The sequence below is a fragment of the Porphyromonas sp. COT-108 OH1349 genome (genome assembly GCF_000768755.1).
GTDB classification, from domain to species: Bacteria; Bacteroidota; Bacteroidia; order Bacteroidales; family Porphyromonadaceae; genus Porphyromonas_A; species Porphyromonas_A canoris.
In genome coordinates this window covers 1-57,671 of the sequence record NZ_JRAH01000031.1, presented here as the reverse complement: position 1 = coordinate 57,671, position 57,671 = coordinate 1, and the positions used below count along the sequence as shown (strand labels likewise).

The 57,671-nt window shown below is 44.3% G+C and carries 40 protein-coding genes, 5 tRNA genes and 3 pseudogenes (1 of these 48 running past the window's edge); 31 read left to right on the top strand and 17 right to left on the bottom strand.

The window, feature by feature from the left end:
• The 5 genes from JT26_RS06870 to JT26_RS06850 form a co-directional block, all read left to right on the top strand.
• On the top strand, positions 1 to 260 hold the 3' end of the coding sequence (locus JT26_RS06870) for a hypothetical protein (RefSeq protein ID WP_036848063.1). 727 nt of this gene lie to the left of the window's left edge; 260 of the gene's 987 nt are visible here — the last part of the coding sequence; its start codon lies beyond the left edge, outside the window; its stop codon occupies positions 258 to 260.
• Positions 261 to 265: 5 nt separating this feature from the next.
• Entirely contained in the window at positions 266 to 1,279 is a 1,014-nt protein-coding gene (locus tag JT26_RS06865; protein WP_036848060.1) for a glycosyltransferase 87 family protein, read from the top strand.
• A gap of 14 nt (positions 1,280 to 1,293) precedes the next feature.
• Entirely contained in the window at positions 1,294 to 2,712 is a 1,419-nt protein-coding gene (locus tag JT26_RS06860; RefSeq protein WP_052110414.1) for a metallophosphoesterase, read from the top strand.
• 67 nt (positions 2,713 to 2,779) lie between these two features.
• The gene (gene polA, locus JT26_RS06855) at positions 2,780 to 5,569 is read left to right on the top strand and encodes a DNA polymerase I (RefSeq protein ID WP_036848054.1); all 2,790 of its coding nucleotides are present in this window, start codon (positions 2,780 to 2,782) and stop codon (positions 5,567 to 5,569) included.
• A 13-nt stretch (positions 5,570 to 5,582) separates the two neighbouring features.
• Positions 5,583 to 7,457, top strand: coding sequence for a helix-hairpin-helix domain-containing protein (locus JT26_RS06850; RefSeq protein WP_036848051.1), 1,875 nt, complete (start codon positions 5,583 to 5,585; stop codon positions 7,455 to 7,457).
• 322 nt (positions 7,458 to 7,779) lie between these two features.
• Here the strand turns inward: JT26_RS06850 and JT26_RS06845 are convergent, their stop codons facing one another.
• The 10 genes from JT26_RS06845 to JT26_RS06800 form a co-directional block, all read right to left on the bottom strand.
• A complete protein-coding gene (locus tag JT26_RS06845; protein ID WP_036848049.1) occupies positions 7,780 to 9,768 on the bottom strand; it encodes a S41 family peptidase in 1,989 nt (662 codons plus the stop codon).
• A gap of 38 nt (positions 9,769 to 9,806) precedes the next feature.
• Positions 9,807 to 10,880: a tyrosine-protein phosphatase gene (locus JT26_RS06840; RefSeq protein WP_036848046.1), complete on the bottom strand. Its 1,074-nt coding sequence runs from the start codon at positions 10,878 to 10,880 to the stop codon at positions 9,807 to 9,809.
• Positions 10,881 to 11,076: 196 nt separating this feature from the next.
• Positions 11,077 to 12,639 (bottom strand): YifB family Mg chelatase-like AAA ATPase, encoded by a 1,563-nt coding sequence (locus tag JT26_RS06835; RefSeq protein WP_036848043.1) that lies wholly within the window; start codon positions 12,637 to 12,639, stop codon positions 11,077 to 11,079.
• A gap of 8 nt (positions 12,640 to 12,647) precedes the next feature.
• Complete coding sequence (locus JT26_RS06830) at positions 12,648 to 13,709, bottom strand: hypothetical protein (protein WP_036848039.1); 1,062 nt, start codon at positions 13,707 to 13,709, stop codon at positions 12,648 to 12,650.
• A 9-nt stretch (positions 13,710 to 13,718) separates the two neighbouring features.
• Positions 13,719 to 15,890 carry a tetratricopeptide repeat protein gene (locus JT26_RS06825; RefSeq protein ID WP_036848036.1) on the bottom strand — a complete coding sequence of 724 codons (2,172 nt, stop codon included), beginning with the start codon at positions 15,888 to 15,890 and terminating at the stop codon, positions 13,719 to 13,721.
• A gap of 52 nt (positions 15,891 to 15,942) precedes the next feature.
• On the bottom strand, positions 15,943 to 16,176 hold the full coding sequence (locus JT26_RS06820) for an Imm17 family immunity protein (protein ID WP_052103119.1): 234 nt from the start codon (positions 16,174 to 16,176) through the stop codon (positions 15,943 to 15,945).
• Between the two features lie 6 nt (positions 16,177 to 16,182).
• A complete protein-coding gene (tsaE, locus tag JT26_RS06815) occupies positions 16,183 to 16,614 on the bottom strand; it encodes a tRNA (adenosine(37)-N6)-threonylcarbamoyltransferase complex ATPase subunit type 1 TsaE (RefSeq protein WP_036791290.1) in 432 nt (143 codons plus the stop codon).
• Positions 16,615 to 16,692: 78 nt separating this feature from the next.
• Positions 16,693 to 20,049 (bottom strand): exodeoxyribonuclease V subunit beta, encoded by a 3,357-nt coding sequence (locus JT26_RS06810; protein WP_036848033.1) that lies wholly within the window; start codon positions 20,047 to 20,049, stop codon positions 16,693 to 16,695.
• On the bottom strand, positions 20,033 to 20,380 hold the full coding sequence (locus JT26_RS06805) for a translation initiation factor (protein WP_036791295.1): 348 nt from the start codon (positions 20,378 to 20,380) through the stop codon (positions 20,033 to 20,035). The genes JT26_RS06810 and JT26_RS06805 overlap by 17 nt, the downstream gene beginning before the upstream one ends.
• A gap of 13 nt (positions 20,381 to 20,393) precedes the next feature.
• Positions 20,394 to 22,073: a S41 family peptidase gene (locus tag JT26_RS06800; RefSeq protein ID WP_081966402.1), complete on the bottom strand. Its 1,680-nt coding sequence runs from the start codon at positions 22,071 to 22,073 to the stop codon at positions 20,394 to 20,396.
• 294 nt (positions 22,074 to 22,367) lie between these two features.
• Here JT26_RS06800 and JT26_RS06795 point away from each other — a divergent pair, with 294 nt between their 5' ends.
• From JT26_RS06795 to rpoC, 17 genes are all read left to right on the top strand, one after another.
• Positions 22,368 to 22,904: an SPOR domain-containing protein gene (locus JT26_RS06795; protein WP_036848029.1), complete on the top strand. Its 537-nt coding sequence runs from the start codon at positions 22,368 to 22,370 to the stop codon at positions 22,902 to 22,904.
• A gap of 14 nt (positions 22,905 to 22,918) precedes the next feature.
• Positions 22,919 to 23,509, top strand: a complete 591-nt coding sequence (gene folE / locus JT26_RS06790; RefSeq protein WP_036848027.1) for a GTP cyclohydrolase I FolE — start codon at positions 22,919 to 22,921, stop codon at positions 23,507 to 23,509.
• A gap of 937 nt (positions 23,510 to 24,446) precedes the next feature.
• Positions 24,447 to 26,312, top strand: coding sequence for a DNA topoisomerase IV subunit B (locus JT26_RS06785; RefSeq protein WP_036848025.1), 1,866 nt, complete (start codon positions 24,447 to 24,449; stop codon positions 26,310 to 26,312).
• 123 nt (positions 26,313 to 26,435) lie between these two features.
• A tRNA-Thr gene (locus JT26_RS06780) sits at positions 26,436 to 26,509 on the top strand.
• 23 nt (positions 26,510 to 26,532) lie between these two features.
• Positions 26,533 to 26,615: transfer RNA gene (locus tag JT26_RS06775), tRNA-Tyr, on the top strand.
• 37 nt (positions 26,616 to 26,652) lie between these two features.
• A tRNA-Gly gene (locus JT26_RS06770) sits at positions 26,653 to 26,725 on the top strand.
• 13 nt (positions 26,726 to 26,738) lie between these two features.
• Positions 26,739 to 26,810, top strand: a tRNA-Thr gene (locus JT26_RS06765).
• A 46-nt stretch (positions 26,811 to 26,856) separates the two neighbouring features.
• The gene (gene tuf, locus JT26_RS06760; protein WP_036791311.1) at positions 26,857 to 28,044 is read left to right on the top strand and encodes an elongation factor Tu; all 1,188 of its coding nucleotides are present in this window, start codon (positions 26,857 to 26,859) and stop codon (positions 28,042 to 28,044) included.
• Between the two features lie 121 nt (positions 28,045 to 28,165).
• Positions 28,166 to 28,238, top strand: a tRNA-Trp gene (locus tag JT26_RS06755).
• 20 nt (positions 28,239 to 28,258) lie between these two features.
• The gene (gene secE / locus JT26_RS06750) at positions 28,259 to 28,498 is read left to right on the top strand and encodes a preprotein translocase subunit SecE (protein ID WP_052079448.1); all 240 of its coding nucleotides are present in this window, start codon (positions 28,259 to 28,261) and stop codon (positions 28,496 to 28,498) included.
• A gap of 14 nt (positions 28,499 to 28,512) precedes the next feature.
• Positions 28,513 to 29,058, top strand: coding sequence for a transcription termination/antitermination protein NusG (gene nusG / locus JT26_RS06745; RefSeq protein WP_036791314.1), 546 nt, complete (start codon positions 28,513 to 28,515; stop codon positions 29,056 to 29,058).
• 81 nt (positions 29,059 to 29,139) lie between these two features.
• Complete coding sequence (gene rplK / locus JT26_RS06740; protein WP_036791317.1) at positions 29,140 to 29,583, top strand: 50S ribosomal protein L11; 444 nt, start codon at positions 29,140 to 29,142, stop codon at positions 29,581 to 29,583.
• A gap of 13 nt (positions 29,584 to 29,596) precedes the next feature.
• The gene (gene rplA / locus JT26_RS06735) at positions 29,597 to 30,295 is read left to right on the top strand and encodes a 50S ribosomal protein L1 (protein WP_036791320.1); all 699 of its coding nucleotides are present in this window, start codon (positions 29,597 to 29,599) and stop codon (positions 30,293 to 30,295) included.
• Positions 30,296 to 30,306: 11 nt separating this feature from the next.
• Positions 30,307 to 30,834 carry a 50S ribosomal protein L10 gene (gene rplJ / locus JT26_RS06730; protein WP_036791322.1) on the top strand — a complete coding sequence of 176 codons (528 nt, stop codon included), beginning with the start codon at positions 30,307 to 30,309 and terminating at the stop codon, positions 30,832 to 30,834.
• Positions 30,835 to 30,870: 36 nt separating this feature from the next.
• Positions 30,871 to 31,248 (top strand): 50S ribosomal protein L7/L12, encoded by a 378-nt coding sequence (gene rplL, locus JT26_RS06725; RefSeq protein ID WP_036791325.1) that lies wholly within the window; start codon positions 30,871 to 30,873, stop codon positions 31,246 to 31,248.
• A gap of 108 nt (positions 31,249 to 31,356) precedes the next feature.
• On the top strand, positions 31,357 to 35,169 hold the full coding sequence (rpoB, locus tag JT26_RS06720; RefSeq protein ID WP_036791327.1) for a DNA-directed RNA polymerase subunit beta: 3,813 nt from the start codon (positions 31,357 to 31,359) through the stop codon (positions 35,167 to 35,169).
• Between the two features lie 31 nt (positions 35,170 to 35,200).
• On the top strand, positions 35,201 to 39,484 hold the full coding sequence (rpoC, locus tag JT26_RS06715) for a DNA-directed RNA polymerase subunit beta' (RefSeq protein WP_036848019.1): 4,284 nt from the start codon (positions 35,201 to 35,203) through the stop codon (positions 39,482 to 39,484).
• Between the two features lie 806 nt (positions 39,485 to 40,290).
• Here the strand turns inward: rpoC and JT26_RS06710 are convergent.
• The 4 genes from JT26_RS06710 to JT26_RS06695 all read right to left on the bottom strand — a co-directional run bounded on the left by JT26_RS06710 (position 40,291) and on the right by JT26_RS06695 (position 46,722).
• The gene (locus JT26_RS06710; RefSeq protein ID WP_052079447.1) at positions 40,291 to 40,554 is read right to left on the bottom strand and encodes a hypothetical protein; all 264 of its coding nucleotides are present in this window, start codon (positions 40,552 to 40,554) and stop codon (positions 40,291 to 40,293) included.
• A gap of 97 nt (positions 40,555 to 40,651) precedes the next feature.
• On the bottom strand, positions 40,652 to 45,055 hold the full coding sequence (locus JT26_RS06705; RefSeq protein ID WP_036848481.1) for a DUF4332 domain-containing protein: 4,404 nt from the start codon (positions 45,053 to 45,055) through the stop codon (positions 40,652 to 40,654).
• A gap of 519 nt (positions 45,056 to 45,574) precedes the next feature.
• On the bottom strand, positions 45,575 to 45,766 hold the full coding sequence (locus JT26_RS06700) for a hypothetical protein (protein WP_036791333.1): 192 nt from the start codon (positions 45,764 to 45,766) through the stop codon (positions 45,575 to 45,577).
• Positions 45,767 to 46,212: 446 nt separating this feature from the next.
• Positions 46,213 to 46,722 carry a subtilase family N-terminal domain-containing protein gene (locus tag JT26_RS06695; RefSeq protein WP_036848013.1) on the bottom strand — a complete coding sequence of 170 codons (510 nt, stop codon included), beginning with the start codon at positions 46,720 to 46,722 and terminating at the stop codon, positions 46,213 to 46,215.
• A gap of 811 nt (positions 46,723 to 47,533) precedes the next feature.
• Between JT26_RS06695 and JT26_RS06690 the strand changes: the two genes are divergently transcribed.
• Genes JT26_RS06690 through JT26_RS06675 form a run of 4 tightly spaced genes read left to right on the top strand, consistent with a single transcriptional unit; the run spans position 47,534 to position 48,837 of the window.
• Positions 47,534 to 47,743 (top strand): hypothetical protein, encoded by a 210-nt coding sequence (locus JT26_RS06690; RefSeq protein WP_036848010.1) that lies wholly within the window; start codon positions 47,534 to 47,536, stop codon positions 47,741 to 47,743.
• A gap of 12 nt (positions 47,744 to 47,755) precedes the next feature.
• Entirely contained in the window at positions 47,756 to 47,941 is a 186-nt protein-coding gene (locus tag JT26_RS06685; protein WP_036848007.1) for a hypothetical protein, read from the top strand.
• Between the two features lie 11 nt (positions 47,942 to 47,952).
• A complete protein-coding gene (locus JT26_RS06680; protein ID WP_004584360.1) occupies positions 47,953 to 48,234 on the top strand; it encodes a hypothetical protein in 282 nt (93 codons plus the stop codon).
• Between the two features lie 12 nt (positions 48,235 to 48,246).
• Complete coding sequence (locus tag JT26_RS06675) at positions 48,247 to 48,837, top strand: hypothetical protein (RefSeq protein WP_036848003.1); 591 nt, start codon at positions 48,247 to 48,249, stop codon at positions 48,835 to 48,837.
• 168 nt (positions 48,838 to 49,005) lie between these two features.
• Here the strand turns inward: JT26_RS06675 and JT26_RS06670 are convergent, their stop codons facing one another.
• The 3 genes from JT26_RS06670 to JT26_RS06660 are packed head-to-tail and all read right to left on the bottom strand — an operon-like array spanning position 49,006 to position 53,162.
• Entirely contained in the window at positions 49,006 to 51,381 is a 2,376-nt protein-coding gene (locus JT26_RS06670; protein ID WP_036848000.1) for an outer membrane beta-barrel family protein, read from the bottom strand.
• Positions 51,378 to 52,541, bottom strand: a complete 1,164-nt coding sequence (locus JT26_RS06665; RefSeq protein ID WP_036847997.1) for a beta-ketoacyl-ACP synthase III — start codon at positions 52,539 to 52,541, stop codon at positions 51,378 to 51,380. Before JT26_RS06665 ends, JT26_RS06670 begins: the two co-directional genes overlap by 4 nt.
• Positions 52,542 to 52,553: 12 nt before the next feature.
• Complete coding sequence (locus tag JT26_RS06660) at positions 52,554 to 53,162, bottom strand: TetR/AcrR family transcriptional regulator (protein ID WP_036848478.1); 609 nt, start codon at positions 53,160 to 53,162, stop codon at positions 52,554 to 52,556.
• Positions 53,163 to 53,383: 221 nt separating this feature from the next.
• Between JT26_RS06660 and JT26_RS06655 the strand changes: the two are divergent.
• From JT26_RS06655 to JT26_RS06640, 5 genes and pseudogenes are all read left to right on the top strand, one after another.
• A pseudogene (locus JT26_RS06655) lies at positions 53,384 to 54,761 on the top strand (DUF3945 domain-containing protein).
• A gap of 34 nt (positions 54,762 to 54,795) precedes the next feature.
• A pseudogene (locus JT26_RS06650) lies at positions 54,796 to 56,124 on the top strand (DNA topoisomerase); the annotation flags it as partial.
• A gap of 133 nt (positions 56,125 to 56,257) precedes the next feature.
• A pseudogene (locus tag JT26_RS10220) lies at positions 56,258 to 56,967 on the top strand (DNA topoisomerase); the annotation flags it as partial.
• 41 nt (positions 56,968 to 57,008) lie between these two features.
• Entirely contained in the window at positions 57,009 to 57,473 is a 465-nt protein-coding gene (locus JT26_RS06645) for a DUF1896 family protein (RefSeq protein ID WP_052110465.1), read from the top strand.
• Positions 57,460 to 57,671 (top strand): hypothetical protein (locus tag JT26_RS06640; RefSeq protein ID WP_036847995.1); only part of this gene is annotated, 212 nt, incomplete at its 3' end. The genes JT26_RS06645 and JT26_RS06640, both read left to right, overlap by 14 nt.

Sequence of the window (57,671 nt, the reverse complement as noted above, 5' to 3'; positions counted from 1 at the left end):
CCCTGCTTATGTTGGAGATGTTCAAGGCAACGTTGGAAGGGCAGAAACCTTTCACGATTCCTGCTTCACGACTTAGCGAACACCCTCTGTTCCCGAATGTTTTTATGGCATTGCCGTCTTGCATAGACACTAAAGGGGTACACCAAAACCGCGAGTACGCACCGGAAGGACGAGATTTAGAGAAACTCACGATAAGCTATAACTGGTTGAAGGATCAGCGAGAGGAGCTTATAAGAGCCGGGTATCTCAATTCTTTATAGTACTGATGTTATTCTTCTCTGCAATGGGCTTTGATCAAACACCATATTATGCACCTCTCTACCATCAGCTCCATGCTCTGTTTGGGGAGTGGTTGCCTTTGCTTTCTGCCGTTTTACTGCTGATAGCCATCGTGATGCTTCCGTTTGAACCGAAACGGAGGCTGCTTATCTTTGGTACTGCTGCTATCTTTCTGCCTGCGGCATACTTGAGAAGCGATATCAATATCCTGACGGTGGCTTCTCTTCTTTTGGTTTACACCGGTGTGAAAAGAGGGAAAGATGGCATTGCACCTCTATTCATCTGGTTGAGTGGTGGAGTCAATCTGATCGGGTTATCCGGTCTGGTCTATTTCTTTTTCTCTTCCCGGAAAAAGAGTTTTCTGCTGTACACGCTCCTGTGGGGCGCTCTTTTCCTTATTTCCCAGCTGATCATCTGCGGAGGTATTCAGGGTATGACAGAGACCTATACAGAATGGTATGCCCTTTGGGAGCAGAAAAACAAGATCAATCTTCAGGATGATACCTTGAACCTTTCGTGGTTGGGGCTGCAACGTGAACTCGTACAACCGTTTTTTGGAGAGAGCTATCGGGATCGCTTTTTCTTTATCACTGCAATGCACATGCTCTTGTTGCCGATTCTCAAGACTCGCCACATGAGGGCGTATTCCCGTATGCCGGAGCTTTTTCTCGGCTCCATCCTGATGTTTTTGTCGCTTTTCAATACGGGAAATACGGTATCGTCTCTCATTATGCCTGCTGTCGGAGTTATGGTCTGGACGCTTTTCTCCGCACATAGGAGCGGTATCAAGGTCTTTCTCTTTATACTGTTCATGCTCTCCTACATCCTGAGATTTGCTTTGCCGTATCTGCTTTTGTACGACAGATTGCTACTGATACCTCTCTGCATCATCTTCGTATTGAGTACCATCGAAATATGGAAGCTCTGCTACGATAAAAGCCTGTGGCGAGATGAAACAAAGGGGGGAAACATATTGAAAAAACTGGTGGATCATCTTTGATAAACGATATAAATATGAAAAGAAACAGAGTGAAAAGGAGTAAACAACGCTCTCCTCGTGCAAGAAAGGTACGTTACATCATTCTTCTTGTCATTATTTTAGGACTTGGTATTTGGGTTAAGTCTCGTTGGCGTGCGTGGTTTGTCTCTCCTCCCGAAGAGCCTTTCACACTCTCCGAAAAGATTCAACGTGTTACGCTGACACCGGGAGAAGATGGTGTGGAAGATCGTACCATCTCTTGGATAACGGCTGTAAATGGAGAGGGGAGCCCGAAAGAGTTTGAGGTTTTACTCTATCGTATCCCCTCTGATACTCTTCCGTTCCGGACGGAAAAGCCGGTCTCTCGTGTGGTGGATACCCGTGGAGGCTCTACCGCAATGTATAGCGTGGCATGGAAAGACCTTGATGCAGGAAGGTATCTCTACGAGATAGCCGGCAGCGGAGATGTTTTCAGAGATAGCTTTGAGATACGCTCGATAGATGCTTTAGAGGATACACTCATCTACATCGGTGATATTCAGGAAAAACATGAAGGCTGGGCAAAAGAGATTTTCGACTCTATTTCCAAGAAAGTACCAACTGTTTCGCTCTGGTGCTTTGGTGGGGATGCCATAGAGCGCGGACATCAAAAATATTGGGATATTTGGTACAACTCTGTCTCGGATTTTGCTTCCAATAAACCGATGGTCGCCGTTCCCGGAAATCATGAATACAACAAAGGGATCTTCAAAGCGATAGATGCTCGTTGGCCCTATGCGTTCAATTTCCCTCAAAACGGACCGGATAGAAGTATCGGACGCAGCTACTATATAGACTATCCCAACTTCAGATTTATAGGTATAGACAGTCAGGGGATAGAGTTGAACAGTCAGTTTTTCTCTTCTCGCCGTTGGCTCAAAGAGGTTTTGGTGTCTCGTGGAGATCGTTTTGCCATTGTGATGTTTCACCATGCCATATACAGCGTGAGAGAGGGACGTCTCAATCCGTTCATGCGTTATGGTTTCCGCTCCATATTGGAAGATAAAACCGACGGAGCGGATCTCATTTTGCAAGCTCATGACCACGCTTACTCTCGAATCATCAACAAGAAGAAAGGAGGAGATCTTACAACTCCGGTCTATGTCATAAGTGTCTGTTCTCAAAAAGTTTATCGTAACGGCTTTGATGAGATACACGATAAGATAGCTTCCGGAATACCTCTGTATCAAACCATCAGAGTGGGCAAAGATTCGCTTTTCTATGCTTCGTATACCACTTCACACGAGTTGTACGACTCGGTGATCATATCCAAGGAAGGAAAGGTGGCGGATCTCGGACAAGATATTCCGGAACAGTTCAACTTCCAATTCCCCGACACACCGAAAGGAGAGAAGAAAAAAGCAAAATATGTGGCAAAAGTGGAGAAGAGAAAGGCGATGAAGCAGCAAAAATAGAATAAATGGCTTCATGAAAAATCTCTCTCTTTACTCTTGATTTTTAGTATTCCGTTATCCGATGAATATGTCAAAACAAAATCTATATCTCTTGGATGCGTATGCTCTTATATATAGGGCATACTTCGCATTCATATCCAGACCCCGTATCAACAGCAAGCAGCAGAACACGTCAGCCATTTACGGCTTCCTGCTTAGCTTTCGAGAAATTCTCAATCGCCCCGATGCTTCTTACATAGCAGTGGCTTTTGACACTTCGGAAGATACGTTCCGACACAAGATTTATCCGGAATACAAAGCAACCCGTGAGGCATCGCCGGAAGCGATACGCTTTGCCATCCCATACATCAAAAAGATTGTCCAAGCCTACGGAGTAAAGATCTACGAAAAACCGGGCTATGAAGCGGATGACATTGTCGGTACCATCGCACACCGCATGGAGCATGAGAAAGGAACACGTCCGGATAGAGTCTTTCTGGTGTCTCCCGATAAAGACTATGCCCAGCTTGTTACGGACTATTCTCATCTGATGAGACCGGTTCAGGGAGGAGGGTTCGAGATACTTTCTCCAAACGATGTCAAGGAGAAGTATGGCTTTTCGGAACCATCTCGAATGATAGACTATCTGGCACTTATGGGGGATAGCAGCGATAACATTCCGGGTTGTGCCGGAGTGGGAGAGAAGTCTGCCGCAAAGCTTTTAGCCGAATACCCCGAAGGCATAGAGCAGATATACGAACATCTCGATGAGATAAAGGGAGCATTGAAGAAGAAGTTGGAGGCCGGGAAAGATATGGTCACTCTTTCCAAAACATTGGTTACCATAGATAAAAATGTACCCATAGATGTTGTGGCGGAAGAGTGTCTGGTAAAAGAGAAAGATGTCGAGACTTTAAGAGAAATCTTCTCGGAGCTGGAGTTCAGAAGCTTTATGGATACCCTCTCTCCTATCGAATCCGGAGGAGATATTTCTTCATCCGGAACGCCGATGATGCGCAGCCTTTTCGACAGAGCCGAAGAGCCGGCTCCTTCGGAAGCTCCGGCTGCTCCCGGAATGAAAGGAAAGTATCTCCGACTCACTTCCGAAGAGGAGTGCAAAGCCCTTGTGGAGGAGATCCGAAAGGCAGGACTTTTTGCGTTTGATACCGAAACGGACGGACTGGACTCGCAATCCGCAGGGATTGTAGGCGCATCTTTTGCTTACAAAGAGGGAGAAGGCTACTATCTGCCCCTGCCTGAAGATCAGGAGGAAGCAGAAAAAGAGTTGGCGGTATTCCGTCCGCTGTTTGAAGATCCTGAAATCCTTAAGATAGGGCAGAACATAAAGTTTGATCTCGGAATCCTTCGTCGTTACGGCATTACCTCTCACGGCAGACAGTTTGATACCATGGTCGCTCACTATCTTATAGATCCGGAGTTGAGTCATGGTATGGATTATCTTTCATCCGTCTATCTCAACTATAAGCCCCAACCTATAACCGAACTCATTGGAGAGCGAGGAAAAAAGCAGCTATCCATGAGGGATGTAGAAGTAGATAAGGTGGTGCAATACGCTGCAGAAGATGCGGATGTAACGTTAAGACTTTATCATGTCTTGCGAAAGAAGATAGAAGCAGATGCCGCACTGAAAAAACTCTTTTACGATCTGGAGATGCCTCTCACGATGGTGCTGGTCGATATGGAAGCGGAAGGGGTTATCATCTCTACCGAGACCCTGTCCAAGGCAAAGAAAGGTCTCGAAGAGCGTCTGTACGATATAGAGAAAAGCATTCACGAACTGGCAGGTCTTCCGTTCAATATCAACTCTCCCAAAGAGGTTGGAACTATTCTTTTTGAACATCTTCGCCTGGTGGAAAAACCGAAAAAAACGAAGACCGGAGCCTATGAAACGCGTGAAGAGACCTTGCAGAAGCTAAAGAGCAAGCATCCGATTATAGAACAAATCTTGCAATATCGCGGTATAAGAAAACTTCTTTCCACTTATGTGGATGCGTTGCCGGAGCTTATAAACCCGAAGACAGGGCGCATACACACCAGCTTTAATCAGACCGTTACGGCAACGGGAAGGCTTTCCAGCACCAACCCCAACCTGCAAAACATTCCCGTCAGAGACGATGACGGCAAAGAGATTCGCCGGGCATTCATTGCCAACTATACGGATTCTGTATTCCTTTCTGCGGACTATTCGCAGATCGAGTTGCGTCTCATGGCGCATCTGAGTCAGGATCCTGCCATGATAGAGGCTTTCAAGAATGGTATGGATATCCATACGGCTACCGCAGCCAAAGTGTTTCACACCACAACGGAAGAGGTTACAAGCGACATGAGACGCAAGGCAAAAACGGCAAACTTCGGTATCATATACGGCATTACTCCTTTTGGTCTCAGCGAGCGTCTCGGTATCCCTCCCAAAGAAGCCAAAGAGATTATAGACGGTTACTTCGCATCTTTCCCACAGGTAAAGGCATACATGGACAAGTCCATAGAGAATGCCGCAGAGAAAGGCTATGTCGAGACCATCATGGGAAGACGGAGATACCTCAAGGATATCCATTCCGGCAACTCCGTTGTGAGAGGTTTTGCCGAGCGTAATGCCATAAACGCTCCCATACAAGGCTCGGCAGCGGACATCATTAAGCTTGCAATGGTGCGGATTGCAGAGCGTTTCCGGAGAGAGCGGATACGTAGCACCATGATGCTTCAAGTGCATGACGAACTGAACTTTTCGGTTTTCAAGGACGAGCTGGACAGGGTGAAGCAGATTGTCCGAGAGGAGATGGAGCAGGTCTATCCGGAGATAACCATCCCTTTGACGGTGGATATAGGTGTGGGCGAAAACTGGCTCGAAGCGCACTAAACGGTTTTTCGGGGTGAGACCGATACTGTTTCTCCTGCTGCTCTTAGGATACTTTGCCACCACCTATGGGCAATCTTCCGTTGCGGGAGAGCTTCTTTTGGAAAGACTCAGAGAGTATAGCTACACGGATGAGGAGATCGAACTCTTTGTGCAACACCTTGAAACGCTCCGCTCTACTCCTCTTAATCTCAACACGGCTACCTCCGAGGAGCTTGCCCGAATCCCTTTTTTTGACGACTTTTTTATACGCAACTTTTTGCAGTATCGCAGTCGGCATGGTGCTTTTGTCTCTATTTACGATCTCAAAAATGTCCCCGGAGCAAGGGTCGAATATATCTCTCTTTTAGAGCCGTTCTTTTCCACTGAAACGCTTACTGCTCCAGTGGAACAGAGTATTCGGGTAGGACTTTTTGAGTCTCTCTCCATTCCCCGATATGCTCATCGGCAACGTCTTTCGCTCCATAGAGGAAAGGCGTGGATGATGAGCTGGAATGCCGAACGAGATGCCGGAGAAAAATGGCTTCCTTTCAAGCAAGGGCTCTGGACGCATCACAATATATTTCTCTCTTATAACGCTCATCCGACATCCTCTTCTCCCGTTCGCCGCTTCATTTTAGGCGATTACCGGCTGCACACCGCACTTGGTGTGATGAACGGCATGGGTATCTCTTTTTATGCCAAACAGGAGACAGGGTATCGTCTTGCCCTGCCTCGCCAATCCGAAATATCGCCACACAACTCATTCCAAGAGTGGAACTATCTGCGAGGATTGGCTCTCACTCTCACCTCCGCACCTTTCTCTTTTACGCCTTATATCGGCTACACACCTTTGCAGGTATCGTTATGGTCAGGAGAAGATCGCATCAGAACCATCTACAAAGATGGTAAGCAGCGTCTCTCTTCCGATCAAGTGCATTTGCTCACCTTGGGTGGTTATTTCAAGTTTGCTCCTTCGCCACTTTTCCATGCCGGTTTTCAGGCTCTCAACAACAGATTTACAGGGCTTTCCGACAATAGACGTCTCTACCCTCCGGCTGCTTATCTGCAAGAGTTATCCCCCACTCGCTTCGCCATAGATATGGCATGGAGAGGGGCAAATGCCTCTGCTCTTGCGGAGGTTGTACTGCCTCATCGGGGAGCTTACGGCAGTGAAGCGGCTGTTGCGGTACTTACTTACAGAAACGACTATTGGGGTATGTTCTCTCTTGTTGCCCGTCACTTGGGGGAGCGATTTGCGATGCTGCACACCTCCACATACGGACACTTTTCTTCCCAAAAGAACGAACAGGGCATGCGTATCGCTTGGAACGGAGAGCTTTTCCGCGGGTGGAGAGGACGTCTGAGTACAGACTTTTACCGCTCTATCAGGCACGAGGAGCGGAGACCATCGCAAGCAGGCTCGGAAGTGATCCTGCGAATGGAGAAAGCCGTTGCTGAAACGGAGACGATGCTTTCTTTGAAGTTTGCCAAAAGAGATACGGGGAGCAAGCTCTCTTTCAGATTCAGAGAGAACCGGGAGATAGGAAAAGGGCATCATCTTTCTTCCTACTTTTTCGGCTCTTATACCGGAAACAAGAAGTATGGATGGAGTATTGCCGCCAAACTGATGGGGAACATCGGAGAGGAGTGGTACTATCGTGCCTCGCTCCAGTATTATGATACCCCCACATGGTTACAGGCAGTGAGAAGCGTGGAGAGCAACTCTCCTCTTCACTACCATACTCCGATGCTTTATGGCAAGGGTTTGAGCGGTGCTTTGATTGCAGGTTACCGCCGGAAAAACAGCTTCTCCGTTTCCCTGAAAACATCGTATAACCATATCTTCCGCAATCCCACGGAGCAGAAATCCGATCCTGTTGCGGAAGTAACACTTAAACTTTTTCTCTGAACAGATAGAAAACATCTTCTATACGGCTTTATATCTTGCGTTAAACAGATATAAAAGCAGAAGTCGAGGCTTGGTGTGTGCAAATCACGATTTGATGGCTGCAAACCAAGCCTTGAAAACCAAAAACCAAGCCTTGATTTGAAGCTGTGAAAAGGTTCATACAAACTTCTTAATCTGTTTACAATAGTTTGTGAACCGCTTCGGAGAAAGAATCATAAGGCTTCTTGCTGCGGAGAGATGCGGAGCAGAGAGCCGGTAAACAGAAAAAGCGGGTACGACAGAGCGACCCTCTGCCGTACCCGCTGCTATTATTGTAAAGAGATCACAGATCTTTTCGGATCTGCTCCAATGTCCGGCGAAGAAGATAGTCGTCTTGGCTGTGCATTTCGGCAAGAGAAATAGGGATCTCTATATCCGGAATCACTCCTCGTCCTTTAGGGAAACGATCATCCACGGTCTCGTCAAAGACACAACGTACCATCGGTATCGTGCAGGTGAATTTACTATGATCCAGCTCAATGTTGGCAAACTTCACAGCCGTGAAGCAGTGATAGGTGGTAGCCGTTTCTCGTCCGATAACGGTGCCTCTCCTGTTATATTTTACTCTACCTGCAAACTCGGTGGAAGCGGAAGCCGATTTTGCATCGGTCAGAACATAGAGACGACCCTTGTAGATATTTCTTGTGGAGTCCGACGGACTCGGATCATCTTTCGGCATAAGGTATAAACCTTTTTTTCCGGGAATTGGACGGTAGTCGGTGAAAAGGCTGTCGGACGGGATGAGGTTCATGGTAGGAGTCTTGAACAAGTGCGCATTGACCATACTGTAAGACTTTCTTGGCGGAGTGTCGTCCTCCATCACTTCTCTTGCAATGGCATATAACACCTCTATTGATCCTCCGGGATTGTTGCGAAGGTCGAAGATGATGCAGGGCTTCTCTTTGTCTCTCATTTTACGGATAAAGGCAACGATTTCGTCTGTCTCTACTTCGTTCAGCTCGAATGTGGAAAGACCTATGTAGGCAGTAGTATCATTCAGCTCTTCCAACTTGAACTGTGTTTTGTATCTGTTGGCTCCCAAGATATTAAAGAAGCCTGCCGCCTCTTTGCCGTAAGGGATCCTGTTACCCTGCTTGAACATTGGAACGGTAACCTCTTTCCCATCTGCAAAAGTGAGAGTGGTACCGGGCTTTTTGCTGTTCTTGTTGGCTTGAGGGTGGAGAACCGGATAGTTTAGAGCCAAAACTCTATCGAGATATGAAGCGACCTGTCCATCGTAAACGAGATGGCTCGGAGAGATATAAAGTTCTAAGCTGTCGATATCCTGACCATTGATTTTGACAATCTCTTTGCCTATATATGAACGATATTTTGCCGTAGCCATTATTGCCATCACTTTCCCTTCGAGCTTTCCATAGAATATTTCAGGAAGCATGGGGAGATCTACTTTCGTATGGGTGTGAGTGTTTATGAACAGATGAGAGTCGTGTATCTTCCGGTTGAAAGCAGCGATCCTCCTGCCAAACTCTTTGCGGCTGATCTTTTCGGGCAGGCGGGCAATCTCGGATGAGACAAAGGTATCGTACTCTTCGATACTCATTAAGTCCGTCAGAGAGGGGTATATCTCCTTTATGGCATCGGTAAGTCTGCGGTAGTCTGCCTCTGCTTCTGCCTTGGTCAGAACAGCCTTAGGCTTCACGATTGTGGGAGCTCTGAAGGTAGACTTGAGCCCGAAAGGAGCCATCGGATCGCTTGGTGTGCCTTTTGAGGAAGATATAGATAAACCGACGGAGCTTGCCGGGATCTTTTTGTAGGAGTAGTGGGCTGTTCCCAATACCTCTCCACGACGGATCTTCTCTCCCGTGCGAAATAGTTTTTTGAGCTTTATGCCTGAAAGGTTAATCTTATCTCCGTTGGCAAGTTTTATGGTTACCGTTCCGGTCAGATACCGGGAGGATCCATACTTTTCCTCGATAGCTTTCTTATTCTTCTCTATGGCATTGTCGAAATCGCCATCATAGGTGAAAAATAAAACGTAAGAGAGAGATATATTGTAAGATAACCCGGCAGAGATAACTATACCATCCGCCGGAGCCAATACCTCCGTGCTTTCGGTTGTGGAGATGAAGATATGCTCGGTATTGAGCTCTTCACCTATTTTATCCTGTGGCTTAAAAAGAATATCACTCCCTGCGGCTTTATTTTTGATAGGCCAAAGGAGTGATGTCTGTGCGTTAAGGGTGGCTGCGCCAAGTAAAAAGAGGCAGAGTAGAGCACAAAGCTTTCCTCCGAGAAGTCGGGTTGTTCTCATTTTATTTTTGATTATTGGTTGTTCTAAGAGAGGATCGCTTATTCGAGAAGAAGCTTTCTCAGCTTCATTCTGTCTTCAAACGACAGTCCGTACATCTCTTTCAAGTATTCGTCTATGGAGCTGTATCGGCTGATGATCTCTTGATAGATTGCCACTATATTCTCATCCGTTGTAACATAGTAGTACATCAGATTTTCTTGTATCTGCGGATCCAGTGTGTTGATGTTGGGAACGAGGGTCCGAATGTCCAGCATTTGGTTGCTTAGCAGACAGTCTTCTATCACAGCATTTGCGGGAATACCTATTGCGGAGTGTACGATGAGAAAGAAGAATGCAACACGATCTTTTCCGAGATTGTCCGTTATCAGAATCGGGTAATTGGACTCATTAAGAAGAAACTGAAACGCTTTGGTAAACTGTTTGCGACTCTCAAAAGCAAAATTTCTGGACGCATTCATCTTGAAGTTTCTAATCTCTTCCGTTGTTGCGTTACCCTTATACACTTCGGAGAGAAACTCCGAATAGTCCACCGGTTTATCTGCTTTGAGGCTTAGTGTCTGTATTCCCGTCGGTAAAAGTCTTGGGCGTTTGCTGTAAGATGACCCCTCTTCGTCCAAAGAGAGAATGCTTCTGATGCCCAGCTTCTTTAGAGAGAGAGAGTCTGTGGAAGATAGCGAGCGCACTCTGCCGGAGCGGAAAAGCCTTCCCCATCTCATATTGAACCCCTCTTCGGAAATGTATCCTCCTGCGTCTCTAAAGTTCGGGGTGGCACCCATGGGTAGGTGTCTCATTGCTGCAACCGTGCTGATCTTTCCTTCAAATTCCAACAGGAAGTATTTTTGGCTGAAGTTGTCCGTCGTTACAAACGTTGCGGTGTTCTCTCCGATAGGCATCACCATCGCAGGACTATTCGGGAAAAACTCCGGTCTGTCCGATACATATATATTGACTTTGCCGGGCATTGCCGGTGTAACTTCCCATTTGATGACGTAGTTACCCACTTGATTTTTGTCGCAATTGGTTGCAACATTATAGGCAGACTTGGCACATCCTCCCGCTATAAAGAGAGAGGATAAAAACAGAGCGATAAGAAAAATATGAGATACTTTCATAGGTTCTAATGTCTTGCACTATTATATGATAATGCTTCGGTGTCGTGGAACACTTTAAGCACGACAGCCCTTCAGCAGCCGGCTGTTGGTTGGATTGTGAAAACCATTTGATACAAATATAACCGAGTAAAATTGATTATAGAAGCGATTTAGCATAAATTTAGTGGGTTATATAGTTTATTATGGGTTCATAGCTCTAATTCCCCCAATTGGAACGGTCCAAATTGCGATAGTTTACAGCTTCTCCGATATGCTTGGTCGTGATCGACTCGGAGCCATCCAGATCGGCTATTGTCCTTGCTACTTTGAGTATGCGATCGTAGGCCCTTGCCGAAAGAGAGAATCTATCCATGGCGCGTTTCAGTATGGCAGTGCACTGTTCGTCCAGACTTGCATATTTTTGAAGCAGTTCGGGTGTCATCTGTGCATTGGTATATATACCTGAACAGCCTTCAAATCTATCCTGTTGTATCTTTCGTGCTTTTAGAACACGTGCTCTGACGTCTTCACTGCTCTCTCCATTTTCTCGTTTGGAAAGGGCTTCAAATGGGACAGGAGCTATTTCTATCTGTATGTCTATTCTGTCCAGCAGAGGACCGGATACTTTGTTCAGGTACTTGGACACCGCTCCCGGAGGGCATTGGCAACGGACATCGGGATGATTATAGTAACCGCAAGGGCAGGGATTCATACTTGCGACAAGCATGAATGATGACGGGTAGCGGGCAGATGCTTTTGTGCGAGAAATGGAAACCTCACGATCTTCCAAAGGTTGGCGGAGCACTTCCAACACGCTACGAGAGTATTCCGGAAGTTCATCCAGAAAGAGTACTCCGTTATGCGCCAAACTTATCTCGCCCGGAAGAGGATTAGCTCCTCCTCCGACCATGGCAGTGGAGGATAGTGTATGGTGTGGCGCTCTAAAAGGACGATGCTTCAGCAGAGAGATGCCGTGCGGTAGAGTGCCTGCCACAGAGTGTATGGAGGTTGTCTCCAATGCTTCATTGAGAGTGAAAGGCGGTAAAATACCGGGCAGACGTTTGGCTATCATGGATTTTCCACTACCCGGAGGACCTATGAGGATAATGTTGTGCCCTCCTGCCGCAGCTACTTCCATTGCTCGCTTGACATTTTCCTGCCCTTTGACATCGGCAAAGTCCGAACCGATATGAGTGTAGACGTTGGCAAACTGATCCTCTATACAGAGAGAAACAGGAGATAATCCTTCCTCTTTATTGCGCAGAAGATTCACCACATCAGAGAGCGTTTCTGCTCCATATACATTAAGACCGGAAACTACGGCGGCTTCGAGGGCATTCTGCTTGGGTACAATGATGCCGGAAAAACCTTCTCCATGAGCATGAAGAGCCATAGGTAAAATACCTTTTACGGGTTGGAGAGAACCATCGAGAGATAGTTCGCCCATGATCATAAACTTTCCTGGAGCATCTTCAGGTATCTGACCCGTGCAGGCAAGTATGGCAATGGCTATCGGTAAGTCGAACAGTGTACCTTCTTTTCTGATATCCGCAGGAGAGAGATTGACCAGATAACGCAATCCTATTTTGTAATCGAACCCACTCTGTTTTATGGCACAAACCACTCGTCGATAGCTTTCTTTTACGGCAGTGTCGGGTAGTCCGACAAGCGTAAAGGAACTCCCTCGTTCGGCTTCTACTTCCACGCTTATTGTTGTGGCATGTATTCCGCAAACGGTAGCAGCAAAGGTTTTTACAAGCTTAGATTTAGGTAGATCCATTGATGTGGTTACTTTTTGAGGATTATCTCTCTTAATTTCTGTTCAAATATCTTTGCCTCCTTCTCTTGATAGCGTGCCACATAAGTGGAATCGAATAGCATATAATAAGGCTCCTCGTAAATGTGGAGCTGCTCGGCTATACGTGTTGCCAAGGCTATGCTATCCGCTATGGGGATATAGGCAAGCTTGTGTCGTCTTTTCTTTAGCAGGTCTTTGGGTATGGTATCAGAGTTGGTGAAGAGAGCAATTACAGGAGCCTGAAGACTGTCTGCAAGAGAGATCCAACTCTTTTCATTTGCCCTGCCGATGCTGTCTGTACTCCAGTTTTGCATTGCTGTAACCACAAAATAGGGATGTTTACCCCAGCGATCGGAAATCTTTTTTTTCTTCTCTTTACCGGGATCTTTGGTAAAAGTATATAGCATGTTGTCCGCAAAAAAAGTGAAGCTCAGATCTTTTCGGTAGGACATGTCTGTACGAAGAGGAAATAGTCTGTCGGCAATATAGAGGTATCCGGATTCGGACGGACTGCCCAAAAGTGTGTCTGCAATGAGGACTCTGCCCGAAAGATCTTTGAGAAGATCGTTGTAAGCAAAGGCTGCGATGCTGTTGGGATTCTCTTGTACAAGGGAGACGAACTTTTTCATCATGACGCTGTCCACAGTCGCAAGCGGAAATGACAAGGCTTGGGCGTAGGTGGCAAAGTCTTTGTTCGGACTTCTTTTCCCTGTTCTAACGGACTGTTTGTCGAAGTTTATCTGAATTTTATCCTTGCTGTTCTCCGGCAAGATCGGCATGATCAGCTCCCCCTCTGAAGTATAAAGGACATGAATGAGCACGGTATCTACTCCGAGTGTATCGGACAAGATAAAGGATGTCCCGTATTCATGGCTGCGAAGAGCCGTGTTGGTGGAGGAGAAGGTATATGCCCAAAGGGAATCCTTTTCCGGAGTCGTGCGTATCACTTTTACTTCCACTCCGGAATGTCTCTCTTTAGAATGTCCGGAGCAAGCACTTACGGCGATAAGAGAGAGAAGCAGTAGGATGGATTTATAGACAGATCTATTCATGATAAAGGCTTATTGAAAATCAAAAGAGTCGTAAAGCAGTCCCCATTCGGTCTCCGTAAAAATGTTGTTTATAGGCTCTATGTAGTATTGCTGCCACTGAAGGATACTTTCGTTATCGTCATATCCTCTCCATTTTTTGTAAGATTCCATCGCTTCGGGAACTTGATTCAAGTAGATAAGAGCGTGTCCTTTATATATATAGTCCGACTTCTTCATTTCACTTTCAGGTATCAGCTCCCATTTTTCAATGGCATCCTTATAGCGTTCCATTTTGTATAGTTGTAACGCCAGCCTGCGAAGAATGGAGTAGTTCGGGCTTTCTGTCAGAACATAAGCCTTATAGTATATGTCAAGAGCCTTTGCGTTGTCTCCGGTCTTGGCATAAAGTTGAGCAAGTTTGGACAAAGCCGGAATGTTTGAACCTACTACCTGCTCGGCTTCGTCCAAGTATTGATGCGCTTCGTTATAGGTCTTAGGAGTCAAACTCTTTAGATCTCCCAATTTAAGTAGAGTACCCACATGAAGAGGATCCAAGCGGTGGGCTTCCAGAAGATACTCTTCCACATCTTTGCTTGAAACAGCATCTGATCCGAACAGACTCTCATCCGATATTTTCTCAGCCAACAGAGCGGCTAAACGAAAGTCGGATGCCGAGATCAACGAACGCTTCAGAACCATGAGAGAGTACGACTTATATCCTGACTCCAACAGGAGAGAGGACAAAGTGCGATTCTGTTCCGCAGTAAGAGGGATATTTTGTGAGGGGGAAGTGTCTATAATGAACGCTTTGTGAAAGAATACGTGGGAGGTGAAGTTGTAACTTCTTTCCAGATGGAAAAATCGGTAAGTCGTATAAACAAAGTCTCTAATACCCTCACCAATAGAACCTTCGAGAAGATCTTCTGCCTCTATCGGTTTGATAGAAGATAGAGCTTCTGAAGGAATTTCAGACATCTTTGCTATCTGAGACCAATTCCCCATACAAGCATAAGCATACAAGTCGCCGGAGCAGAGTCTCCCGCCGGGAGAAATGAAAGGAAGCAGCTTGAGAAAATAAGTCATCTCTTCGCTTGCCAGTCTAAAATGGGTAAGGTCAAAAGGCATCAGCCAGTTTACAGGCTCGTAAAAGAATGGAAATCGGCGGAGTTCTGTTGTGGTGTGATAGTGTATATCTTTTGTTTTGGCGAATGATGTTTGCAGTTCGTTCATTGCTTGCATTAGCTCAGCATCCTCACCCGACTCCTTTATGCGTTCCAAAAACTCTTCCGTGTTTCCGATGCCGCCGAAAATGTTCATCTTGCGAGCCATATCTTCAAGGCGGGAGGATATTTCACTCTTATAGCGTTCGTGATCTTCTTGAGTCGTAAAGGTAGGATAGTAAGCAAGAAGAAACTCCATGAGCCTGTTTTGCCACTCTTCTGTTTGGAACTCTTCCTCTTCTCCTATGACGAGAGCGAGCTGCTCCTTGCCCAGTAAGGATATTCTTTTAGAGTGATGAGCCGTTAAAAGGAACAACGCAGCCGTAGCCCATCCTGCAACTTTGGTGTGAGGGTCTTGTGTCAAATCTTTTATCAAACGAAACTTGAGCGGGCAGAAAAAAGCATTAAGCCCCAAGAACAGGCTGCTAACAATAAGTCCGGCAGTAATTATTTGAGTCTGATCTCTTTCGCTTCCGGATAGAACAGGGCAGTTTACGATAACATCATAGAGACCGGACGTAAGAGGTGGTGAGCAAGATAGAAAGCGGAATATCCGGTTACGAGATTTCCAAACCTCTTCTCTACTTGTGGAGTCATTTATGGACAGATCATTAAGAACAGACTCAATGTTCTCCACATCTCCTCCCCACTCTGATGCCAGCTTCATTATGGGATGATCAAAGCTATGGTTCGAGGATCTTGTTGCAAAGTAGTAGAAACGATCGACCTGTTCAGCCAGCTTACGGCGCAGATCTTCAAGGATGTTCACTCTTTCGGGATCCGCCACACCTGTATGGAGATACTGCTTCATGGGAGAAAGAACCTGGAGAGCAGATCTGTATGTACTTGTCCACTTGTTGTAGCCATAATGTTCCTCTATGGACTCCATCTCCTTACAGACAGCTCCTAATCTGTTTTGCTCAAGCAGGAGGATAAGATTGTCGTAATATTGTTTGGTTAGATTGTAGTCTATCTGTTCCATCAACTGAACTATTAACTATCTGGTTGTCGTATCTTAAATGGTATTGTCGGTATCAGAGCATATCTTCTGCATGAATCCAACCCCATAAACCGCATCCTAAAAGAAGGACTCCGAGGGTGGCATAAAGTAGTCTTGCTCCGCTCTTTCCCAAGTTTTGTCTCGCATATTTCGTGCCGTGGCTGTTGAAAAACCACTTACTCCCCAGTATGCTAACCGAAAGGGCTAATATACCGGGCAGGATAAACATGATCGCAAGAGCCAGACGGACGAAAGAGAGTGGGGACATCGGACACTAACTGAAAAAAGGAAATGCACGCATTACACGAGTACCATCGGCAGAGGATTCTATCTCCACTTTTATGGTACCATCTGGCATAAATGGCTCTAACACTTCGGGCCATTCTATAAAACAGTATCTGCCACTCTCCAGATAATCTTCTGCCCCTACGTTGAAAGCATCATTGCTGGTTTCTAACCGGTAGCAGTCGAAGTGGTAAACCGATTCAAATCCGACACCACCCTTATATTCATTGACAATTGCAAAGGTCGGGCTTGCGGTGGTCTCTTCCACTCCCAAGAGTGAGCAGATAGATTTGATGAGAGTCGTCTTTCCCACACCCATGTTAGCATAGAAAGCAAAAACGCGGGCTTCGGGAAAAGAATCTATAAGCTCTTTTGCCACTTCCGAAAGCTGTTCTAATTTATATCTTTTATGAAAGGTCATAAGTGTTATTCCTACGTGTTGATATCTCGCTTTATCCTACAAATATAACCCAATTTTCGGGTGCTTGCAAAAACTGATTTACTCTGTTACAGGGACGATTTCGTCCAACAAAACATACCAGACATAGCCGGTTATCTTCTTAAATACGATAGACCGATAGAGGGAGCAGTAGTACTCAACCTGCTTTACGTGTTTTTTGCTGACCTGCTCTCCAAACTTATAGTCTATGATCGTGATTCTGCCATCCGGATGAAGGACTACTCTGTCGGGTCTTTGCGTTGTCTCGTGGAGCAATATCGCTCGTTCGTTCAACACCTCCGCATCATCTGAGAACCAATCCGAAGAAACAGGATCATTGTTCCGCTTTTCTATCAGAGAGCGAAGCTGTTCGGACTCTTGCTCCGTAAGGCTTCTTTTTTCTTGAGCTTCTTTCAAAAGGTCATCAAGTTCTGATATGCTCTTCAAGGCAGAGAGTGTAAAGTGCATTCTCACCCCTTTTGCTCTTTCGGTTTCCTGTTCCAAATAGATCGCATAGTCGGGAGCTTTTATGTTTAAGTCCCCAAATCGGGGAGTAGTAGAAAGCTTCTCCAACTCTATGGTATCGCTCTCCCCTTCCACTTCATTTGCATTCTCGGAAACGATATATGGAGAACCATAAGGGAAGAACATAGTTGTACTGCTTTGTCCTTCTTCATCGCACTCTATCAATGGACACTCTTGCTGTTTTAGAATACCTTTATCTTGCAGTTTCTCTATGGTGTTGAATACCACACTTGAGATAGAAAACGGTGCCGGCTCTTCTTTTCCTTTGCTGTCTTCTTTCTTTACAATCTTCGAGAGTACATGTAGCTCTTTCTCTGCACGAGTATAGGCAACGTACAGCAGATTAAGCTCATCTTCATAGAGTTCAAGCATCTTTTTATTGTACAACTCTCGGAAGTGTGTGTGCGCACATTTGTTCTGTAGTGGCACTATATAGAGAGGAAGAGCGGCAAACTCACTTGGAAGAGATTGAGAGGATACGAAAATTTTATTCTGTTTCCTTGCCATCTTCCAAGATACGAACGGAAGAATGACGACCGGATACTCCAAACCTTTTGCACTATGGATGGTTCCCACCTTGATTGTAGAGTTTGCTATGCTCTCCGGCATCGGTATTTTTGTCTTATATCCCTGTTCCTCCCACCATTCGTAGAACAATCGGTAGGTTGAGACTTGCTCTTTGGTGTATTGAAACAGAATGTCAAGAAAAGTGTTCAGATAGATCTCCTCTCTTTTATCTATCGGTTTAAGCAGCTCTACTGCCAGTGTTATGGTCTCAAAAATAGAGCGTCCGTAGGCAGCCATGTCCATCATTTGGCGATATAGCTCATCTTTTTCGATCTGTGATGAAGAGATGATCCAAAGACGGTCGAGATGCAGAAAGAACTCCTGCTTATAGCTGTCCGAACTTGGAAATGCGAGGTGTTTGATATAGGCAATCAGAAGAAGGACTATTGGAGAGGCATCTGCGGTAAGAGCTTCATTGGAGAAGAAGTCGAACCGGAACTTAGGATTATCCTTGTAGGTCTCTTTCAGGTAGCCCAACAGCAGGGCTACTCTTGCTGCCTCGCTGTTGTCTCTCACAAGGATGGCAATATCTCCCGGTTTGTATCCTCTCTCAAAAAGATCTATTAAGTACACCTCCAATAAATCTTCTTCGGTTATCTGCGGTTGTTTTTCCGTTTGTTCTTCCGGCTGTTTTTTCGATTGTTCTTTTTCTTTCAGGAACAGGTGAGTAATATAACCCGGCTTTTCGGTATCATGACACTCTTTATCCCATTTCGGAGCGGTCTGTTGGGAGACCTCTTCTTCTGCATAGACTTTTTGAGAGATAGAGTCCGCACTGCTTGCATAAAGCCCTCCCTCTTCCATTCCAAAGATCGAAAAATCTACGGCATTACTGAAAAAATTGTTGTTGAAATCTACAACATTGGGAAGACTTCTCCAGTTGATCTCCAGCCTTTTGCTGTTTGTTACTCTTTTCAGATCCGGATCGCCGGGTACTTTTGTGGCAAGAAGAGAGCTTTCAGAGCCTCTGAATCGGTATATACTCTGCTTCACATCTCCCACGAGAAGATTTTCATTGTCATACGCGAGGCTTTCCATGAGAAGAGGCTTAAAGTTCAGCCACTGCACTTTAGAGGTGTCTTGAAACTCATCTATCATGTAGTGCTTGATTCTCGATCCCACTTTCTCGTAAACAAAAGGTACTTTGGCTCCGGATATGATTCTGTGAAGAAGTTGGGAAATATCGGATATGATAAGACAGTTGTTCTCTTGCCTGTATTTTTCGATGTACGCATATAGCTTTACCAGTATGGGCAGTGTGTCCAGATTACTCTGCAATACGATTGCCGTAACCACATCTTTCTCTACCTCATCGTACAGCTCCACTGTCTTTTCCAGCAGAGGAGCGATGTCTTCATGGAGCGCATTGATCTCCTCCTTGCGTTCTTTTCTCACCTTAGATGCAGCAAGGTTGCTTGTCTCATCCTCCCAAAGTTTCATGAATGTGGATCTGGACTTCGGATTCATCTTGCTATACTCCTTGTCCCAAAACTTTGTCCCAAGTTTTCCCAGCCTGTCCACGACCCTCACGAGCTCGTTTTTTAGAGCGACTGTTACTTCATCTCTTCTGATGCCCGCGCTATCCAATATCTCGACAACATGTGTAAGAGGATCCACGTATTGCTCTATCCTCTCTTTGGCTATGGCTGTCAATTCTTTCTTCGCTTCCTTGATCTTTTCAGGAGAGAAGCTCATCCTCTGATCGGCAAAAATCTCTGCAAACTCTTCCACGAACAGCAAAGGAGCCAAATCAGATAGCTTTTTCGGTATGGAGACTATCTGATCCTTTTGCAGAGACTCCTTGAGCATGCTTCCGATCCAATCCAAAACAACTTTATTCTCTTCCGTGTCGAGGGATCCGAAAAGGCTGTCCATGGCTTTCTTCTGAACCACATCGGTATCTATTTCCACCTCATAGTTGTTCATCACATCTATCTCTATGGCGAAAGAGCGGACGATCTCTTGAAAAAAGGAGTCTATTGTCTGTACCCTGAAATCGCCATAGCCGTCGAGGATAGCCTCTAATGAAGACTTGGCTCTCTGCTGTATGAGTTCGGGCGAAAGGCTTAGCTCCTCTTGCAGAGCCTCCATGAGGGGAGACTCTTCCGGTGTATGGGTAAGAGTATGCAGCTCTCTCAGTATCCTGTCTTTCATTTCCCCCGTTGCTTTGGTTGTAAAAGTAACGGCAAGGATATGCTTGAACGCCTTCGGGGAGCTCTCTTTCAGGATCAGCTTGATATACTCCAACGTTAGCCGGAATGTTTTACCGCTTCCGGCAGAGGCAGTATAGATGGTCAGAGGAGTATGGTTATTGTCTTTCTGCATCTTCTTTTTTCATGTCGGCAAGGAGTGCTTCCACCTGGGCGACCCGATCTCCTTGAATAATGATAAGGTCATCCTTTACCGAACCACCCACTCCGCATTTCACTTTTAATATCTTGCCAAGCTCTTTGAGGTCTTCCTCTTTTCCGACAAACCCCTCTACGACGGTAACGATCTTGCCTTTTCTCTGCCGGGCATCCTTATACACACGCAGGCGTTGGCGGTGCAAGGGCAGAGTGTCGGGCTTTTCTATCTGCAGTGTTTCATATTTGAAGTCGGGATTTGTGGAGTAACATATCCCCACTCTCTCCTCTCGCTCTTTGCGTGAACTCATACCGGTCTCTCTTTTATTTCTTTGGGAAAAGGATTTTGTTGTACTCTTTCGGATTGCTCAGTATCTCTATCGCTTTCGTAACCGTGGGATCTGTCTCCATGTTCACCGCATACTGCGCTTCCATACCGAAGTAATGGGCTGCCAGAAACTCTTTAAGATAGGCGGAGATCAGCTTCTTATGAGGCACGATGTCTCTTTTGAGATTGGGTTCCAGCTGCTTCTTGAGAGTCTCGAAAGCCTCTTTGCTCGACTCCGAATAGCCTTCAAACTCTATCAATCTTTCCAATGCGGATACCACTTTCCGGCTTTGTTCGCCGTATCTGAACTTCTTTTCTTCCAAGAAGTTTACCAGCCCTTCAAACTCCTCATCCGTTATTTTGATCTCTTTAATGGACTGCACTTTCGGTTTTTTCAGGAACAACCTGCCGGCATACTCGAACAGAGAGCCGTCTCTCAGCATGTAGATCACTATGCCGGGCAGTATTTCGTCTTTGATTTCTATGTCCGGACGAATGCCTCCACCGTCTCTCACCTCTCTTCCGTTCGTTGTCTTGAACAGTGTTGTAAGGCTGTCCGGAACAGCGGCAACCGATCCGTCCGGTTGCTTATGCGAGTAGTCTATCTGCTGTATGCACCTTCCACTCGGGATGTGGTAGCGTGCAGTGGTTACCTTCAACAGCCCTTTATAGGGGAGAGGGCGTGTGGTCTGCACCAATCCTTTGCCAAAACTTTTACTACCGATAAGTACCGCTCTGTCCAGATCCTGCATTGCTCCGGCAACGATCTCGGAAGAGGAGGCACTATTGCTGTTGATAAGGACTGCGATAGGTATTTTCGTATCCAAAACCTTACCGGAAGTATAATATTTTTGAGATGTTCCCACCTGACGTCCTTTGGTTTCGACCACCAATGTTTTCTCCGGAACAAACATGCTCAATATCTCTATTGCTCCTCCCATGACGCCTCCGGTATTGCCCCGAAGGTCTAAGATGAGGCTTTTCATCTTCTTGGTGTCTCGGAGTTGGGTGAACGCATCCATCACATTCTGCGCACTTTTATCCGTGAAAGAGGATAGGCGGATATAGCCGACACCATCCCCGTATATGCCGCGATGGACTACCTGATCCACTATCACTTTTTCTCTCACAAGAGTAATCTCTCTCTCCTTATCTTCTCCCAGCCTTCGGATGGTTACTTTTACCGATGTCCCGACCGGGCCTTTGAGCAGATTGCTCACTCTGGCATTGGTACTCGGTATGACGGAAAGGGTATCTATCTTCACGAACATGTCTCCCACTTTCAGTCCGGCGCGTTCAGCCGGAGTGTTGGGCATCGGATTGGAGACGTAGACAACGGAGTCGCGCTGCTGGATGAATGCACCTATTCCGCCATACTCACCTGTTGCCATAAACTTGAAATCTTCTGTTTCGGACTGCTCCAGGTAGTTCGTGTAGGGGTCTAACCCTGCCAGCATGCTGTTCATCCCCTCCGAGAAGATGCTCTTCATATCTATGGTATCCACATAGAGGATGGAGAGATTGTTGAGCAGAGCCGAGAAGATCTCCTTCGACCTGCTCATCTCGAGCTGTGTTTTTCTGTCTCTCTCCCTCAGCTTTTGTACATCTGTTTGCGCATGAAGAGATAGGGATGCTCCCAGTAGCAGGATTATGCCAGTAAGTATTCGTTTTATCATGATTTCGGAATGCTCTTTATATATATTCTCAATATGGTATTATAAGTAACGAAGATAGCTATTTTCGTCGAATACCCGTTATCCGGCACTCTTGCAGAGGAGGCGATGAGGCAGGGGATAGAGCCTCGTATTTTCCTGCATACTCTTTCCGCTCATTCTCCAATGGCGATTTCCGAAGCCGGTTTTGGGCACTCTCCGGAGGTTCTATCTTGCTCTCCGACCACGCTTCAAAGGTCTCGTTTTAGAATAAAAGTGTATCTTTGAGCCGGATAACAAACTAATCTGAAGCAAACAATGAGATCAAATATATCCATAAGGAGTGTGCAGTCTCTCTTCTTGCTGCTCTTTCTGCTTTTTGCTTCCGGCGCTGAGTTGAGTGCTCAAACCGATGCGCCGATGCCTCAAAAGGATATTTTCGAGGTTTTGGCAAGGATTGAGATGGGAAGGGGAGTAGTAACTATCCGCCAGTCTTCTGCCATCAAGGCTCTTGTCGGAACGGGGCTCTCTTTGGACAGCAAGATGTATTCGGAAGAGATTATGGCTGTCGGGGCGGTTACCTCAGAGCAGAAAGTGGTCGGGTATAGAGTGCAAATCTATAACGGTAACGGTACTAAGGGGAGAAGCACAGCGGCATACAGAGAAAAGGTGATACAGGAAGCTCATCCGGAGCTTGCCACTTACTTGCAGTTTCAAGCCCCGTCTTGGAAGCTGCGTGTAGGTAACTTCCTGACGCAAGCAGAGGCAAGAGACGCCATGGTGAAGCTGAAAAAAGATTTTCCTGCATTTGCAAGAGATATGTACGTAGTCCGGGATGCGGTCTACCGTTTTTAACTGATCTATAATCTATGAGTTCTGAAAAAAAAGGAGTAGAACACGGTGTGGACATAGACATACTGATGCCACACTACAAGGAAGTACTGATACACTTGGGAGAAGATCCCGATAGAGAGGGGTTGCAAAAGACCCCTTTGAGAGTTGCGAGAGCAATGGCGTTTTTGACGCAAGGGATGCGTCAGGATCCGGCAGCGGTGTTGAAGAGTGCAATGTTCAGGGAAGACTATCGCCAGATGGTCGTAGTGAAAGACATCGACTTCTATTCGCTCTGCGAGCATCATATGTTGCCCTTCTTTGGTAAGGCGCATATCGCATACATCCCGAACGGATACATCACGGGTCTGAGCAAGCTGCCTCGTGTGGTGGATATCTTTGCTCGCAGGCTTCAAGTACAGGAACGTCTCACGACACAAATTAAAGAGTGCATACAGAATACGCTGAATCCGCTCGGCGTGATGGTGGTCATCGAAGCCCAACACATGTGTATGCAGATGAGGGGAGTGGAGAAGCAGAACTCCATAACCATGACCAGCGACTTTACCGGAGCTTTCGAGTCTCAAAAGACACGTGAGGAGTTCATGGCTCTCATCCATAAAAGATAAAAAAGAGAAACGGCTGCGGATAAATTTCCGGCTGAAAAATAAAAATACAGAGTATAAAAAAAGCTCCCTTTTCGGGGAGCTTTTTTATAAATATGAGGTGCGAAAAATTGCTCAGGAAATCTTCTTGGGGAGGGGGACGGAGGTGGTCTGTTTTTGTGCCAGTCTCTCTAACCGGCTTGCCGATAGGAAGATATGAAAAATCGCGAATTTGGAAAAAATTTTTTCTCAGTCCGTTTCATGGGGCTTTTTCGCGTTAATTGGTGTGAATTTTAATACCCATTCCTGTAAATGTTTCCTAATAAAGAAATTTGCCTTTTCAGGTGCTTTTTAGGGCGAAAATATGTAAGTAGTTGGCTTTTAGTGTTTTAATGGTTTTGGCTGAACACTTTAATTGAATCCGGTAAACGTATTAAATGAAATCGGTAAACGTGTTCATTGAAAAATTAAACACGTTAAGCCGACAAAATATGCTCGTTTACCGTTTTTGCTCAATAGATGTCGAAATTTGTGTTAATAAATCGGTCTGATTTAACAAATTCGGCACCCCTCTGAAAACAACCCCTCTGATCAAAATAGAGAGACCGAAAAAAATGAGCATTTTTCGGGATGAAATATATAAAAACGGAGGCTGGACGGGGTGGTGAACCGAAAGAGAAAATGTCTTAAAACTTCCCGGCTCTCGCTTAGGAAGTGTCTTTTTGTTCAACGAGGTCTGTTAAGGGCTTCTGTCATAATCCTATCCGGAGTGTTTTGGAGGGTTTGAGGTGAGAAGGGATGCTTTCCGGCTCTTCGGGTGGAGCGGTGGATGAAAAGGGTGAATCGGGATTTTGATTTTACAGCATCGGGCAAGCTCTCTTTTCTTTCCTCTTATGGTGATTTAGCTCCCGCTTCTTTTTTGTATCTTTGACCCTCAAACAGATTGAGATAGACTCCCGGCATGAGCAAAGAAACCCTACAAGATCACAATTATACCGACGATAAAGTTATTACATTAGACCCTATGGAGCATATCCGGAGACGTCCGGGGATGTATATAGGTAAGCTCGGAGATGGAACGAGTCCGGATGACGGAATATATGTCCTCCTCAAGGAGGTGATAGACAACGCCATAGACGAGTACTCCATGGGGTATGGCAACCGAATAGAGATTACCATAGATGAGGACGGACTTGTTGTCGTGAGAGACTTCGGGCGTGGCGTGCCGCAAGGATCGTTGAGAGACATCGCCGGAAAGATGAACACCGGAGCGAAGTATGACGATGAGGTGTTCAAAAAAGTGGTCGGACTCAATGGCGTAGGGCTTAAAGCCGTGAACGCTCTCAGCGATCGGATGGAGCTTTCATCGTTCCGATCGGGAAAAGGAAAGAGCGTGGTGTTTGAAAAAGGAATATTCGTCTCCGAAACAGACTTTTTCGACTGCGAGAATGAAAAGGACGGCACCAAGGTGCTATTCCATCCCGACCCCACGCTGTTCAAGGAGTACCATTATATTAAAGACTATGTGGAGCAGATGCTGAAGATGTACTGCTATCTTCACACCTCGCTTACCATCTTGTTCAATGGCAAAAGATTCAGCTCGAAAAGAGGGTTGCAGGATCTGTTGGAAGATACCATGACGGGTGAAGCACTCTATCCGATCATCCATCTCAGCGGTAAAGATATAGAGATAGCCATGACCCACTCTTCGCAGTATGGGGAAGAGTATTACTCTTTTGTGAATGGACAGAATACGATTCACGGGGGTACGCACCTCTCTGCATTCAAAGAGCATGTGGCTAAAACCGTAAAAGAGTATTATGGTAAAAACTTCGATGTGGGCGATGTACGCTCCGGAATAGTGGCGGCAATAAGCATCAGGATTCAGGAACCACTCTTTGAGAGTCAGACCAAAACGAAGTTGGGCTCCAGAGATATAGCGGAGGGCGGAATCTCTTTGGGTAAATTCGTCGGAGATTTTCTCAAGGTGGAGCTGGACAACTATCTGCATAAAAACTCCGAGACAAGCGACATCCTTTACAAAAAGATACTTGAGAGCGAAAAGGAACGTAAGAGCATTGCCGGCATTACCAAGCTTGCAAAAGAGAGGGCAAAGAAGTCTTCCATCCACAACAAAAAGCTCCGCGACTGCACCTACCATTATAATAACCCGAAAACACCCCGTCCAGACGATACGTCGATCTTTATCACCGAGGGACTTTCGGCAAGCGGTTCTATCACGCAAAGCCGGGATGCGGAGTATCAGGCTGTGTTTTCTCTTCGGGGAAAACCGCTCAACTGCTACGGACTTTCCAAGCGAGTGGTGTATGAGAACGAGGAGTTCAATCTCCTTCAAGCCGCTCTTAATATAGAAGATGGTATAGACAACCTCAGATATAATAAGGTCATCGTGGCAACCGATGCCGATGTGGACGGTATGCACATCCGTCTCCTTATCATAACGTTCTTCTTGCAGTTTTTCCCCGATCTGGTTCGCCAAAAACACGTATATATATTACAGACACCTCTTTTCCGGGTGAGAGATAAGGGCGAAAAGCAGACCATCTACTGCTATGACGAGAAAGAACGGGACGAAGCCGTGGCAAAGCTGGGGTCTAATGCCTCTATCACCAGATTTAAGGGCTTGGGAGAGATCACGGCAGAGGAGTTTAAGCACTTTATCGGGGCGGATATCCGACTCGATCCTGTGGTTATGAGGAAAGAGGATAGCATAAAGGAGCTGCTCGACTTCTATATGGGGAAGAATACACCGGACCGTCAAGAGTTCATCGTATCCAATCTTGAGGTGGAAGATGATGTATTATAAGCCATTCGGAAGTAGGAAATGAAAAAATATTTGCTCGCTACTTGCACAATCGAAAAATAGTGCTTAAATTTGCACCCGAAAGCACTTGAAAGAACGACAGAGGTTGTTTGGGTGTTTGAATAAGCCTCTTTAGCTCAGTTGGCCAGAGCACGTGATTTGTAATCTCGGGGTCGTTGGTTCGAATCCGACAAGAGGCTCACCTTAAAAAGAAAACATGGAAGGGCAGTTTCCAGAGTGGCCAAATGGGGCTGACTGTAACTCAGCTGACGTTCGTCTTCGGTGGTTCGAATCCATCACTGCCCACATAAATAAAATCTACAGGTCTATAATAGGTCTGAATGCGGAAGTAGCTCAGTCGATAGAGCATTAGCCTTCCAAGCTAAGGGTCGCGGGTTTGAGCCCCGTCTTCCGCTCTCTTTTTTTTTCGCCTATGTAGCTCAGGGGTAGAGCACTTCCTTGGTAAGGAAGAGGTCCCGGGTTCAAATCCCGGCATCGGCTCTGAGAAACAAGTAAGAAATTTAACCCATATATAACATTTTAAATTATGGCAAAAGAACATTTTAATAGGAGTAAGCCCCACGTAAATATCGGTACTATCGGTCACGTGGACCACGGTAAGACTACTTTGACTGCCGCTATTACTACAGTATTGGCAAAGAAGGGTCTTTCTGAATTGCGTTCTTTCGACTCTATCGACAACGCACCAGAAGAAAAGGAAAGAGGTATCACTATCAATACTTCTCACGTTGAGTATGAAACTGCGAACCGTCACTATGCTCACGTTGACTGTCCTGGTCACGCCGACTATGTGAAGAACATGGTTACCGGTGCCGCTCAAATGGACGGTGCTATTATCGTTGTGGCTGCTACAGATGGTCCTATGCCTCAAACAAGAGAGCACATCCTTCTTGCACGTCAGGTAAACGTTCCTCGTCTTGTTGTGTTTATGAACAAGTGCGACTCTGTTGATGACCAAGAAATGCTTGAACTTGTGGAAATGGAAATGAGAGAACTTCTTTCATTCTATGACTTCGATGGTGATAACACTCCTGTTATCCAAGGTTCTGCTCTTGGTGCTCTTAACGGAGATGCAAAATGGGAAGATAAGGTTATGGAGCTTATGGATGCAGTAGATAACTGGATCCCACTTCCTCCACGTGATATCGACAAACCATTCTTGATGCCGGTTGAAGACGTGTTCTCTATTACAGGTCGTGGTACTGTTGCTACCGGTCGTATTGAAACAGGTATCATTAAGACAGGTGAAGAAGTTCAAATTATCGGTCTTGGTGCTGCTGGCTTGAAATCAGTTGTTACAGGTGTGGAAATGTTCCGCAAGATTCTTGACGAAGGTCAAGCCGGTGATAACGTAGGTCTTCTTCTTCGTGGTATCGATAAGAACGAAATCAAGCGTGGTATGGTTATCACTCACCCTGGAAAGGTTACTCCTCACAAGAGATTTAAGGCTGAGGTGTATATCTTGAAGAAAGAAGAAGGTGGTCGCCACACTCCATTCCACAACAAGTATCGTCCTCAGTTCTATATCCGTACTCTTGACGTTACAGGTGAAATCACTCTTCCTGAAGGAACAGAAATGGTAATGCCTGGTGATAACGTAACTATTACTGTAGAACTTATCTATCCGGTAGCATGTAGCGTAGGTCTTCGCTTCGCAATCCGTGAAGGTGGTCGTACAGTAGGTGCTGGTCAGATTACAGAACTTCTCGACTAATACGAGTGATCAGACCTTGAGAGTAAAAATTTTGCCACTCTCCCTAAAGGTCTCATAAAATAACAGTGAGAGGTGCTTCCCCTCCGTGAAACACAGATGATAGCACCTCTCACTTTTTTATACGGGTTTAGCTCAGTTGGTAGAGCACTGGTCTCCAAAACCAGGTGTCGGGAGTTCGAGTCTCTCAACCCGTGCTAAAAATCTTAAGATTACGATGGCAAAATCAAATACTAATGCGGTTGCAAAACCGAATATATTTGTGCGCATGGCAAATTACCTCAAAGAGGTATATGAAGAATTGCGCTACAAGGTTTCATGGCCTACTAAAGCCGAATTGGCAAACAGTGCAGTAATAGTCCTTATTGCTTCCATCATTATTGCTGTTTTTGTTTTCTTAGTAGATAAGAGCTTTGAAACTATTATCTCCGAACTATACAAGTTGATCACGCGTTAAGAAGATTCTGAGCAATGCAAGGGAATTCTGACGTTAAGTATTATGTCCTTCGCGCTGTAAGTGGCAAAGAGGTAAAGGTAAAGGAGTACATAGAAGCTGAGTGTAAGCATACAGATCTCGGCCGCTATGTACACAACGTGCTTATACCTATGGAAAAGACATTTATAGTGCGTGGAGGTAAGAAGATCGCAAGAGAGAGACCGTACTTTCCGGGCTATGTCTTTGTGCAGGCTGAGCTTGTGGGCGAGGTGCAGCACAGACTTCGAGTAACTCCTAACGTACTGGGCTTCTTGGAAGCGCATCCGGACCCTGTCCCTTTGCGTGAAGATGAAGTTAAGCGTATGCTTGGGATTGCCGATGAGCTTACCGAAAGGATTGCCGACATGGATCTGGAATTCTATGTGGGAGATAAGGTCAAGTTGGCCTTTGATCCTTTTACCGGTTTCTATGGTGAGGTGATAGAAGTCTATCCCGAGAAGCAGAAGCTGAAGATCTTGGTTAAGGTCTTTGGTAATCCGACTCCTATGGAGGTAGGCTATTTACAGGTAGTGAAAGAGTAGTTTTTAGGAGTACGTGTTACGGTATTCCGATGATTTCTACTTTTTCTCATTCGATTTTTTAATACACAAAAATGTTCAAAAATGGCAAAAGAAGTTGCTGGACAATTAAAGTTGCAAATTAAGGGTGGCGCAGCTAACCCTTCACCTCCTGTGGGTCCTGCACTAGGTGCAAAGGGTCTTAACATTATGGAGTTTTGCAAGCAATTCAATGCCAGAACCCAAGACAGCGCAGGTAAAATTCTTCCTGTCGTAATTACCTATTACGCAGATAAGAGTTTTGACTTCGTTGTTAAGACTCCCCCTGTGGCTATTCAACTACTTGAAGCAGCTAAGATTAAGTCTGGCTCTGCAGAACCTAATAGAAAGAAGGTGGCAGAAATCACTTGGGAACAAGTGAGAGCCATTGCTACGGATAAGTTGGTGGACCTAAACTGTTTTACTATCGAATCTGCAATGAGATTGGTAGCAGGAACAGCAAGGAGTATGGGTATTTCAGTTAAGGGTGAATTCCCGGAAAATAATTAAATTCGATTAGACAATGAGTAAACTTACAAAGAATCAGAAGTTGGCTTTGAGCAAGGTCGAACCCGGGAAAATGTACACATTGAAGGAAGCATGTGCTTTGGTTAAAGAGATTACAACCACCAAGTTTGATGCTTCTGTGGACATTGATATTCGCCTTGGCGTTGACCCACGTAAAGCAAACCAGATGGTAAGAGGTGTAGTTTCTCTACCACATGGTACAGGTAAGGAAATTAGGGTTTTGGCTCTGTGTACACCCGACAAAGAGGCAGAAGCTAAAGAAGCTGGAGCCGACTATGTAGGGCTTGATGAATATATTGAAAAGATAAAAGGTGGCTGGACAGACATTGACGTAATCATTACTATGCCTGCTATTATGGGTAAGATTGGTGCGTTGGGTCGTGTTCTCGGACCTCGTGGTCTTATGCCTAACCCAAAGAGTGGTACCGTAACCAACGATATCGCTCAAGCTGTAAAAGAGGTTAAGCAAGGTAAGATAGACTTTAAGGTGGATAAAGCCGGTATTGTTCACACATCTATTGGCAAGGTATCTTTCTCTGAAGATAAGATCCGTGACAATGCTAAGGAGTTTGTTGCTACCATCCAAAAGCTTAAACCTGCTGCAGCTAAGGGAACATATGTTAAGAGTATCTTTCTATCGAGTACCATGAGTTTGGGTATCAAAGTAGATCCTAAATCTGTGGAAGAAATTTAAATTTGTGAACTATGAGAAAGGAAGATAAAGTAACAGTTGTAGCCTCTCTGAAAGAGGCAATAGAGGCATATCCTCATTTTTATCTGACAGACGTTGAAGCACTGGACGCAAAGAAAACAAGCGAACTCAGAAGAGAGTGTTTTAAGAGAAATATCAAGCTTGTTGTTGCTAAGAACAAGCTTTTGATGCGTGCTCTTAGTGAAGTGAATGAAGAGCTTTATGCTCCTTTGTTCGCTACTCTAAAGGGAAGCACAGCTGTGATGTTCTCTGAGAATGCTAACGCTCCTGCAAAGCTTATAAAGGATTTTACTAAGGGCTCTAAGGGCGAAGGCAAACCTCAATTGAAGTCTGCTTATGCTCAAGAGGGTATTTATATTGGCGCAAATCAGCTTTCTACTCTTGAAACAATTAAGAGTCGTGAAGAGCTTATCGCTGATGTAGTAGCTCTTCTTGAATCTCCTATCAAGAACGTTCTTTCTTCACTTCAGTCTGGAGGAAATACTATTCATGGAGTGCTTGAAACTCTCCAAAAAAAATAATAATCAAGTCAAATACAACTAAAAAATTATACTGAAATGGCAGATATCAAAGCTATTGCTGAACAACTAGTGAACCTAACGGTTAAAGAAGTTAGCGAACTCGCTACTATCCTTAAAGAAGAATACGGCATTGAGCCTGCTGCAGCTGCTGTTGCTGTTGCTGCTGGTCCTGCTGCTGGTGCAGCTGAAGCTGTAGAAGAAAAGACATCTTTTGATATTGTTCTTAAGTCTGCAGGCGCAGCTAAGCTTCAAGTGGTTAAGGCTGTTAAGGAACAATGCGGCCTTGGTCTTAAGGAAGCAAAAGACATCGTAGATGGAGCTCCTTCTACTGTTAAGGAAGGTGTAGATAAAGCTACTGCTGAAGCTCTTAAGAAAGCTCTAGAAGAAGCAGGTGCTGAAGTAGAAATTAAATAATCTACGCTTGTAAGCCCTGTTTTTAACAGGATATGGTTAAGATCCCACTGCAAAGTGGGTTCTTAACCTTTTCGTGTCTTATTTCCTTTTTTACCTTATTTGCTTCATATGTCCAAACAAAATCGTACGCAAAGAGTCAATTTTGCATCCATAAAAAATCCATTTCCTTTTCCGGACTTCTTGGATGTTCAGCTGAAGTCGTTTAAGGACTTCTTGCAATTAGATACTCCTCCGGAGAAGAGAAAAAAGGAGGGCTTGTATAAGGTGTTTGCTGAAAACTTCCCTATACATGATACCAGAAATAACTTTGTACTTGAATTTTTGGACTATTATATAGATCCTCCGAGATACACAATAGATGAGTGTATCACACGTGGTCTTACTTATAATGTTCCTCTCAAGGCTAAGATGAAACTTTACTGTACAGATCCGGATCATGAGGATTTTGATACAGTGACTCAGGATGTCTATTTGGGTGCCATACCCTATATGACAAATAGTGGTACATTCATAATAAACGGAGCAGAACGTGTTGTCGTTTCCCAGATGCACCGCTCTCCGGGTGTTTTCTTCAGTGAAAGTATGCATGCCAACCGCACCAAACTCTATTCGGCAAGGATTATTCCTTTCAAAGGATCCTGGATAGAGTTTGCTACGGATATTTCTAACGTGATGTATGCATACATTGACCGTAAAAAGAAATTACCCGTAACCACTCTACTAAGAGCTATTGGTTTTGAAACGGATAAGGCTATTCTGGACATTTTTGGAATGGCAGAAGAGGTTAAGGTTACTAAGACTAATCTCAAAAAATATCTTGGGAGAAAAGTTGCAGCACGTCTTTTGAAGACATGGTTAGAGGACTTTGTTGATTCTGAAACAGGTGAAGTCGTTTCTCTGGAGAGATATGAGGTCATTCTGGATCGTGAACAAGAGTTGACGGAGGACAATATGCAACATGTTTTGGATTCCGGAGTATCATCTATTCTTCTTCATAAGGAGGATGAAGGAGGATTGGACTTCTCAATCATTTCCAATACATTCCAAAAAGACCAATCTAACTCCGAGAAAGAAGCTATAGATCATATCTATAAGCAGTTGCGTAATCAAGATCCTGTGGACGAAGCTTCTGCTCGTGAGGTGATTACCAACCTTTTCTTCTCTGAAAAAAGGTATGACCTTGGAGACGTTGGTCGTTACAGAATAAATAAGAAACTCAATCTGGATATAGATCCGGATGTCAAGATATTGACCAAAGAGGATATTATTGCTATTATCCGATACTTGGTCGAACTCAAGAATAACAAACAGACAATAGACGATATAGACCACTTGTCTAATCGTCGTGTCCGTACAGTGGGAGAACAGCTGTACAACCAGTTTGGTGTTGGTCTTGCAAGAATGGCTCGCACTGTAAGAGAGCGTATGAACGTGAGAGATAATGAAGTCTTTACTCCTATAGACCTTATCAACGCAAAGACAATCTCTTCAGTTGTTAACTCATTCTTCGGAACAAACGCACTGTCTCAGTTTATGGACCAAACCAATCCTCTTGCCGAGATTACTCACAAGAGAAGATTGTCTGCTTTAGGTCCCGGAGGTCTTAGCCGTGATAGAGCCGGATTTGAGGTTCGAGACGTTCACTACACACACTATGGTCGCCTCTGTCCTATTGAGACTCCGGAAGGGCCAAACATTGGTCTTATCTCTTCTCTGTGTGTATATGCTAAAATCAATGAACTTGGATTTATTTCCACTCCTTACAGAAAGGTTGTAAACGGAAAGGTAGATTTCTCTCCGGAGGGCATTGAGTATTTTACTGCAGAAGCAGAAGAGGACAAGACAGTGGCTCAAGGTAATGCTCCACTGAACGAAGATGGCAAGTTTATCAATCCAATGGTAAAGTCTCGTTATGCGTCAGACTTCCCCGTTGTATCTCCTGATAAAGTTGACCTTATGGACGTATCTCCCACTCAGATTGCGTCTATTGCTGCATCTCTTATTCCTTTCTTGGAACATGACGATGCTAACCGTGCTTTGATGGGTTCTAACATGATGCGTCAGGCTGTACCTCTTATTCAGCCGGATGCTCCTATTGTGGGTACGGGTATCGAAAGCCAGTTGGTAAGAGACTCTCGTTCGCAAGTTGTTGCAGAGCGTGATGGTGTTATCGAATATGTAGATGCTACCGTAATAAAGATACGCTATGATAGAACAGAAGATGAAGCCTTTGTTTCGTTTGATGATCCTATTACAGAATATAAGCTACCGAAGTTCCGTAAAACGAACCAAAGTACAACTATAGACCTTCGTCCTATCTGCCGAAAAGGACAGAAAGTTAAGAAAGGAGATATCCTCACAGAAGGATATTCTACCCAACAAGGTGAAATTGCTTTGGGACGCAATGTCCTTGTTGCATATATGCCTTGGAAGGGGTACAACTATGAGGATGCTATTGTATTGAATGAGCGTCTTGTTCGTGAAGATATATTTACATCTGTTCATGTTGATGAGTATATCTTGGAAGTGCGTGAGACAAAACGAGGATTGGAAGAGTTGACTTCTGATATCCCGAATGTTTCCGAAGATGCTACAAAGGATCTTGACGAACGAGGCATTATCCGAATAGGAGCCCATGTAACACCGGGAGATATTTTGGTCGGAAAGATCACTCCAAAGGGAGAATCGGACCCAACTCCGGAAGAAAAACTTCTTCATGCAATCTTTGGGGATAAAGCCGGAGACGTTAAGGATGCTTCTCTTAAAGCTACACCATCTCTCTCCGGAACCGTTATCCAAACCTGTCTATTCTCTCGTGCTATGATGACGAGAAAGGATAAAGCGGCGACACGTGATGTCTTAAAAGAAATGGATAAGGAGTTTGAGAGAGTATGTGAAGACCTCAAGGAGGTTGCAATACAAAAGCTCATTAAGATTATTCAAGATAAGGTTTCAGCCGGAGTGATGAATTATCATGGTGCTGAGGTCGTATCTAAAGGAACAAAATTTACTCCTATCGTTCTTTCTCAGATACAGTATGACGAAGTACAACTTAATGGTTGGACCAATGATGAGCATACCAATGACCTTATCCGTGCTTTAGTTCAGAACTATTTACGTAAGGTTAAGGAGCAGGAATCCGAACTTCGCCGACGCAAATATGATCTGACTATTGGAGACGAGCTACCTAATGGTATCGTTCAAATAGCTAAGGTGTATATTGCGAAGAAGAGAAAGATTCAGGTTGGAGATAAGATGGCAGGACGTCACGGTAACAAGGGTATTGTTTCTAAGATTGTTCGTTATGAAGATATGCCGTTTATGGATGATGGTACTGCTGTTGATTTGTGTTTGAATCCGCTTGGTGTACCTTCCCGTATGAACCTTGGACAGATCTTTGAAGCAGTGCTTGGTTGGGCAGGAAAAACTCTTGATACTAAGTTTGCCACCCCTATCTTTGATGGCGCCAAGTTAGAAGATTTGGACTATTGGACGGATAAAGCTTCTCTGCCTCGTTATGGAGCAACACGCTTGAGAGACGGAGGAACCGGAGAATATTTTGACCAGCCGGCAACAGTCGGAGTAACCTACTTCTTGAAGTTGGGACACATGGTTGATGATAAGATGCACGCACGTTCTATCGGTCCATACTCTTTGATAACTCAACAACCTCTTGGAGGTAAGGCTCAGTTTGGTGGTCAGCGTTTCGGAGAAATGGAGGTTTGGGCTCTTGAAGCTTATGGCGCAGCACACATCTTGCAAGAAATCTTGACCATAAAGAGTGATGATGTGGTAGGCCGTTCTAAAGCCTATGAAGCTATTGTCAAAGGAACTCCAATGCCTACACCGGGTATCCCGGAATCTTTGAATGTATTGTTGCATGAACTCAAAGGTCTTGGCTTGAGTTTTACATTGGATTAAAAAGAATCGAACTTCACATACGCATTTACACATGGCTTTTAAAAGAGACAATAAGATAAGGAGTAATTTTACCAAGATAACAATTGGTATTGCCTCACCGGAAGAGATTCTTGAAAACTCAAGTGGAGAGGTCCTAAAACCCGAAACAATAAATTATAGAACGTATAAGCCGGAACGAGATGGCCTTTTCTGTGAGCGCACCTTTGGTCCTGTTAAGGATTATGAGTGTCATTGCGGAAAGTACAAGCGTATTCGTTACAAAGGAATTGTTTGTGATCGCTGTGGTGTAGAGGTTACAGAAAAGAAGGTTCGCCGTGAGCGTATGGGACATATCTCTCTGGAAGTCCCTGTTGTTCATATTTGGTATTTCCGTTCAAATCCTAACAAGATATCATATCTTCTCGGCATTCCTGCCAAGAAGCTGGAGTCTGTAATTTACTACGAAAAATATGCTGTTATTCAGCCGGGTATTGTAGAGTCTGTAGAGGTTAATGACCTGCTGACAGAGGATGAATACCTGGAAATTTTGGCTTCTCTGCCCAAAGAGAACCAATATTTGGATGATAGTGATCCCAATAAATTTATAGCAAAAATAGGAGCAGAAGCTATCTATGACCTACTTGCACGTGTCGATCTTGACAAACTCTCTTACGAACTTAGAGACAGAGCGTCTAAGGACTCTTCTCAGCAACGAAAGAAAGATGCTTTGAAGCGTCTTCAAGTAGTGGAAAGTTTCAGAGCAAGTCAAGGACAAAATCGTCCCGAATGGATGGTTCTAAAGGTTGTTCCTGTGATTCCACCGGAATTGAGACCTTTGGTGCCTCTTGATGGTGGTCGCTTTGCAACATCTGACCTGAACGAGTTGTATCGTAGAGTTATCATACGTAACAATCGTCTTAAAAGACTTCTTGAGCAGAGAGCTCCTCAGGTAATCCTTCGTAATGAGAAGCGGATGCTTCAGGAAGCAGTGGATAGCCTTTTTGATAACTCTCGTAAGTCAAGCGCAGTCAAGAGCGAAAGCAATCGTCCATTGAAGTCTCTAACAGACTCTCTAAAGGGAAAGCAAGGACGTTTCCGTCAGAACCTGCTTGGTAAGCGTGTCGATTATTCTGCACGTTCCGTTATTGTGGTTGGTCCTGAGCTTAAGATGCACGAGTGTGGTTTGCCAAAATACATGGCAGCAGAGCTTTACAAGCCATTTATCATACGTAAGTTGATAGAGCGTGGCATTGTTAAGACCGTTAAGAGTGCTAAAAAGATTGTGGATCGTAAAGAGCCGGTTGTTTGGGATATTTTGGAACACGTGATCAAAGGACACCCTGTTCTTCTCAACCGTGCTCCTACACTTCACCGTCTCGGTATTCAGGCCTTCCAACCTAAGCTTATAGAAGGAAAAGCTATTCAGCTGCACCCTCTTGCTTGTACGGCATTTAATGCCGACTTTGACGGGGACCAGATGGCTGTTCACCTTCCTTTGTCCAATGAGGCTATCTTGGAAGCACAGATCCTTATGCTGGCTTCTCACAATATCCTTAACCCTGCAAATGGAGCGCCTATTACCGTACCATCACAAGATATGGTACTTGGACTTTATTACATCACCAAGATCCGTAAGAACAGCAAGGGTGCAGGTCTTGTATTTTATGGACCGGAAGAAGCTTTTATTGCTTACAACGAAGGAAAGGTTGGTATCCATGCACCGATTAAGGTCGTGGTAGACGATCTGGATGAAAGCGGTAATGAAATTTCACACATGGTCGAGACTTCTGTTGGACGACTTCTATTCAACGAATGTGTCCCCGAAAAGATAGGCTATGTCAATGCCCTTCTTGGAAAGAATGCTCTTCGAGATATTATTGGTTATGTCATAAAGAAGAGAGGTGTTGCAGCAACGGCACACTTCCTTGACCACATAAAGGATCTCGGTTATAATATGGCATTTAAGGCAGGTCTTTCATTCAACCTTTCAGATGTTCTTATCCCACAGGAGAAAGAGCAGCTTATTCAAGAGGGATATGAGGAGATAAATGCCATTACTGCCAATTATAGTATGGGTTTTATCACCAATAACGAAAGATACAACCAGATCATAGATGCTTGGACACATATCAATACAAGACTGTCCAATATCTTGATGAAACAGCTCAGCCAGGATAACGAAGGATTTAATCCGATCTTTATGATGATGGACTCCGGAGCGCGTGGTTCTAAGAGTCAGATCAATCAGCTTTCAGGTATTCGTGGTCTTATGGCAAAACCACAGAAGAGTGGTGCGGATGCGGCTCCAACTATGGAGAACCCTATTCTTTCTAACTTTAAGGAAGGGCTATCTGTTCTTGAGTATTTTATCTCTACTCACGGTGCTCGTAAAGGTCTTTCCGATACGGCTCTTAAGACAGCCGATGCCGGTTACCTTACTCGTCGTCTTGTGGATGTTTCCCAAGATGTTATTGTGACAGAAGATGACTGTGAAACACTTCGTGGCTTGGAGATTTCGGAAATAAAAGAGAATGATATTGTTGTTTCTTCTCTTTATGAACGTATTCTTGGTCGTGTTTCAGTTCATGATATAATCCATCCTAATACGGGAGAGACTCTCGTTTATGCCGGAGAAGAGATTACAGAAGATGCTGCACAACGGATACAAGATTCGCCTATTAAGAGTGTAGAGATCCGTTCTGTTCTTACTTGTGAGTCCAAGAAAGGTGTCTGTGCAAAGTGCTATGGTCGAAATCTTGCCGTTGGTACTATGGTGCAGATCGGAGAGGTTGTCGGTGTTATTGCGGCTCAATCCATTGGTGAGCCGGGTACACAGCTTACACTTCGTACTTTCCACGCCGGAGGTATTGCATCCAATGCTACACAACAGAACTCCTACAAGGCTAAGTATGATGGTATTTTGGAGATAGACGAACTTCGTACAGTAGACTTTGTCGAAGAAGACGGAAGCATTACCAAAATAGTCGTAAGCCGTCTTGCCGAATTGCGTCTTATTGACCCGAATACTCGAATGGTTCTTGTCAACAATCATATCCCTTATGGAGCACGTTTGTTCTTCAATATTGGAGATAAGATCCAGAAAGATGCTGTCCTTTACGAGTTTGACCCATTCAATACCGTTATTATTTCTGAAGCAGCAGGTACACTTGCATACAATGGCATTGTTGAGAATGTTACTTTCAAAGTCGAGCATGACTCTAACGTAGAGGTCGGACACACAGACAACGTCATCATTGAATCTAAGGACAAGAATCTTTCACCGGAATTCCGTATTTTGGATAAGGATGGCAATATAGATCGTACTTACAACCTTCCGGTAGGTGCTCGTTTCAGCAAGAAAGAAGGTGAACGAGTAAATCTGGGAGATATCCTTGTAAAGATTCCTCGTACAAGCAATTCCGGAGGGGACATCACGGGAGGTCTTCCTCGTGTAACCGAGCTGTTTGAAGCACGTAATCCGAATAATCCTGCGGTTGTTTCCGAAATTGATGGAGAAGTATCTTTAGGTAAGATTCGTCGAGGTCATCGGGAGGTAACTGTTACTTCCAAGCTTGGAGAAGAGAGAAAGTATCAGGTGCCATTGTCAAAGCAACTGCTTATTCAAGAGAAAGAGTATGTCCGTGCAGGAACACCTCTCTCTGATGGTGCGATAACTCCTGCAGATATTCTTGCCATACAAGGACCAAATGCTGTACAAGACTACATTGTCAATGGTATCCAGCATGTCTATCGTCAACAAGGGGTAAAGATCAACGATAAGCACTTTGAAGTTATTGTACGTCAAATGATGCGTAAGGTTGAAATTGTTGAACCGGGAGATACACGATTCTTGGAACAACAGCTTGTCGATCGTATAGAGGTTCAGGAAGAGAATGATCGCATATGGGGCAAGAAGGTTGTGGTAGATGCGGGAGACTCCGAAATTTACAGTCCCGGGCAGATCATCACCGTTCGCAGACTGAGAGACGAGAACAGTTCATTGAAGCGAAGAGACTTGCGACTTGTTCAAGTAAGAGATGCTCAACCTGCTACGGCAAATCAAGTATTGCAAGGAATTACTCGTGCTGCGCTTCAAACCAATAGCTTTATGTCTGCCGCATCATTCCAAGAGACACCTAAGGTCCTCAATGATGCTGCAATCCAAGGCAAGGTAGACTATTTGGAAGCTCTGAAAGAGAATGTTATCTGTGGACACTTGATACCTGCCGGTACCGGCTTCCGCATGTACGACAAACTTATAGTTGGTTCTAAAGAGGAGTTGGAAGCCCATAAAGTCGCTACTCTTGCAGGACCGGTGATTATGCCGGAAGACTAAAAATTATTTAGCACAAATATTATTTTCACAGAAAGTCCCACCATACGGTCGTATGGTGGGACTTTTTATTCACCCTCCTATTAGCACATTCTCACATGACTTAGGAGACCTAATGTCAAAAAGGAAGGAGTGGTTTTTTGAACTTCCCAAGGCAGTTCTCCAAACCACTCCTAATCTCGCATACTGCACCCTGATACTACCCCTGCCCAATGCTATTTGAGCAACTTGTCTCTTTCGTATCAACCGTACTATTACTTCCGTCCACTGGTAGTCTGAATATCTTCTTCTTAACCCTTGTTAGAAAAATTCTAATAGTAGATCAAGATCACAAATAGAACACAGATAAACTCATCCCTTAAGACTACAAACTGTTTTAATCTCATCAATCCTGAATGTTCGCCACTGCTCCAAGGCTATCTTCTCCTCCCCTACTTTCGGTTACTCATAATACCCTAAAGAAACCATCTTATCTTTCACTAAGATTCATTGACCAAGAACAAATCGTTGTTTTTGATACAATTACTACAAAGTTTGGATTCAAAAGTTTGCAATAAGGTACTACTTTCATCAATTTCAGATCGGCTTCGAACCTTGTGCTTCTATTTAAGGATAGACATGATAGCGATCAATTACAGAAACCGCATTGATGCAACTACCCGATGAAAGTATACCAAATTACTGTTCACATTGCATATCATTCAAAGACCTCCTATACGCCACAGCCTCCCACAATCTATACCACGATCAAACTCAAAGTTTGAAAAGAGATATAAACCATAGCAGACTATCGTCCGTATTTGCAAGTTTCACTCTTTCGGCGTCTGCATTGGTAGTCCGAGTATAGAAGCCAGAGTCTGCCGAAGCATCTCTTGCTCGTTAAGCTGCATGAGCAGATTAACATACCCGCCAACTTGGGTAATATTCATAGGTGCAGGAATGCGAGAAGGTTTTATATCGCTTTCCGAAGCTATTCTGCGAAGTATCATCTTTTTTATTTCCAATACTTCCGGCGAAACTTCGTGTTCCAACAACTTCGCCACTAATGCTTGTATATCTATATTTTCTGACATATCAATCTTTTTTGAGATTTTGGTTTGACAACTGCTTATAGAATTCACTCTCCCTGATTACTTACAGACAGACAATCAAATTGTTTATAGCTCCTTCTTATTTCTTTTCAGTCCCTCCGTTTTTCGGAGTTTCCTTCTTATTGTTATCTCCCTCCTTCTTTTCCTCGTCATCTATCTTATTGGCGGAGAAAAATTGTAAGGCAGCCTTTGCCATTTTTTCAGAAGATTCTATCGCCCTGTCTCGACCGGAAGATGCACTCTTGGTACCCTCATTAAGTATCTCCTTGAGTTGGTCTAAGCCGGTTATATTGTCAAAGATTGGAGGCTTTTTGTTTACTAAAGCAGTTAGTAGATCTGCTGCCGTAACCGGAGTTGCAGCGGCTGCCTCTTGTAAGTTGAGAGGAGTTATACCCTTTGTCGTTTTACCTGCCAAGTAATCTGTAGAGTTAAGACCTTTATGATCAATCTCCATCTTATCAATTGGAGAATCTTGCCAGTTCCAGAAACGAGTAAGGTCAATCTTTTCGCTCACATTTGTTTCTCCTAACACCGCTTCACCTATCATACCACTTGTCGGTAGAGATATTGTAGTTGTTGGTGCACGGAAATTATTGCTATGGTATCGGCATATTGCATCCTGCATTTCTGCGGCAGTACAGCCCAGTAGTTTTGCCAAGCTTTGAGGATATGTAAAAGGCAATAGCATACAGTTGCCATAGAACCCAAGAAGCTTTTTAACATTAACACAGTTGAGCAGTGGAATGTTGACATTGTTTCTATTGGAATTTCTTATATCCTCTTCTTCCGTTTGAACATTCGCATTCACGATAGCCTCTTCAAAGTCCATCTTTATGGTGTACTGTTCCAACATCATTGCTCTTTCGTCATCAGAAAGACCCCTCCAAACTATTTGAGAGTAACGTAGAGTTTCCGATGCCAGATATTGCAGTAAGGCTTCCATCTGTTGAAACTCAGTACGACGCAACGTATGGGAACTTGTCGAAACGCCCACATAAACATCTCCTTCTAATGATGAGTTGGATAGTACAAGTTGGAATTTCACCGGTTTGTCGATCAGCTCAATTTCCGGATAGCCGAGACTATTCATTTCTCTTGATGATATCCACACATTGGGAGATATGTATGCCTCAGGCAAGACATTTCTGTAGTACTCAATTTTTCTAAGATCACCCGAAGTATTGTCGGTATCCTTCATCGAGTCCCAATATTTGTCCATCATACTCTTATATTCCTCATCTGCGTAGACGCCGGAAGCTGCCTTTGCTTTAGGATTCTTATACAATGTATAATGCAAAGGTTCGCAAGAGTAGCGGATAGTTACATGTGAGATATCTTCATCAATAACTCCAATGGGGAGATTAAAGGAAAGTATCGCCCTTTTCTTTGGGTATTTTCCATTAGAAGTGTTTGAATTTCTGATATCCCTTATCGCCCGTTTCAGGTCATTGCTTGTTTCATATTCGCTTCCTAACCGGACTCTTTCATAACTTACCGTTCCGGCGACTGTTCCCTTGCCATTCTTCAGAACAAGATAAGCCTTAATATCATCACATGAAAGGAATATACCTTGTATTGAGAATGAAAAGTGAGATGGTTGACCACCTGTCTTTTCCATTGTCCATTGTGGTAAGGCTGCATATTTCTGAATGAGGTTTACTCCTGCCCAATGCTTATAAGGCAAGTAGTATTTCAGAGAGTTTGCATACTTCAATACTGTGGCATAACGCCTCGCGAAAGCTGCGCTATTAAAACTTTCGATACTGCCTGCCGGATAAATCAAACTTTCTCCTGAAGGCAGGAATCTGATCAATTTAAGAGGAACAAATAGCACCAAGTCGACGCTATCAATACATGTTTCCAAACGGTAGCGACGCATAACCTCCCAATATTGGATAGTCATTGCATGAGAATGGTTGTGGTTCGCCACGATCTTGGTTGCAACAGAATCGGAGACATCGTTCGTCGCGGTAGTGATACTTATACGCTTCGACTGAGACAACCTTGCTGAGGCACTCTTGATATTGTGTTGAAAACTATTGGCTGCGGCTGATGCTTCTCTGTAAAAGTTAGATTGGCTTGAAGAGAGAGAGCTTCGACCTTTCGTTTTTGAGAAACCTCCGGATAGTCCTAAAGTTGCACTGACATAAGGAGCAAAACCTCCGGCGATACCACCGCCTCCACCAAAGCTGTTCGTCCAAGTACTATAGCTGTAATTAGAATTGGATCTGGACATCTGGTCAATCGCCTGATTAAAAATTGCGGAAGTATCGTCCTCTTGAGAAAGAGCATAGCGTGAGCGTGTTGCATCCGCTCCCTCTGCTACATCTGTAATACTGTATCTCTGTTTATTCTCTCGTACAATGATGCGTTGTTCCTCTCCCGGAGCAAGGATCAAAGAGTACAAAAGAGTACCAAGAGCAAAGCCATCCGGTACCCATGCTTGATGCATATTGAGTGTATAACCCATGCCGAGCGTGGACATTTGTGGATAGTTATAAGGATCCTTGTACATCTGTTCCTTAAATGCCTCTACATCTACAGGTCTGTTCAGTGTTACTCGCGCGTTCTTGCCGGCACCTTTAGGTATGGGGAATATATCGGGCTCTTTCAGGCGCTGTAGCATCCTATAAGTAAATATCCTTGACGGAGCTGTGTCCGTAGGTAGCTTTATAACGTCTCCTCCTTCACCCATCAGCTTGACGCTTGGTAACGCTCGAGGCATATCCATACGTCTGTTTTCAAATATCTCTTGAATGACAGTGAATCCGTCACTCTTGACCTGCTCTACTCCTATGGAGGTGGCAGTCAACTGAGCATTCAGTTTGGAAGCAGATGCCATAAACCGGTCGAAAGTGCTCTTTAGGTCGTTTGTGCCAAAGCGTTCCAACAGCTCCTTTTTCTTTTCACTATACCTTTGCCTCAACTCCTCTCGTTCACTCTTCAGCCCTTTAGTCTCTCCTTTGCCTTCTAAAGTCTCGTTTATCTTCTGCAGAGCTTCCTCCAATATCCGCTTGGCTCTATCGGTTGTTTCCGGGTTACTTATTTTTGCTTCGATGCTTGCCTTCTTTCTCTCCAGGAATCGGATCCTCTCGGATAAGCTGTCTGCACTGTCTCCGATGGCATCGACAGCAAGAAACTCTTTGAGTATCTGCTGTTCCGGAACAGAATCGATAAAATCCGATGCCGTTGTCAAGAACTTCTGCCGTTTATTTCCATCGGAAATGGTTATTGTGATAGCCTCCTTGAGGCTATACCGGTCGGGCATTGATATTATAAACCTACCATTGCCGTCTGTATAGCATCGAGGTTTTTTATTGACTTCTGTCTTATCTTGGTCCGGACTTACAATACCATCTATCTCGACTAATACTCCCGGCAGACATCTCTTATTTTCATCCGGTTCGTCCGCCTTTTTTATAAACACGGTACCGCTTGCTGTCCGAGGTAAAGGCAAGGTGTATTCGACATTGTCCAGAAAACCCAACACCTCATTTATAATCTCGTATATAGATTCGAGCTCTGCACTCGCATCATCTTCAGAAGAAAAATCATCCTTGAACAAGTACACCGGAGGCACTCCATCTGCCTCTATCTGAGCGGGAACTCCAATGAGAAGAGAGCTTATATTCTCCCAAGAATTTATCTTCGCTCTATGGGAGCGTAATATCTCAGTTACTTCCGGACGAAGAGAAGCAATCTTTCCGGATATGTTGCTATGAGGAGTCTCTTTTATACCTTCTTCAAACTCTTTCCTTTTTGATATACAGAATGAAGCCAGACTTGGAGAATATTTCAATAACATTGCCGCATTGGCAATCATTTTCTCAAGCTCCTCTTTTTCCACGAGGGAGAAATCTACTTGAGAGGCATTGATATTGGTGAGAATCGGGTAGGCTTTTTCTGCATCTACCTTCGCCAAATCTTCCACATTACGTACTCCCGCTTGGACCAGAAGATACGCCATGTCTGTCGTCATACCTTCCACTCTCCATAGATCTGCCTGCTTTATCCAGCTGGTAACAAGTTTGAGATCCACTCCAAGTCTCGATGCCATGGAAACTCTCTTTTCATGAGAGCGACCTCTAACCAGAAGTGTGGCAATATCATACACATTGAGCTTATCCCTCAACTTTGCTTGCATCACACGGCTAATCCCCTTGATGGGAATAAGAGAGGAACTCGGCTTATTTTCTTTTTGATCTAAAAACTTCAGAGTCTTGAGAACATTCTCCAAAGTAAAGTATGCGCTTAGGGGACAATTCGGTGTCTGTTCGCCATCTCCTTCAAAATATCCTTTTGCTATCAACAGCTCCGCTCTGGACAAATTCTCTTCACTCTTTTTGTTCAGAACCAACTTTTTTAGAATATCAAAACTAAGAGGAACGCGCCACTCCGGCTCATTGACTTTCTGTTCACAGATTTTACGTATTTTGCCGTACAAATGGCATTGCTCATCCATTTTACTCTTTCGATCAGGCATAATATGACAGTTTTTATGTTAAACGTATATCAGATTTCAATCACGCTCACACACCCTTTATAATCGTGTGTGAATAGTTTTGGGTTAAATAAGAAAACGCCTCTAAAGCGTATTCAATCGTTTTTATACACTTTTTGGAGAAGGTCTGAATACCAACCTTAATCCGATGCCTGATGCAATGTAGACCTTTTTGTTTTAACTTGCAAGAAAAAATAGGGGAATTAACATTTTCCTCCCCTTATTTTTAGATTAAATAGCATCCTTGACTTGATGCGTAACGACAGGATTCTTAATACTCTATTGGTGTCTCCGCTGCTTATTTCGGATGAAGTGATACTATCAAACTACCCTTTTCGAGCCGGAAACTCAATGCCGAAACGGTCTCAAGAACCAAACTGAATGTTCCCGATTGGGAGCGATCTTTTGCAGATTTGCACGCAGAACAGCCCGGAAGTAAATGGCAGGTAAATGACTCGTTATAAAAAAGCATCGATACCGGAGTATCAATGCTTTTTGTTGTTATTGGTTTTTCTTAGTGCCGCTACGCCAAAGCCCTATCAGGATCGAGATGGCAAAGATGCCGAGAATGATCATTAGGGCAAATTTTAGAAGTGCGCTGGAAATGACGATAATTCCTTTTGCTATTGTAAACACAAGGACAAACAGTCCGATGACCAAAAGGGTTCCAAGTAATTTCTTTAATATATTCATCTTTCTTTCGTATGTGTACAATATAAAGATACGAAAAATAGGGGAGGATTCCAAGTTTAATCCCCGATGAGAGTGCTTCCCATTTATGGTAGGCGGCATATTTTACTCTTTTCTTTTTTGTCTACGGAAACAGGATGGAAACTCTTTTCCTTTTCGGGAGTGAACCGGTAAATGCTCTGAACGGCTCTGCTTTTTCCTCTAAACACGTTCGTATTTTCCATTATTCAGGTTCGGAGGTGCAAATCAAGGCTCGAAGCGTGCAAATCGAGATGCGAATGGTGCAAATCAAGCCTTGATTTTCAGAGAACAAGCTGTGCTTTTCAACTCTAAACGGGTTTAGATTCGCTCTTAAAGCGGTTAAGAAACAGTTCCGAATAGCTATAATCCGGTTTTTAGATATGCCTATGGGAAGAGGGGATAAGATTTCGTCCCCTGACAGAGCTTCTTCAAGAGATCTGCATCGTAGCTTCCGGTATGGCTTCTGCTTGTTCCACTTCCGGGAGAGACAGCATCATCTCGCAAGCTTTGGTGGGAGAGATGCCTTTGTCGAAGGTTACGATGAACCACCTGTGCAGCCCTTCTTGCCGACTTCTCTCTTCATGTTTCCCTGACGGAGGGAATAGCCGTTCCACCCGTGTTGCTTTTATTTCTTTCAGTACGGAGGTCAGACGAGCAGGCAGACTGCTCATGGAGATCTCTCCGGAGTCGTTCATCTTGATGTTTTGCAGTGCGGCTTCGGACACATATATATGTATCCTTCCTTGCACGAATGCCTCTGCCCGAAGTGTGATGGAGGTGTCTGTTGCTGTTTCGGATGTTTCTGTCATGCTGTTTTTCAGGGATGTTTTACTGTTTTTGCAGGAGACCGGCAGCATCATTACCGGCAGAACCATTGCAAGCACCGTTCCCAATGTGCGGCGGCTAAGGCTCGTTTCTTTTGTCTTGTCTCTTTTCATCTTGTGAAGTGTACGGATCCGGATGCAATTTAGCGACTTTCTTTGAAAAGCACTAAAGGTTTCGTAAAAAAGCACTAAAGGTTTTGGAGAAAAGCACTAAAGGTTTCGGAGAAAAGCACTAAAGGTTTTGGAGAAAAGCACTAAAGGTTTCGTAAAAAAGCACTAAAGGTTTTGGAGAAAATCTATCATTTAGGTATAAGTAATTGGCTATCAACAGTCGAATGAGTCATGAAATGCAGTAGGTAATGATTTAGCGACCTATCTTCTGCAATAATNGCAATAATATACAATGCTTTGTGTAACTCAAATAACCTACCTCAAAGGTAATACTATCTACGGAGAAAGACGAAACTTTCTCCGTTTTTCTTTTCTGACGGCTCTCTATTCAGACAGCTGATTCTATTTTTTTTTATCTTATTGCTCATTGTTGTGGCAGTCTTACTTGTGAAGACTGCCTTTCATTTTTTTCACTCTGTCCTATACGTTGTTCTACTCCACTTTCTACTCTATGTATTCGCTTCGGGGTCGGTCTTCGTTCTCTTCGGCAAAGGTAGTTTCGGCGTCTGACGGCCAAAAAGGTCAAGCGGCAAGCCGTTAGGGCAACAATCTCCACACTTCATTCTTCAGGTAGTATTCTTGCCCTAAACCTTGTTGTCCTTGCCCCCTACCTTTTTATCGCCTTGAAACGAAAACGACCGACCCGACGGAAATACGCAAAAAAAATGTCGGAAACGCGAGGACAGAGAAAAAGAAAAATGGAAACTCAACTCCCTCACCTCAAGAATCCGCATAAAATCAAAAAACAGACAAGATGAAACTGAGATACAAAACCCTGATTTGGGGAACACTTGCCCTCATCGGCTCATCCCTCTTGGGCGGAAGCCTTTGGCTTTGGCTTGCAGGACTATGGCTGGGGAAATACATAGTTCGGCTACTCTTTGCCATCACACTGGCAATTGTGGTCTACATACTGACCTACCTATTCATTATCGGGGGAATATTTTGGTTGCTTATCTCATAAACATTTATCCATATGAAAAGAAGAAGTAAAACTATCGCACAGCAATGCAGATACTACGAAGTGGACAACATTTTCGAGTATATGGTATCGGTTTACCTCAATGGGAATATATCCGCCTTTAGGGAACTATATATCCTCTATCTCTTCTCAGAAGTTGAACCTATTCATATCCAAGAAATCATTTTAGCAACCATCTAAAAATAGGGACAATGGAAGCATTCAGATTTTACCAAGATAGGAAGGTTACTTGTTGGGAGCGCACCCACTTTGAAGTAACAGCAGAGAATTACGAGGAAGCCGTTGCTATTGTCAAGTCGTGGCAGGGAGAGGATGTACTTTGTTTTGAAGACAACGAGAAAGTCATCATTATGGACGACGAGACCTTATATGAAACCTCCGAAAGCCTATCCGTAAAGGAAAATGGAGGGAAACCTACTATCGAGGTCTTTGCGGACAATGGAGAAGACATCATCAATAATACAACCCTATAACACCAAACGAATATGAGAACGGCAATAAGAACATACGAGGTATATAACCTCCACGAACTGACAAGAGAGGCACAAGCAAAGGCACACAGCCATTGGGCGGAACATTTTAACTATGGTTGGGACGAAGAAAACCGAAAGACATTGCAAGCCTTTGAACAGATATTCAATATCAAGGTGGACAGATGGTCATACGATAATTATTCCTATTGGTATCGTTTCACTTCTCATTACAGCGAGGAAGAAGATAATTTGAAAGGGGTTAGACTACTGAAATACCTTGTCAATAACCATTGGAACGACTTGTATATACCCAAAACCATTTGGGGGCACAATTACAAGAGAAAGCGTAAAAGTCGTGTATTTGTTACCAATGATTGCGTATTGACGGGCTATTGTATGGACTATGAGATATTGAAGCCCATATACGACTTTTTGAAAGCCCCCGATGATACCACCCTATACGAACTTATGGACAGGTGCTTGAATGGATTTTTCAAGGCTTGCAGGGACGATATGGAATACCAACTCAGCGAGGAAGCCTTTGCAGAGAGTTGCGAAGCCAACAACTACGAATTTCTATCCAACGGAACATTATTCAATTGATTAAAAAGACAAAAACAATGAAAGGTACAGAANGCCTTTGCAGAGAGTTGCGAAGCCAACAACTACGAATTTCTATCCAACGGAACATTATTCAATTGATTAAAAAGACAAAAACAATGAAAGGTACAGAATTATACCTACTCATTGCTGGCTTTTCGGTTTCCGCCATTAGAGTCTATCTCTATTCTCTGTTCCAGTTACTCTCATAGGAGAGTTTATTTTCTTTCGAGTTTGAAAACGATAAGAGAGCTGAAATATCAGACACCGTGTTGCTGCTTGAGACCAACCTGTATTAACAGTGTAAGAATTCATTGTTCTAGTCGAACTCGAATGTTTAGCGATCAAATTTTCTATCTTAAATCCCACGTTCCACTGCTTATTGAGAGTAGTATAGTAAACCCCTATATCGGATGTGAGACGTCCGCTTATCCAACGAGTTTGCATAATCCAAGGAGTTGCCAAATTGATGTTTATATTAGCTTGCCAGCTTGGAGATATCGTAAACATGTTGTGTACAGAAGCATATCCTTGTAAAATACTCTTTTGAACATATCCATTAGGGATATACATATATTGCATACCTCCATTCAGTGAGACATGCCAAAAAGGGAATAAATTCCCATTATATCCCCCAACAAGCCTTATTTCATGCCTTGTATCCATATTTTCATTAGTCAAATATATAGTATTATCTTTCGTGAAAAAATTCTCTTCTATAACGTGCTGATGCAATTGATAATCAGTCGCAATTGAAAAATTTGATGTGGTATAGGATAAGGTAAATTGGTCTGTTTGCTGTGTCTTCAAGAAAGGATTCCCTACAAAGTAAAGGAAATCATTGATTTTAACCTTGTAGTTGCTTAACAAGTCAAATGAGGGACGAAGTAGATAGCGAGAGTAGAAGAATGAAAGGTCGTTAAGATCATCAGTTGTATAGCTTACCGACAATGATGGTAGCCAATTTGTATAACCCTGTGAAACATTTTTATCTTTGCTGTGCAGATAAGTGTGCTCAGCGCGCACACCTCCTGACACAAATAATTTATCCCAAGATTTTGATAGTGATATAAATGCAGCACCAAGTAACTCTTGATAACGATAATATTCCTTAGCATCGTTCGTATTCCCTGTCCTATGTTCATAATTATTCGTTCTTAACGCTAGGTTTGACTCGACCCCAGCACTTAAGGCTAGCCCCTCATCAAACTCAGCATCCCATTCACTCTTAAAAAAGAAAAGTTTATTAGAAGCCTTGCTAATTCCTTCCTCTTTTCTCAATTGACTTTCATTTTGAAATTTAGTATCAATCAACGTTATCTCTTTATCTCCATAAAAGAGATATGCCATTGATGTTTGTGACTTTTTCTTCTGATGCCCTTTTGATTTCCACAGGTGGGAAAGTATGATAGACCCTAAATGTGATTTCTTATCTTGTAAAGATTGCGTGTAATAATGTATATACTTGTCCGTTCGATTGGACTGTTTGAATTCGTTATTTTGAGGTTTTTTGTCTCGAAATATGACATCTCCTTCAACTTCAGCTAATAATTGATGTTGACCTAAAGTAGCACTTATTCCAAGTATTCCTACACACGAATTGTTTATAGAGTTCTTCCCTTCGGTAAATCGATTAATTATTTCTGAACTATTCAATATCTGGTAGGAAGATTGGTGATTTATTCCCGTAAAAGTGCCATTTTGACTTGAGAACCTCGAATACAATTGCCACTTATCCGTACCATACATAAGGGAAATATTCCCATCTTGCATTAAAGCTGTAGTTGGAGAACTGTCAAGAGGTTTTCCTGTAAGCGACAAAACATTCTTTGCAGAAGAAGTGAATCCTCGTTGTTTTTTTCGTGATATGTTCACGATCCCACCAGCTGCCTCTCCCGATATTGAGGCATCTCTGCCGAATTGCACTTCAATCTTTTTGATATCCTCAGCACTCATCAGAGATAATAACTCGTGAGCATTCATTCTTTTGACACCATCAATGTGTATCTCGGCAGGTTTCCCATCAATTAAGACCTGACTACCTACCACTTGAATGCGAGGAGTTCGAGATAGAACATCATAAGTAGTATATGCTGCCAGAGCATTGCCTAATCCTACGGCTTGTACTTGAAGCGTCATTTTACCTTTTTCTGCTCTAATTGGCTTAGCTCGAACAACGACTTCTTCCAATTCTTTTGTTTGGGACATCAATACTTTTCGCTCTATTTGAGACAAACTGTCATTTAGTGTAAAATCTTCTTTATAGATCACATTACCAAAGAAACTTGCCACAATTCTATAGCTACGATTCTTTTCGACATTGAAGAGTACTTCTCCCAAACGATTGGAGTAAGTATATGTAATAGGAGTTATAGAGTCGTTGCGGTCAAAAAGCAAAGTAGTTACATATTGAACAGTTTGAGAAGTTAGACTATCCACGTATACTATCCTTATTGTCGAAACATTTCCTCTATTCTGAGAATGTGCAGTTGCTCCAATATTCATTAGCATGAGAATAACGCAACATATAATCAAACCATTTTTCATAAATCTTTAGTTGTTATATTATTAAAAACGCTCAATAATACGCTTCCATACGAAAATCGCCCACTCTCTGGAACAAGAAGAAGAATTTTTGCTCCTCGCTTTATTTCTTTAGTTTTTATCAATTCATCCAATGCCACATAAATAGCTGCCGAACCTATATTTCCAACTGAAGTGAGGTTTGTAAACCACTTTTCTTTCGTTAGAGCAATCCCTCGATTAGAAAGCTCATCATTAAGTTTCTCGTAAAAGAACATTGAAGAGACATGAGGTATCACATAGTCTATTTCTTCCGCCTTCACATTGTGCTTGGCAAGTACTGCTTCTATATGATCTACCCAATACTTGATAATGTGTACTTTTAACTGACGAATATCTTGTTTACCCACAAGGACTCCACGCTCTTTAATCTCTTCAGGAGTATATTCTTTCCAGCTCTTCAAACGTCCATCGGATTGTAATTCCGAAGCCATAAACATACACGTTGGTAGTTCATTAGCGTATGAGGTCATCTCAATCCATTCGATTTCGAGAGAGGGGTCTCCTTTAGGAGCGTCTTCTACTAATACAGCCCCGGCACCATCAGACAACATAAACCTCATAAAATCCTTTTCAAAAGCCATATAGGGGTCTTTATCCGGATTAGCATGTGTTGCTTCATATTCGGGGTCATAGAATTTTGCAACCAATGCCGGTGAGGTTAATTCCGAAGCAACGCATACAGCCTTTTGATGCAAGCCTGCAAGAATATTACTGTAACAAATCTTCAGTGCTTGTAGGGAAGTGAGACATACACCTGCTGAGGAAAATATCTCCATCGGGAAGTTCCCTAGCTCTCCATGCACCATAGAGGCATGGGAGGGCAGAAGTTGATCGGGAGTACTCGTACCACAGGCTAAAAGGGTAACATCGGTTGGTACAACTCTATCTGCAAATAAATCCACCACAGCTTCTTTTGCAAGCTGTGCATTGGAGTGAGTTATCTTATGCTCCTTATCCAAGCCATAATACCGAGTTTTAATTCCATTCTGTCTGAGGACAATGGAGCGAACTCTTGAGGGTTTTCCCCCAATCATCCCTATATAATCTTCCATTTCATCGTTGGATATTGGCTTATTGGGTAAATAAGAAGCAATCCGATTAATGTACACCTTCTTTTCCATCGCTCAATGTTTTTATAATTTATACTCTTGGTAGATAAATTCCCATAACCTCTGTAACTCTTCAATAGAGAGGCGGTCAACTAGAGCTCCTTTGTAGGACAGTCCTAAATAAAGAGTCAGAAATACCGTAATAATTTGACCATTATCAATGTCCTCCCTAATCTCTCTTTTCTTTTTTGCCAATTCTACAACTTCATTCCATGTCTTAACCTCCTGCTCTTCATACTCCTGTATCTTTTCTTGCCATGATGAATAATGCTCCTTGAGATACAGGACAAAACTCATAAAACTGGCTGCTGTAACCGAAGCTCCCAGAGTATCTGAAAAATGGAGCATTCGTTCACTAATTATCTTGGTACAATGAGCTAAAAAATCTTTCAAGGGCGTTTTCGACTCCGGAGATTCAATGAAACTCTCTCCTTCTCGAAAAAAACTAAATACAAAACGATCAGCCACCTGATTGAAGATATCTTCTTTTCCTTTGAAGTGATGAAACATCCCTCCTCGTGAAATATTCGTTGCTTTGACCAAATCTGCAAAGCTGACTGCATCATATCCCTTAGACAAAAAGAGCCTGAAAGCTTCCTTCAATATAATTTCTTTGTTATTTGTTCGTGCCATTACTTTAGATACAAACAGAACGTTCATTCTCCATCTCTGGATGCAATATTATAAAAGAATATTGGATTCGCCAAATTTTGAAATGTTTTTTTTCTTTTGAAGCCACTTCTATCCATATCGACGCCACAAGTACGCACTTGTTTTACACCTGTAACACACTCTTTATCTATGGTTTACTTTTGTCCGTGCACCGCTGTTGGTGTCATTAGATAGATTGTAATATGGACGAAAAAATCAAAGACCAAGAAGTCCTTTTGGTAAAGGATCAGAAGGATCAGAGCCTCCGAGCTGTTGCCAGAGCAGATGAGAAAGGCGGAGTGAAAACCGTTCCGCCCACCGCCGAGCATGAACAGAGCTTCCTGAGGTTCGACAAGCACAGCAATGCGCTGGAGAACTTCCTTTCCAATTTCATGCGACAGTTCAAGAACCCCACACAATTCCACTTCTTCAAAGTGCCTTTTGAGAGTGCCGTTGCCAGCGCACGTGTGCTCTCGGAGATGCTCAAAGCACCGGATGTCCCCTCCAATAAGGAGATGCTGGACTCCGCCCGTATCAATCCTGCGGACTATTCAGGGGAGCAGAAACAGCCTTTCCAAGGCATTGACCCCGATAAGGTGAAGTGGGAGCAGTTCGAGCAGATGGACGTGAGCCGTGAGAGTCTGGAAAAGGGGAAGCATCTTGAAGAGTTGCTTCAATACCGCAAAACTCCACTTATTCCCATCAGCATTAAAATCGGGGAAGTCTCCGTTTATACCGATGCCCGTCTTTCTCTGAAAGCCTCAGGAGACGGGACATTCATTCCCGTTGTCCATGCCATCCGCAAAGAGCCTCAATTGGAGCGTGAGTTCTTTGGGCATACCTTCACTGAAGAGGATAAGAAAGCCCTGAAAGAAACGGGCAATCTCGGTCGTATCGTGGAACTGACCTTCCCCGGCAAGAACGAACCGACCCGCAGTTTCGTGAGCATCGACCGCCTGACCAACGACATCATCGCCCTGAGTGCCGACCGGGTACGCATCCCCGATGAAATCAAAGGCGTGAAGCTGACCGATGAGCAGAAAAAGGAACTGTCGGAAGGCAGAAGCATTTATGTGGAGGGTATGACCTCCAAAACGGGCAAGCACTTCAATGCCAACCTTCAATTCAATGCCGACAAGCGGTCGATTGAATTTCGTTTCGGTATGTCCAAGCAGGAACAAGGTCAAAGACAAGCCCTCAAAGGGCAGGAACAGTCAGAGCAGAAAGAATTGCGTGTTCCCCAAAAGATGCTGGGACGGGACATCTCTTCGGAAGAGCAAGCGAAGCTCAAAGCAGGTCAGACGGTCTATATGACCGGGCTTATCGACAAGAAAGGAGAGCCTTTCAATGCCTATGTGCGTCCGAACTTCGAGAAGAACAAGTTCAACTTTCTCAAATGGAACCCCGACAAGTCCCAAGCCAAAGAGATTACTCCCGACAATGCTTCCCGCACGCAGGTCGCTGTCAATTCCGAAGGCAAGACCAACGAGGCTACCAATCAAACAGGGACAGACAGAGCCTACCACAGGGCAGGAACAAAAGCAAGAAGAGAAAAAACGTTCCAAGGGAATGAAAATGTAATCCGCCACCACTAATATCCAAAAAGCAAGAACAAATGAAAGTCATCGTAGCAGAAAAACCGAGCGTAGCTCGTGAAATTGCCCGTATCGTTCGGGCAACCAACAAGAAAGAGGGTTATATTGAAGGAGGCGACTATGCCGTCACGTGGGCACTGGGACATCTGATAATGGCAGCCATGCCCGAAGCCTACGGCATCAAGGGGTTCCACAAAGAGAACCTGCCGATTCTTCCTCCCGTCTTCACCCTTATTCCCCGTCAAATCAAGGAGGGAAAACGCTATAAAACAGACTCTGCTGCCGTCGCCCAACTCAAAGTCATCGAAAAACTCTTCCGGGAATGCGAGGGCATTATCGTAGCCACCGACGCAGGGCGTGAGGGTGAGTTGATCTTTAGGTTCATTTACGAATACTTGGGTATCCCCCGTCCGTTCGATCGGCTGTGGATTAGTTCCTTGACAGATAAAGCAATCAAAGAGGGATTCGCCCATCTACAAAGTGGTGCAGCGTATGATAATCTCTATTATGCCGCCCGTGCTCGCAGCGAAGCTGACTGGTTAGTGGGCATCAATGCCACCCAAGCTATATCCATTGCCGCCGGGCATGGCACCTACTCCTTGGGCAGGGTTCAGACTCCGACTCTCTGTATGGTCTGCTCCCGTTTCTTGGAGAACAAGAAGTTCGAGCCACAGCCATTCTGGCAACTCAGCCTTGCTGTAAAGGAGGGAGATGAGAGCTTCCGCTTCTCCTCCGCTGACCGCTGGTTCGATAAGGCAGAAGCCACCGCTCTGTATGAGAAACTCCGAAATGCTTCTGTAGCTACCGTGGAAACGATTGTGCGCAAGGAGACGAAACAGGAGCCACCGCTTCTGTATGACTTGACCACCTTACAGAAAGAGGCGAACAGCCGGTTCGGCTATTCGGCAGAACAGACCCTTTCTTTGGCGCAGAAACTCTACGAAAAGGCATACATCTCCTATCCTCGCACGGGTAGCCGATATATTCCCGAAGATGTCTTTGCCGAAATTCCCGCTTTGATTGCCTTTTTGCACGACCATCCCGTTTGGGGCATTCATGCCCGCCGACTGACCGACCTCAATACGCATTCTGTGGACGGCAAGAAAGTGACCGACCACCATGCCCTGCTCATCACGGGCAAGAAGCCGATAGACATGTTTGGAGACGAGGCGGTCATTTACGATATGATAGCCGGACGTATGCTTGAAGCCTTTTCCGCCCGTTGCGTGAAATATGTCAGTACGGTTACTGCCATCTGTGAAGGTGTGAAGTTCATCCTCAAAGGTGAAATCATCAAGGAAGAGGGTTGGCGTGCCATCCTCAAAAACAGCAGGAAAAAAGANTACGGTTACTGCCATCTGTGAAGGTGTGAAGTTCATCCTCAAAGGTGAAATCATCAAGGAAGAGGGTTGGCGTGCCATCCTCAAAAACAGCAGGAAAAAAGATAAGGAGCAGTTAGAAGCTGAAGAACGAGAAAGTCGAGAAAATGGGGAAGGCATCATCATCCCCGAATGGGAGGAAGGCGAGCAAATCCCGCTCTGTGCCTGTTCGCTGGCACAAGGGACGACCAAGCCCAAGCCCCTGCATACGGAAAGTTCGCTGTTGGCAGCTATGGAGACGGCAGGGAAGGAGTTGGAGGACGAGGAACTGCGTGCGCAACTCAAAGATTGCGGTATCGGGACGCCTGCTACCCGTGCCGCCATCATCGAAACCCTCTTTGCACGCGAGTACATGGTACGCCAAAAGAAGTCGCTTGTTCCCACGGAGAAAGGACTTGCCGTCTATTCCATCGTTAGGGAAATGAAAATCGGTAATGCCGAAATGACCGGACAATGGGAAGCGGACTTGGCGAGAATCGAACGGGGAGAGTTGAAAGAGCAAGAGTTTCGCAAGGGCATCGAAAGCTATGCCACACANGAAATGACCGGACAATGGGAAGCGGACTTGGCGAGAATCGAACGGGGAGAGTTGAAAGAGCAAGAGTTTCGCAAGGGCATCGAAAGCTATGCCACACAGATTACCGACGAACTGCTCTCCTCCAAAATCCTCTTCCCCAAGAAACAGAGCGACATCCATTGTCCCAAATGCGGTAAAGGCTCATTGGTTTTCNGGCTTCGCTCTCTTTGGACGGAGAGTTCAAGACGGTCTTCATCTTCCCCGAGCATAAGAAACCGAGCAAATCCCGAAGGTAACTCCCCGTAATTTGCTAATTTTGCCACTGAATGATGCGGTCATAAACAATCCTGTTGTTTTTACTGCGGATTTTAGTGGTGCCATTCGATTTTCCTATTACGAGCTATCTCTGCTCTCCTTTCTTCGGGAAAGTCATCCCGAAAAAGCCGGTGATATTTCTTTTATCAAAGAGCGTGCGGCAGCTGCTTCCGAAGCCTATGCCGAAGCCTTCGATGCCGGACTTCCCATAACCGAATGTATCGGTATCGCCAACAAGACACTCTATGCGGGTTTGCACTTTTCCCACCACGATACCATCTCCTCTGTTCTTTGGAACGAGTTCTCTGCTGAAGTGCCGCTTGAAGCGGTCAGGGAGACTGCTATCCGCCTGCGCCCGCTCTTAGAAAGCATCTTCGCCAAGTATCCGATTTCGGACGAGTTTGCCTATATGCCCGAATACAACTCCCTCTATACGGAGATTACGGGTTTTGTTCAACTAAAACTCGAAGAGGATGGCAAGCTATAACAAGAAGGAGCATCTAAGGGCAAACATAGAAGCCATCAAGACGGTCTTTGCCCTGCATCGGGAACAGCGCACGGCGACACCCGAAGAGCGTACGATATTGGAAGCCTATACGGGCTTCGGGGCTTTGAAGTGTATCCTCTCTCCTGCCAACACGATGGAGGACATCGCCCGATGGAACAAGTCGGAGCTGGAGCTTTT

What these genes read in the sequence shown, in the direction of transcription:
- JT26_RS06865 (WP_036848060.1), top strand. Translation starts at nt 266, where the DNA reads ATGTTATTCTTCTCTGCAATGGGCTTTGATCAAACACCATATTATGCA.
- JT26_RS06860 (WP_052110414.1), top strand. Translation starts at nt 1,294, where the DNA reads ATGAAAAGAAACAGAGTGAAAAGGAGTAAACAACGCTCTCCTCGTGCA.
- polA (WP_036848054.1), top strand. Translation starts at nt 2,780, where the DNA reads ATGTCAAAACAAAATCTATATCTCTTGGATGCGTATGCTCTTATATAT.
- JT26_RS06845 (WP_036848049.1), bottom strand. Translation starts at nt 9,768, where the DNA reads ATGAGAACAACCCGACTTCTCGGAGGAAAGCTTTGTGCTCTACTCTGC.
- JT26_RS06840 (WP_036848046.1), bottom strand. Translation starts at nt 10,880, where the DNA reads ATGAAAGTATCTCATATTTTTCTTATCGCTCTGTTTTTATCCTCTCTC.
- JT26_RS06835 (WP_036848043.1), bottom strand. Translation starts at nt 12,639, where the DNA reads ATGGATCTACCTAAATCTAAGCTTGTAAAAACCTTTGCTGCTACCGTT.
- JT26_RS06830 (WP_036848039.1), bottom strand. Translation starts at nt 13,709, where the DNA reads ATGAATAGATCTGTCTATAAATCCATCCTACTGCTTCTCTCTCTTATC.
- JT26_RS06825 (WP_036848036.1), bottom strand. Translation starts at nt 15,890, where the DNA reads ATGGAACAGATAGACTACAATCTAACCAAACAATATTACGACAATCTT.
- JT26_RS06820 (WP_052103119.1), bottom strand. Translation starts at nt 16,176, where the DNA reads ATGTCCCCACTCTCTTTCGTCCGTCTGGCTCTTGCGATCATGTTTATC.
- tsaE (WP_036791290.1), bottom strand. Translation starts at nt 16,614, where the DNA reads ATGACCTTTCATAAAAGATATAAATTAGAACAGCTTTCGGAAGTGGCA.
- JT26_RS06810 (WP_036848033.1), bottom strand. Translation starts at nt 20,049, where the DNA reads ATGCAGAAAGACAATAACCATACTCCTCTGACCATCTATACTGCCTCT.
- JT26_RS06805 (WP_036791295.1), bottom strand. Translation starts at nt 20,380, where the DNA reads ATGAGTTCACGCAAAGAGCGAGAGGAGAGAGTGGGGATATGTTACTCC.
- JT26_RS06800 (WP_081966402.1), bottom strand. Translation starts at nt 22,073, where the DNA reads ATGATAAAACGAATACTTACTGGCATAATCCTGCTACTGGGAGCATCC.
- JT26_RS06795 (WP_036848029.1), top strand. Translation starts at nt 22,368, where the DNA reads ATGAGATCAAATATATCCATAAGGAGTGTGCAGTCTCTCTTCTTGCTG.
- folE (WP_036848027.1), top strand. Translation starts at nt 22,919, where the DNA reads ATGAGTTCTGAAAAAAAAGGAGTAGAACACGGTGTGGACATAGACATA.
- JT26_RS06785 (WP_036848025.1), top strand. Translation starts at nt 24,447, where the DNA reads ATGAGCAAAGAAACCCTACAAGATCACAATTATACCGACGATAAAGTT.
- tuf (WP_036791311.1), top strand. Translation starts at nt 26,857, where the DNA reads ATGGCAAAAGAACATTTTAATAGGAGTAAGCCCCACGTAAATATCGGT.
- secE (WP_052079448.1), top strand. Translation starts at nt 28,259, where the DNA reads ATGGCAAAATCAAATACTAATGCGGTTGCAAAACCGAATATATTTGTG.
- nusG (WP_036791314.1), top strand. Translation starts at nt 28,513, where the DNA reads ATGCAAGGGAATTCTGACGTTAAGTATTATGTCCTTCGCGCTGTAAGT.
- rplK (WP_036791317.1), top strand. Translation starts at nt 29,140, where the DNA reads ATGGCAAAAGAAGTTGCTGGACAATTAAAGTTGCAAATTAAGGGTGGC.
- rplA (WP_036791320.1), top strand. Translation starts at nt 29,597, where the DNA reads ATGAGTAAACTTACAAAGAATCAGAAGTTGGCTTTGAGCAAGGTCGAA.
- rplJ (WP_036791322.1), top strand. Translation starts at nt 30,307, where the DNA reads ATGAGAAAGGAAGATAAAGTAACAGTTGTAGCCTCTCTGAAAGAGGCA.
- rplL (WP_036791325.1), top strand. Translation starts at nt 30,871, where the DNA reads ATGGCAGATATCAAAGCTATTGCTGAACAACTAGTGAACCTAACGGTT.
- rpoB (WP_036791327.1), top strand. Translation starts at nt 31,357, where the DNA reads ATGTCCAAACAAAATCGTACGCAAAGAGTCAATTTTGCATCCATAAAA.
- rpoC (WP_036848019.1), top strand. Translation starts at nt 35,201, where the DNA reads ATGGCTTTTAAAAGAGACAATAAGATAAGGAGTAATTTTACCAAGATA.
- JT26_RS06710 (WP_052079447.1), bottom strand. Translation starts at nt 40,554, where the DNA reads ATGTCAGAAAATATAGATATACAAGCATTAGTGGCGAAGTTGTTGGAA.
- JT26_RS06705 (WP_036848481.1), bottom strand. Translation starts at nt 45,055, where the DNA reads ATGCCTGATCGAAAGAGTAAAATGGATGAGCAATGCCATTTGTACGGC.
- JT26_RS06700 (WP_036791333.1), bottom strand. Translation starts at nt 45,766, where the DNA reads ATGAATATATTAAAGAAATTACTTGGAACCCTTTTGGTCATCGGACTG.
- JT26_RS06695 (WP_036848013.1), bottom strand. Translation starts at nt 46,722, where the DNA reads ATGAAAAGAGACAAGACAAAAGAAACGAGCCTTAGCCGCCGCACATTG.
- JT26_RS06690 (WP_036848010.1), top strand. Translation starts at nt 47,534, where the DNA reads ATGAAACTGAGATACAAAACCCTGATTTGGGGAACACTTGCCCTCATC.
- JT26_RS06685 (WP_036848007.1), top strand. Translation starts at nt 47,756, where the DNA reads ATGAAAAGAAGAAGTAAAACTATCGCACAGCAATGCAGATACTACGAA.
- JT26_RS06680 (WP_004584360.1), top strand. Translation starts at nt 47,953, where the DNA reads ATGGAAGCATTCAGATTTTACCAAGATAGGAAGGTTACTTGTTGGGAG.
- JT26_RS06675 (WP_036848003.1), top strand. Translation starts at nt 48,247, where the DNA reads ATGAGAACGGCAATAAGAACATACGAGGTATATAACCTCCACGAACTG.
- JT26_RS06670 (WP_036848000.1), bottom strand. Translation starts at nt 51,381, where the DNA reads ATGAAAAATGGTTTGATTATATGTTGCGTTATTCTCATGCTAATGAAT.
- JT26_RS06665 (WP_036847997.1), bottom strand. Translation starts at nt 52,541, where the DNA reads ATGGAAAAGAAGGTGTACATTAATCGGATTGCTTCTTATTTACCCAAT.
- JT26_RS06660 (WP_036848478.1), bottom strand. Translation starts at nt 53,162, where the DNA reads ATGGCACGAACAAATAACAAAGAAATTATATTGAAGGAAGCTTTCAGG.